The sequence below is a fragment of the Martinezella sp. CNPSo 3890 genome (assembly GCF_057784455.1).
Genome location: NZ_JBXSOR010000004.1, coordinates 114,543 through 172,213 on the forward strand (window position 1 = coordinate 114,543; position 57,671 = coordinate 172,213).

The 57,671-nt window shown below is 60.4% G+C and carries 49 protein-coding genes (2 of these 49 cut by a window edge); 37 read left to right on the plus strand and 12 right to left on the minus strand.

Annotated elements, in window-relative coordinates:
• From AC13RC_RS13300 to AC13RC_RS13340, 9 genes are all read left to right on the plus strand, one after another.
• Positions 1 to 432 carry the 3' portion of an ABC transporter permease gene (locus AC13RC_RS13300; protein WP_113329729.1) on the plus strand. The gene continues 480 nt to the left of window position 1, outside the view, so only the last 432 of its 912 coding nucleotides appear in the window; its start codon lies beyond the left edge, outside the window; its stop codon occupies positions 430 to 432.
• A gap of 201 nt (positions 433 to 633) precedes the next feature.
• Positions 634 to 2,280, plus strand: coding sequence for an ABC transporter ATP-binding protein (locus tag AC13RC_RS13305; protein ID WP_488557398.1), 1,647 nt, complete (start codon positions 634 to 636; stop codon positions 2,278 to 2,280).
• Positions 2,281 to 2,561: 281 nt separating this feature from the next.
• Positions 2,562 to 3,044, plus strand: coding sequence for a MarR family transcriptional regulator (locus tag AC13RC_RS13310; protein ID WP_113389378.1), 483 nt, complete (start codon positions 2,562 to 2,564; stop codon positions 3,042 to 3,044).
• A gap of 31 nt (positions 3,045 to 3,075) precedes the next feature.
• On the plus strand, positions 3,076 to 3,774 hold the full coding sequence (locus tag AC13RC_RS13315; RefSeq protein ID WP_183809323.1) for an SDR family NAD(P)-dependent oxidoreductase: 699 nt from the start codon (positions 3,076 to 3,078) through the stop codon (positions 3,772 to 3,774).
• A gap of 2 nt (positions 3,775 to 3,776) precedes the next feature.
• Complete coding sequence (locus AC13RC_RS13320; RefSeq protein ID WP_488557399.1) at positions 3,777 to 5,108, plus strand: NAD(P)/FAD-dependent oxidoreductase; 1,332 nt, start codon at positions 3,777 to 3,779, stop codon at positions 5,106 to 5,108.
• Between the two features lie 77 nt (positions 5,109 to 5,185).
• Positions 5,186 to 6,859 (plus strand): peptide ABC transporter substrate-binding protein, encoded by a 1,674-nt coding sequence (locus AC13RC_RS13325; RefSeq protein ID WP_488557400.1) that lies wholly within the window; start codon positions 5,186 to 5,188, stop codon positions 6,857 to 6,859.
• A 78-nt stretch (positions 6,860 to 6,937) separates the two neighbouring features.
• A complete protein-coding gene (locus AC13RC_RS13330; RefSeq protein WP_069614686.1) occupies positions 6,938 to 7,888 on the plus strand; it encodes an ABC transporter permease in 951 nt (316 codons plus the stop codon).
• Between the two features lie 10 nt (positions 7,889 to 7,898).
• Positions 7,899 to 8,798: an ABC transporter permease gene (locus AC13RC_RS13335; protein WP_488557401.1), complete on the plus strand. Its 900-nt coding sequence runs from the start codon at positions 7,899 to 7,901 to the stop codon at positions 8,796 to 8,798.
• A gap of 9 nt (positions 8,799 to 8,807) precedes the next feature.
• Complete coding sequence (locus AC13RC_RS13340; RefSeq protein WP_488557402.1) at positions 8,808 to 10,130, plus strand: NAD(P)/FAD-dependent oxidoreductase; 1,323 nt, start codon at positions 8,808 to 8,810, stop codon at positions 10,128 to 10,130.
• A 125-nt stretch (positions 10,131 to 10,255) separates the two neighbouring features.
• Here AC13RC_RS13340 and AC13RC_RS13345 read toward each other — a convergent pair whose 3' ends face one another.
• The 3 genes from AC13RC_RS13345 to AC13RC_RS13355 all read right to left on the minus strand — a co-directional run bounded on the left by AC13RC_RS13345 (position 10,256) and on the right by AC13RC_RS13355 (position 13,877).
• Positions 10,256 to 11,383: an NAD(P)/FAD-dependent oxidoreductase gene (locus AC13RC_RS13345; protein WP_113350533.1), complete on the minus strand. Its 1,128-nt coding sequence runs from the start codon at positions 11,381 to 11,383 to the stop codon at positions 10,256 to 10,258.
• Positions 11,384 to 11,451: 68 nt separating this feature from the next.
• Entirely contained in the window at positions 11,452 to 12,981 is a 1,530-nt protein-coding gene (locus AC13RC_RS13350) for an amino acid ABC transporter permease/ATP-binding protein (RefSeq protein ID WP_145318617.1), read from the minus strand.
• Between the two features lie 68 nt (positions 12,982 to 13,049).
• Positions 13,050 to 13,877 (minus strand): ABC transporter substrate-binding protein, encoded by an 828-nt coding sequence (locus AC13RC_RS13355; RefSeq protein ID WP_152093245.1) that lies wholly within the window; start codon positions 13,875 to 13,877, stop codon positions 13,050 to 13,052.
• A gap of 186 nt (positions 13,878 to 14,063) precedes the next feature.
• Here AC13RC_RS13355 and AC13RC_RS13360 point away from each other — a divergent pair, with 186 nt between their 5' ends.
• Entirely contained in the window at positions 14,064 to 15,146 is a 1,083-nt protein-coding gene (locus AC13RC_RS13360) for a LacI family DNA-binding transcriptional regulator (RefSeq protein WP_152093244.1), read from the plus strand.
• Positions 15,147 to 15,333: 187 nt separating this feature from the next.
• Positions 15,334 to 17,085 carry a thiamine pyrophosphate-binding protein gene (locus AC13RC_RS13365; RefSeq protein WP_488557403.1) on the plus strand — a complete coding sequence of 584 codons (1,752 nt, stop codon included), beginning with the start codon at positions 15,334 to 15,336 and terminating at the stop codon, positions 17,083 to 17,085.
• On the opposite strand, the gene AC13RC_RS13370 is transcribed toward AC13RC_RS13365, so the two are convergent.
• A complete protein-coding gene (locus AC13RC_RS13370; RefSeq protein ID WP_488557404.1) occupies positions 17,076 to 18,005 on the minus strand; it encodes a LysR substrate-binding domain-containing protein in 930 nt (309 codons plus the stop codon). The genes AC13RC_RS13365 and AC13RC_RS13370 overlap by 10 nt on opposite strands.
• On the opposite strand from AC13RC_RS13370, the gene AC13RC_RS13375 reads away from it, so the two are divergent.
• Genes AC13RC_RS13375 through AC13RC_RS13400 form a run of 6 tightly spaced genes read left to right on the plus strand, consistent with a single transcriptional unit; the run spans position 18,004 to position 22,892 of the window.
• Positions 18,004 to 18,582 (plus strand): Lrp/AsnC family transcriptional regulator, encoded by a 579-nt coding sequence (locus AC13RC_RS13375; RefSeq protein ID WP_488557405.1) that lies wholly within the window; start codon positions 18,004 to 18,006, stop codon positions 18,580 to 18,582. The two genes, AC13RC_RS13370 and AC13RC_RS13375, sit on opposite strands and share 2 nt — an antisense overlap.
• Positions 18,583 to 18,610: 28 nt before the next feature.
• Complete coding sequence (locus tag AC13RC_RS13380; protein WP_152093242.1) at positions 18,611 to 19,444, plus strand: transporter substrate-binding domain-containing protein; 834 nt, start codon at positions 18,611 to 18,613, stop codon at positions 19,442 to 19,444.
• Positions 19,445 to 19,455: 11 nt separating this feature from the next.
• Positions 19,456 to 20,169 carry an aspartate/glutamate racemase family protein gene (locus AC13RC_RS13385; protein WP_488557406.1) on the plus strand — a complete coding sequence of 238 codons (714 nt, stop codon included), beginning with the start codon at positions 19,456 to 19,458 and terminating at the stop codon, positions 20,167 to 20,169.
• Positions 20,169 to 20,825: an amino acid ABC transporter permease gene (locus tag AC13RC_RS13390; RefSeq protein ID WP_488557407.1), complete on the plus strand. Its 657-nt coding sequence runs from the start codon at positions 20,169 to 20,171 to the stop codon at positions 20,823 to 20,825. Before AC13RC_RS13385 ends, AC13RC_RS13390 begins: the two co-directional genes overlap by 1 nt.
• Positions 20,822 to 21,616 (plus strand): amino acid ABC transporter ATP-binding protein, encoded by a 795-nt coding sequence (locus tag AC13RC_RS13395; RefSeq protein WP_488557408.1) that lies wholly within the window; start codon positions 20,822 to 20,824, stop codon positions 21,614 to 21,616. Before AC13RC_RS13390 ends, AC13RC_RS13395 begins: the two co-directional genes overlap by 4 nt.
• A gap of 19 nt (positions 21,617 to 21,635) precedes the next feature.
• Complete coding sequence (locus AC13RC_RS13400; protein WP_488557409.1) at positions 21,636 to 22,892, plus strand: NAD(P)/FAD-dependent oxidoreductase; 1,257 nt, start codon at positions 21,636 to 21,638, stop codon at positions 22,890 to 22,892.
• Positions 22,893 to 23,140: 248 nt separating this feature from the next.
• On the opposite strand, the gene AC13RC_RS13405 is transcribed toward AC13RC_RS13400, so the two are convergent.
• Entirely contained in the window at positions 23,141 to 23,869 is a 729-nt protein-coding gene (locus tag AC13RC_RS13405; RefSeq protein ID WP_113329713.1) for a GntR family transcriptional regulator, read from the minus strand.
• 185 nt (positions 23,870 to 24,054) lie between these two features.
• On the opposite strand from AC13RC_RS13405, the gene AC13RC_RS13410 reads away from it, so the two are divergent.
• The 5 genes from AC13RC_RS13410 (at position 24,055) to AC13RC_RS13430 (ending at position 29,079) form a co-directional block, all read left to right on the plus strand.
• Positions 24,055 to 25,041: an ABC transporter substrate-binding protein gene (locus AC13RC_RS13410; RefSeq protein WP_183808993.1), complete on the plus strand. Its 987-nt coding sequence runs from the start codon at positions 24,055 to 24,057 to the stop codon at positions 25,039 to 25,041.
• A 191-nt stretch (positions 25,042 to 25,232) separates the two neighbouring features.
• A complete protein-coding gene (locus AC13RC_RS13415; RefSeq protein WP_113350543.1) occupies positions 25,233 to 26,012 on the plus strand; it encodes an ABC transporter ATP-binding protein in 780 nt (259 codons plus the stop codon).
• A 7-nt stretch (positions 26,013 to 26,019) separates the two neighbouring features.
• Positions 26,020 to 26,943, plus strand: a complete 924-nt coding sequence (locus tag AC13RC_RS13420) for an ABC transporter permease (protein WP_069610480.1) — start codon at positions 26,020 to 26,022, stop codon at positions 26,941 to 26,943.
• Between the two features lie 20 nt (positions 26,944 to 26,963).
• A complete protein-coding gene (gene kynU / locus AC13RC_RS13425; RefSeq protein WP_488557410.1) occupies positions 26,964 to 28,211 on the plus strand; it encodes a kynureninase in 1,248 nt (415 codons plus the stop codon).
• Between the two features lie 37 nt (positions 28,212 to 28,248).
• The gene (locus AC13RC_RS13430; protein ID WP_145318638.1) at positions 28,249 to 29,079 is read left to right on the plus strand and encodes an alpha/beta hydrolase; all 831 of its coding nucleotides are present in this window, start codon (positions 28,249 to 28,251) and stop codon (positions 29,077 to 29,079) included.
• A gap of 63 nt (positions 29,080 to 29,142) precedes the next feature.
• On the opposite strand, the gene AC13RC_RS13435 is transcribed toward AC13RC_RS13430, so the two are convergent.
• From AC13RC_RS13435 to uxuA, 3 genes are all read right to left on the minus strand, one after another.
• Positions 29,143 to 29,568: a VOC family protein gene (locus AC13RC_RS13435; RefSeq protein WP_069610406.1), complete on the minus strand. Its 426-nt coding sequence runs from the start codon at positions 29,566 to 29,568 to the stop codon at positions 29,143 to 29,145.
• A gap of 140 nt (positions 29,569 to 29,708) precedes the next feature.
• Positions 29,709 to 31,799: a putative bifunctional diguanylate cyclase/phosphodiesterase gene (locus AC13RC_RS13440; RefSeq protein ID WP_145318641.1), complete on the minus strand. Its 2,091-nt coding sequence runs from the start codon at positions 31,797 to 31,799 to the stop codon at positions 29,709 to 29,711.
• Positions 31,800 to 31,984: 185 nt separating this feature from the next.
• Positions 31,985 to 33,163 carry a mannonate dehydratase gene (uxuA, locus tag AC13RC_RS13445; RefSeq protein WP_488557411.1) on the minus strand — a complete coding sequence of 393 codons (1,179 nt, stop codon included), beginning with the start codon at positions 33,161 to 33,163 and terminating at the stop codon, positions 31,985 to 31,987.
• Positions 33,164 to 33,283: 120 nt separating this feature from the next.
• Here uxuA and AC13RC_RS13450 point away from each other — a divergent pair, with 120 nt between their 5' ends.
• From AC13RC_RS13450 to AC13RC_RS13470, 5 genes are all read left to right on the plus strand, one after another.
• Positions 33,284 to 33,979, plus strand: a complete 696-nt coding sequence (locus tag AC13RC_RS13450) for a FadR/GntR family transcriptional regulator (RefSeq protein ID WP_233789847.1) — start codon at positions 33,284 to 33,286, stop codon at positions 33,977 to 33,979.
• Positions 33,980 to 34,007: 28 nt separating this feature from the next.
• Positions 34,008 to 36,476, plus strand: coding sequence for a glycoside hydrolase family 2 protein (locus tag AC13RC_RS13455; protein ID WP_488557412.1), 2,469 nt, complete (start codon positions 34,008 to 34,010; stop codon positions 36,474 to 36,476).
• Positions 36,477 to 36,652: 176 nt separating this feature from the next.
• Positions 36,653 to 39,913 carry a GH36-type glycosyl hydrolase domain-containing protein gene (locus AC13RC_RS13460; protein ID WP_488557413.1) on the plus strand — a complete coding sequence of 1,087 codons (3,261 nt, stop codon included), beginning with the start codon at positions 36,653 to 36,655 and terminating at the stop codon, positions 39,911 to 39,913.
• A gap of 153 nt (positions 39,914 to 40,066) precedes the next feature.
• Positions 40,067 to 40,723 (plus strand): DUF2161 family putative PD-(D/E)XK-type phosphodiesterase, encoded by a 657-nt coding sequence (locus AC13RC_RS13465; protein WP_183808985.1) that lies wholly within the window; start codon positions 40,067 to 40,069, stop codon positions 40,721 to 40,723.
• A 262-nt stretch (positions 40,724 to 40,985) separates the two neighbouring features.
• Complete coding sequence (locus AC13RC_RS13470; protein ID WP_488557414.1) at positions 40,986 to 42,485, plus strand: DegQ family serine endoprotease; 1,500 nt, start codon at positions 40,986 to 40,988, stop codon at positions 42,483 to 42,485.
• Positions 42,486 to 42,541: 56 nt separating this feature from the next.
• On the opposite strand, the gene AC13RC_RS13475 is transcribed toward AC13RC_RS13470, so the two are convergent.
• Positions 42,542 to 43,495, minus strand: a complete 954-nt coding sequence (locus AC13RC_RS13475; protein ID WP_145318663.1) for a diacylglycerol kinase catalytic domain-containing protein — start codon at positions 43,493 to 43,495, stop codon at positions 42,542 to 42,544.
• A 3-nt stretch (positions 43,496 to 43,498) separates the two neighbouring features.
• Positions 43,499 to 44,518, minus strand: coding sequence for an SPFH domain-containing protein (locus AC13RC_RS13480; protein WP_488557415.1), 1,020 nt, complete (start codon positions 44,516 to 44,518; stop codon positions 43,499 to 43,501).
• A 122-nt stretch (positions 44,519 to 44,640) separates the two neighbouring features.
• On the opposite strand from AC13RC_RS13480, the gene AC13RC_RS13485 reads away from it, so the two are divergent.
• The 5 genes from AC13RC_RS13485 to AC13RC_RS13505 all read left to right on the plus strand — a co-directional run bounded on the left by AC13RC_RS13485 (position 44,641) and on the right by AC13RC_RS13505 (position 49,873).
• On the plus strand, positions 44,641 to 45,336 hold the full coding sequence (locus AC13RC_RS13485; RefSeq protein WP_488557416.1) for an NUDIX hydrolase: 696 nt from the start codon (positions 44,641 to 44,643) through the stop codon (positions 45,334 to 45,336).
• A 186-nt stretch (positions 45,337 to 45,522) separates the two neighbouring features.
• On the plus strand, positions 45,523 to 46,152 hold the full coding sequence (locus tag AC13RC_RS13490; RefSeq protein WP_113329703.1) for a DnaJ domain-containing protein: 630 nt from the start codon (positions 45,523 to 45,525) through the stop codon (positions 46,150 to 46,152).
• Positions 46,153 to 46,378: 226 nt separating this feature from the next.
• Complete coding sequence (locus AC13RC_RS13495; protein ID WP_488557417.1) at positions 46,379 to 47,872, plus strand: lipopolysaccharide biosynthesis protein; 1,494 nt, start codon at positions 46,379 to 46,381, stop codon at positions 47,870 to 47,872.
• Between the two features lie 77 nt (positions 47,873 to 47,949).
• Entirely contained in the window at positions 47,950 to 48,765 is an 816-nt protein-coding gene (locus AC13RC_RS13500; protein ID WP_113329701.1) for a galactosyl transferase, read from the plus strand.
• Positions 48,766 to 48,802: 37 nt separating this feature from the next.
• Positions 48,803 to 49,873 carry an acyltransferase family protein gene (locus AC13RC_RS13505; protein ID WP_488557418.1) on the plus strand — a complete coding sequence of 357 codons (1,071 nt, stop codon included), beginning with the start codon at positions 48,803 to 48,805 and terminating at the stop codon, positions 49,871 to 49,873.
• Between the two features lie 9 nt (positions 49,874 to 49,882).
• On the opposite strand, the gene AC13RC_RS13510 is transcribed toward AC13RC_RS13505, so the two are convergent.
• Positions 49,883 to 51,211, minus strand: coding sequence for an aminotransferase-like domain-containing protein (locus AC13RC_RS13510; protein ID WP_183808979.1), 1,329 nt, complete (start codon positions 51,209 to 51,211; stop codon positions 49,883 to 49,885).
• 99 nt (positions 51,212 to 51,310) lie between these two features.
• On the opposite strand from AC13RC_RS13510, the gene AC13RC_RS13515 reads away from it, so the two are divergent.
• The 5 genes from AC13RC_RS13515 (at position 51,311) to AC13RC_RS13535 (ending at position 56,211) form a co-directional block, all read left to right on the plus strand.
• The gene (locus tag AC13RC_RS13515; RefSeq protein ID WP_488557419.1) at positions 51,311 to 52,288 is read left to right on the plus strand and encodes an ABC transporter substrate-binding protein; all 978 of its coding nucleotides are present in this window, start codon (positions 51,311 to 51,313) and stop codon (positions 52,286 to 52,288) included.
• A 46-nt stretch (positions 52,289 to 52,334) separates the two neighbouring features.
• Positions 52,335 to 53,225, plus strand: a complete 891-nt coding sequence (locus AC13RC_RS13520) for an ABC transporter substrate-binding protein (protein ID WP_183808977.1) — start codon at positions 52,335 to 52,337, stop codon at positions 53,223 to 53,225.
• Positions 53,222 to 54,166 carry an amino acid ABC transporter permease gene (locus tag AC13RC_RS13525; protein WP_183808976.1) on the plus strand — a complete coding sequence of 315 codons (945 nt, stop codon included), beginning with the start codon at positions 53,222 to 53,224 and terminating at the stop codon, positions 54,164 to 54,166. Before AC13RC_RS13520 ends, AC13RC_RS13525 begins: the two co-directional genes overlap by 4 nt.
• Complete coding sequence (locus tag AC13RC_RS13530; protein ID WP_488557420.1) at positions 54,163 to 54,954, plus strand: amino acid ABC transporter ATP-binding protein; 792 nt, start codon at positions 54,163 to 54,165, stop codon at positions 54,952 to 54,954. The genes AC13RC_RS13525 and AC13RC_RS13530 overlap by 4 nt, the downstream gene beginning before the upstream one ends.
• Before the next feature lie 75 nt (positions 54,955 to 55,029).
• On the plus strand, positions 55,030 to 56,211 hold the full coding sequence (locus tag AC13RC_RS13535; RefSeq protein WP_488557421.1) for a M20 aminoacylase family protein: 1,182 nt from the start codon (positions 55,030 to 55,032) through the stop codon (positions 56,209 to 56,211).
• 506 nt (positions 56,212 to 56,717) lie between these two features.
• Here the strand turns inward: AC13RC_RS13535 and AC13RC_RS13540 are convergent.
• A protein-coding gene (locus AC13RC_RS13540; protein WP_113329694.1) for a LysR substrate-binding domain-containing protein crosses the window boundary here: on the minus strand, positions 56,718 to 57,671 show its 3' portion. It continues 57 nt past the right edge of the window; 954 of the gene's 1,011 nt are visible here — the last part of the coding sequence; its start codon lies beyond the right edge, outside the window — the gene reads right to left on this strand; the stop codon is at positions 56,718 to 56,720.

The following is a 57,671-nucleotide window of genomic DNA, read 5'->3' on the forward strand; positions in this document are numbered from 1 at the left end:
GTCGGCCTTATCCTTCGCGCCGTCGGTGAAAATCCGAAAGCTGCGCATGCTATCGGCTATCCCATTGTCTCGATCCGCTTCGCGGCAGTTGCGTTTGGCGGCATGATGGCAGGCTTTGCCGGCGCTTACGCCTCCACGATCTATACGCCGCTCTGGGCGGACGGCATGATCGCGGGGCGGGGCTGGATTGCCATTGCCCTCGTTGTCTTTGGAACCTGGCTGACATCCAGGATTTTCCTGGGCGCCTGCCTGTTCGGTGCGGTGTCGCTGATGGGTCTTGCGGCGCAGGCGAGCGGGCTCGCAATTTCCTCGCAATTGCTCGCATGCCTGCCCTATCTCGTGACGATCATCGTCCTTGGCATCATCTCCGTCGATCGCCGGCTCCTGAAGCTGAATGGTGTCGCCTCACTCGGCGAACCGTTTGAACGATAGCAAATGTGCATAGGCGGAGATTTCCATATCCACAGGTTGCTGCGACTGATCGCCTGAAGCGCGGGTGGACGGCAAAAATCTGCCGATTAATTTCCTTCGCTTGCCTTGAGGGCAGCAATACCGGCATTCTTCTTGCTTCTGGCATTTCGTCAGCACTCCCTGAGAGGGCGTGTTCGCTGGTTCACAGCAAGGAGGCTTTCCATGATCCCATCCGATACTCAAGATAGAGTCCTGCCGAACGGGCCGGTACTTTCCGTGCGCGGTCTGACGGTCAGCCTCCCGAAGAACATGGAACGCGTGCATGCCGTGCAGGATATCACCTTCGACCTCATGCAAGGCGAGATCCTTTGCATCATCGGTGAATCCGGCTCGGGGAAATCGGTGACCGCGAATGCGATCATGGGCCTGCTGCCATCCATCATAAAGGTAACGGCGGGTACGATCCGCTTCAAGGGCGTGGACCTCGTAAGCGCCGACGCTGCCACCCTTCAAAGCCTGAGGGGACGGGCCGTTTCGATCATTTTCCAGGACCCGCTCTCGGCACTCAATCCACTGATGACGATCGGCAACCAGATCATCGAGGTTCTCGATGCTCACAAGATCGGCACGCCGGAAAGCCGGCGGCAGAAGGTGAAGGAACTGCTCGGCGAAGTCGGCCTGCCAGATCCGGATCTTCTCCAGCATCAATATCCCTTCCGGCTGTCCGGCGGGCAGCGGCAGCGCGTGATGATCGCCATGGCGCTGGCGCTCGATCCGGATGTGCTGATCGCCGACGAACCGACCACTGCATTGGACGTGACGACGCAGGCCCAGATCCTCGAATTGATCCGCAAGATACAGGCGCGCAAGAAGATGAGCGTCATGTTCATCACCCATGATTTCGGGGTGGTCGCCGAGATTGCCGACAGGGTGATCGTCATGGAGAAGGGGCATCTTGTCGAACAGGGACAGGCGGCGCAGGTGCTGAATGCGCCTGTTCATCCCTATACGCAGCGTCTTATTGCGGCCGTTCCCCGCATGACGACCGCCGGTCGCGAAACCATTGCCGAAGCGCCCGTGGTGCTGGAAGTCGATAAGCTCAACAAGACCTATCGAGCGGGAAGCGGCTTCCTGTCGAAATCGCGGACCGTGCAGGCGGTCAACGACGTCAACTTCTCGATCCGCAAGGGACGCACATTGGGTGTAGTCGGTGAATCAGGCTCCGGAAAATCCTCGCTCGGCCGCGTCCTGTTGAAGCTTTTGAGCTCGGACAGCGGTCGGATTCTCTTTGACGGCCGCGATATCGCTCCGTTGTCAGACGACGAGTTCCGGCCATTGCGTCCTTATATACAGATGATCTTTCAAGACCCATTCGCCTCGCTAAACCCGCGCCATACGATCGGCCGCATTCTCACCGTTGGACCGATGGCGCACGGCCTGTCGATGCATGAGGCCAAGGCGAAGGCGCTGCGTCTTCTCAAGCGCGTCGGCCTCGACGAAGGTGCCTTTGACCGCTTTCCCCATGAGTTCTCCGGTGGCCAGCGCCAGCGCATCGGTATCGCCCGCGCCTTGATGTTCGACCCCGTGCTGCTGGTGGCTGACGAGGCAGTCTCCGCTCTCGACGTCTCGATCCAGGCGCAAATCCTCAAGCTTCTTGCCGAAATCCAGCAGGATACCAAGGTCGCGATGATCTTCATCACCCACGATCTGCGCGTCGCCAGCCAGATCTGTGACGAAGTCGCCGTCATGTACAAGGGCGAGATCGTCGAATGTGGCCCGCCTTCGCAGATCTTCCGTGCGCCGGCTCATGCCTATACCCAAAACCTGTTGGCTGCCATCCCCGGCGGCGACTGGGAAGCGGTCGGCTAAACGTCCACCAACGAGGCATAGCGGCGCCGAATGCGGCCCGCTTCTGCTTAATTACCACCATTCGTGCACGCGCCAGTAGCGATTGATGCCTGAGAAACGGGCAGTCTTCCGCACTGATTATTTTTTATCTGATTGGGCGAAAAAATAGTTGCATTTATCCACTATCCGTCCTTTCATGAGCATGAAATTTCCAGCGACGATCCGCCGCAGACGATCATGAATCTGCCACGCATTAAGGGTGGCGGGAACGGTGTTTCGTTGCCTTTCAAAGGTTCCGAGCCATGCCGCCGACCAAGGCCCCGCCAATTTCCGTCAAGGACATCGATATCGACGTCCTGGAGGATACGCTGAGCTTTTATATCCGCAGCATCAATCTTGCCGTCTCGCGCGATCTGGACGAGAAGCTGGAAGGTCTGGACGTCGCCCGCGGAACGGGAAAGATCACGACCCTGTTCCTGGTCGACGACAATCCGGGAATCCGGCCTTCCACCATCGCGCAAATCATCCTGAAAGACCGCTCGGCGACCGGCAGGCTGATCGAACAGATGGAAGCACATGATCTCCTTACGCGCGAGACGTCGGCGGACGACAGCCGCGCCCAGGAACTCTACATCACGGAAAAAGGTCACGAACTGGCAAAACGTGTGCGTGCCATCGTCACCAAGCAATCACGCGAATTCTTTTCCGACATCACCGACGAAGAACACAGGCTCCTGATCGACATACTGCGCCGAACTTACCGGCGCATCGTGGCGCAATCGTGAGCCGGCAAACCGTGGGAGAGCAAACATGGGCATGAGTGACGAGCGGGTCGCAATGATATCCGGTGCCAGCCGGGGGATCGGCGCCGCACTCGCCGAGGAACTTGCCGCCAAGGGATGGCGGCTCTCGCTCGGCATGCGCCGTCCTGAAATGCCCGCCTGGGCAGACCCTGCGCACGTTAGCGCCTTTGCCTATGATGCCATCGATACGGACGCATCCGATCGCTGGGTGGAAGAGACGCTTCGCACCTTCGGGCGCATCGACGCGATCGTCGCCAATGCCGGCATTGGCATCGCAAAGACGGTGATCGAAGCCGATGATGCCGACCTCGACGATCTGCTCGAGGTGAACGTCAAGGCACCGCGAAGACTTGCAAAATCCGCGTGGAGCGCCCTTGCGTCAAGCGGTCGCGGCCGGGTCATCGTCGTCGCTTCGCTTTCGGGAAAGCGGGTGAAATCCGCGAATTCCGGTCTTTATGCCGTCTCGAAATTCGCGGCGGTCGCGCTGGCCCATGCCATACGCCACACCGGCTTTGAACTTGGCATCCGCGCTACCGCCATCTGCCCCGGCTTCGTCGCGACCGACATGGCGCGCGGGCTTACGAGCAAGCCCGATAGCGAGATGACCGATCCGCGCGACCTCGCCCGCATCATCTCCATGCTGATGGAGCTGCCGAACGAGGCAAGCGTTGCCGAATTTACCATCAATTGCCAGTTAGAGGAGTCCTTCTGACCATGCCCGGCCCCTATGTTGTGCCCGTTCACGGGGATGCGGAACTGCCCAAGGAAGTCGACGTCGTCGTCATCGGCGGTGGCATCATCGGCACCTCGACGACGCTGGAACTTGCCGAACGGGGTCTGCGGGTCGCGCTTTGCGAGAAGGGCGGCATCGGCCAGGAACAATCGAGCCGCAACTGGGGTTGGGTGCGCATTTCCAGGCGCGATCCGCGCGAAGTGCCCCTCATGGCGGAGGCCCTGCGCATCTGGAGCACGCTCGACAGACGTACCGGCCGCGACACCGGCTACAAGCGCGCCGGCATCATCTTCACCTGCGCGGATGACAAGCAATATGCCGATCATGAGCGCTGGAATCGCAATCTGGAAGGCTACCAGCTGGAAAGCCGCATGATCAGCGGCGCCGAATTCAAGAACCTCTTTCCCGGTACGCAGATGGAGCTCAAGGGTGCGCTCTTTACCGCCGCCGACGGCCGTGCCGAGCCGCAGCGTGCCGCCCCCGCCATTGCCGAGGCCGCCCGCGACAAGGGAGCCTCCATTCTGACCGAATGCGCCGTGCGCGGTATCGAGACAGCCGGCGGCCGCATCTCCGGCGTCATCACGGAACGTGGTCCCATCGCCTGCAAGGCCGTCGTGCTTGCCGGCGGCGCCTGGTCAAGCCTATTTGCCGGCATGTTCGGGCTCGATCTGCCGCAGTTGAAGGTGATGAATTCCGTCTTGCGCACCAAGCCGCTGGATGGCGGCCCCGAGCAAGCCATCTGGGCGAGCGGCTTTGCCCTGCGCAAGCGTCAGGATGGCGGCTACACCATCGCTTCGGGCCATGAGAACATCGTGGACATCGTACCGAGCTCCTTCCGCTACGCCGGCAAGTTCCTGCCGGCGCTGAAAAAGGAGTGGCGCTCGCTGAACTTCCGCGTTTCCGGCCGGTTCTTCGACGAAGCGCGCATTCCCAATCGGTGGGCGATGGACGAGGCAAGCCCCTTCGAATATTGCCGCGTCCTCGACCCCAAACCCTCCACCAAGCTTTCGAATGCGGCGCTCGCCAACCTCAAGAAAGCCTTTCCGGTTTTCGAGAAGGCCGAGATCGCTCAGCGCTGGGCGGGTTATATCGACGTGACGCCGGATGCCGTGCCGGTGATCGATGCGATCGACAGCATTCCGGGCTTTCATATCGCCACCGGCTTTTCCGGCCACGGCTTCGGCATCGGGCCTGCGGCCGGACGATTGATGGCCGACATCGTCACCGGCAAGCCGCCAGTGGTGGATCGCAAGAACTTCCGCTTTTCCCGCTTCCATGACGGTTCGAAGATCGAACTGATCAGTGGTTTCTGACCTCTCCGAACCAAGCAGACAATACAAAGACGAAAGAGAAAAACAGCCGAATCCTACCAACAAAAAGGGGAACGATCATGACCGATGCAAATGACACCATCCTCCTGAAACCAACCCGCCGCCAGGCATTGACTATGATGGCGCTCGGTGCCTCCGGGTTGATCATGCCCAATATCCTCGGTCGCGGCGAGGCTTTCGCGGCACCTCCCGCCAAGCCGACCGGCCAGCTAGTCATCGGCTTCTCGCAGGAGCCGACCGTCTTCAATCCGCATCTGATCCACATCGAAGTCGATGAGGGCATCCATTTCAGTGTCTTCGATCCGCTCTTTACCGTCACACCGGAGGGCAAGTTTTCCCCTTCGCTTGCAACCGAAGTTCCGACGGTCGAAAACGGCGGCATCTCGGCCGACGGCCTTCATTGGAAGGTCAAACTGCGCGATGGCGTGAAGTGGCATGACGGCACGCCGTTCACCGCCGAAGACGTCAAGTTCACCCTCGAACTCATGGTCGATCCGAACTTCCGCAGCTGGCGCAAGACTGGCCATGAGCTGGTACGCGACCTGACTGTCGTCTCGCCGACGGAAATCACCTGGCGGATGGAAAAGCCGTTTGCGCCCTACCCCTCGATCCTCGCCATGACCTTCATCGTGCCAAAGCATATCCTTGGTGCGGAGAAGGACAAGAACACCGCCCCCTTCAACAATGCCCCCATCGGCACCGGCCCGTTCAAATGGGTCGAGCGTGTCCCCGGCGATCACATCACGCTCGCGGCCAATACCGACTATTTCGGCAACGGCCCTTATCTCGAAACCCTGGTCTACAAATATGTTCCCGACCTGACGGTGCTGTATACGCAGTTCAAGACCGGCGATATCGACGTCGTCGGCCTGCAATGGATCACCCCGGATCACTATGACGAGGCCAAGGGGCTGGATGGGAAGGCTGTTGCCGTCGTTCCGGCCGCCACGGTCGAATCCGTCGGCTTCAACATGGAGAAGCCGCAATTCAAGGACCCGGCGGTGCGCGAGGCGCTCTACTACGCGATCGACAAGCAGACGATCATCGATGCGCTCTACTACGGCCTGCCGACACCGACCGAGAGCTACATTCCGCAGCAGTCCTTCTATTATAATCCGGACCTGCCGAAGCAGGAATTCAGCACCGACAAGGCCAAGAAGATCCTCGACGATGCCGGCTGGAAGCCCGGTCCCGACGGCATTCGCATGAAGGACGGCGTCAAGCTTTCCTTCACTAACTCCACCACCGCCGGCAATCATATCCGCGAACAGGTGCAGCAGTTCATGCAGCAGACCTTCAAGGACATCGGCGTGGAGCTGACGATCTCCAACCTGCCGCCGGCGGTCATGTGGGGCGATTATTGGACAATGTCGAAGTTCGATTCCGTCATCGTCGGCATCAACTTCCAGACCGGCTCCGATCCCGACACCTCCGATTATTTCCGTTCCTCGGCGATCACCGCCAAGGGCGGAGCCGGCCAGAACTCCTGGCAATATGCCAATCCGGAGGTCGACAAGCTCCTGGCGGAAGGCGGCCAGATCTTCGTGCCGGAGGAACGCAAGAAGGTCTACCAAAAGATCCAGGAGATCATGCGCCACGACCTGCCCTTCCTGCCGCTATTCCAGTATGCGACCGTACGCGGCCATAAGGTGGGGGTCGAAAACGTCACTCCCAACATCAATGTGCGCATCGACAGCTGGAATGTGGGCACCTGGTATTGGGCCAAGGCATAGGCTGCTCGTTCCAGCCCTTCGGCCGAGGCATCGAAGGGCTGATCGCTTCACATTCCGCAACCATCGGAGACAAATGCCATGTTGCGCTATCTCCTGAGCCGCCTGTGGCAGAGCCTGGTGCTGCTGCTCCTCGTATCGATGATCGGCTTTGCCGTACTTACCCTCGCTCCCGGCGGTCCGCTGTCGCAATATACGCTGACGCCAGGCATGACCAAGGAAGCGCTCGACAGGATCGCCGCACAGATGGGCCTCGACCGGCCGCTGCCGATCCAATATCTCGACTGGTTGAGACATCTGCTGATGGGCGACTGGGGCCGCTCCTACCGCGACAACCAGCCGGTACTGTCGATCATTTTCGGCCATCTCTTCGCCACGCTGCTGCTGATGGGCACATCGATGGTGATCTCGATCGCGATCGGCACCTGGATCGGCATCAAGGGGGCAACCCGCCGCTATTCGATCTTCGATTACAGCGCCACCGTCGGCGCCATGGTGGCGCTGTCGATACCGACCTTCTGGTTCGGTCTCGTCGCCATCTATATCTTCTCGCTGAAGCTGAAATGGCTGCCGGCGGGCAACATGTACACGGTCGGCAACGGCTCGCTCGGTGATTATGCGATCCATCTGATCATGCCGAGCCTCGTGCTTGCGCTTGTCAACATCGCGGTCTGGAGCCGCTACATGCGCACAGCCACGCTCGAGGTCATCAACCAGGACTTCGTACGCACCGCCAGGGCCAAGGGCCTCTCGCCCCGGCGCGTCCTGATGCGCCATGTCGTCGGCAACGCGCTATTGCCGATGATCACGCTTGCCGGCCTGCAATTGCCGACCATTCTCGGTGGTGCTCTGGTGGCGGAGACCGTCTTCACCTGGCCGGGAATGGGCCGGCTTTTCCTTGATAGCCTTGGCTACAGCGACTATCCGGTCGTCATGGGCCTCCTGATGTTCTCGGCAATCTTCGTGCTGATCGGCAATCTGCTTGCGGATCTGCTCGTCGCCTTCGTCGATCCGCGCGTCCGGCTTGGTTAGGAGAAACGCCATGTCTTCCTCCTCCCCCGCAACCCTTTCGCAATCATTATTCGCCCATTCGCGCTGGTGGCAAAATCGAACTTTGCGCCGTTTCGTCCGCCATAGGCTCGCGCTCCTCGGCGTGGCCATGATCACGCTCATAGTCCTTGCCTGCCTGCTCGGGCCGTCACTGCTTCCCTATGACGAGCTCTATATCGACCTGCGCGCTCGTTTCGCACCGCCCTTTACGGCCGGCTACCATATTTTCGGCACTGACCCGCTTGGGCGCGACGTTGCTGTACGCCTGTTCATGGCAGGCCGGATTTCGCTCCTCGTCGGCTTCTTCGCGATGGTGCTCAGCACACTGATCGGCACGGTGATCGGCGTGGTGGCGGGCTATTACGGTGGGCGCATCGGGATATTGCTTATGCGCTTCGTCGATGCCTTTCTGTCCTTTCCCAGCATCTTCCTACTGCTGGCGCTGGCCGCCTTCATCAAGCCGAGCCCCTTCATGATCACCGTCATCATCGCGGTGACAAGTTGGATGGAGACCGCGCGCATCGTCGAGGCGGAAGTACGATCGCTGCGCGAACGCGATTTCGTGCTCGCCGCGCGCATGCTCGGCCTCTCCAACAGATGGATCATGTTTCGCGAACTGCTGCCGAACGCCATCGGCCCGATCATCGTCGCCGCTACGCTGACGGTCGCCCGCGCCATCCTGCTCGAAGCCTATGTCAGCTTCCTCGGCTACGGTATCCAGCCGCCGCTCCCGAGCTGGGGCAATATGCTGAACGGCGCCCAGCAATATCTCGCCAGCGCACCATGGCTGGCCATTGTCCCGGGCGTCGCTATCACGCTCGCCGTCACCAGCTTCAACTTCATCGGCGACGGCCTGCGCGATGCGCTTGATGCCCGCAGCGATCTGCAATGAGGATGCAGGATGACGAAATTTTCGCCGTTCAAAACAACCCTGTGGTATGCCACAGCGGCCCCCGCACCCGATACAACGGAGCTGGAAGGCACGATCAAGGTCGATGTCTGCATTGTCGGTGGCGGCTATACGGGCCTGACCACCGCTCTTGAGCTTGCGAAGAGCGGCACAAGCGTCGTGCTTCTCGAAAAGGAGGAAATCGGCTTCGGCGGCTCCGGCCGCAACGCCGGGCACTGCACGCCGACTTTCACCCATTACAGCCTGCCGGAACTGCGCTCCATGCTGGGCGAGCCCTGGGCCGAGCGATTGATCGCCCGGCAGACGCGCGCCAACGACCGTGTCTCCAACATGATCCGGCAGTACCAGATCCAATGCGAATGGCAGCAGAACGGCTATGTCATAGGCGCGCTTTACCCCGGCTTGATGAAGACAATCGAGGAGAAGGTTCGCACCTACAATGCTGTCGGCGCGAAAACGCGGGCCATCGGCAGGGACGAGGTTGCAGCGATCACCGGCAGCCCGCGCTTTCACGGCGGCTGGCTGCATGAAGAGGCCGGCCATCTTAATCCGCTCGGCTATTCCCGTGGTCTCGCACGTGCCGTCATCCAGGAAGGCGGCGTCATTCACACCGATTCGCCAGTGACCGGATGCGAGCGAGTGGCGGGCGGCTGGGCGGTCAGCACGCCGAAAGGGAAAGTCATTGCCGACAAGGTGATCTTCGCGACGGGCGCCTATACCGTCGGCGGCTGGCCGAAACTCGATCGGACCTTCAAGATCCAGAGGGTCTTCGTCGCCGCTACCCACCCGCTTTCCGACGACGAGCGGCTGTCGGTGCTGCCGCGCAACACCACCATCCATGATGGACGTGGCGATATCTATGTCTACAAATACAATGCCGAAGGCCGGATCGTCGCCTCCATGTTCCCGATGGGACGGCGCGGCCGCGACATGGACTATACGCGGCAGGTCATGAGCGACCGGCTGAAATGGCTGCATCCGCAGATCAAACAGGAGATCCGTTGGGAATATTTCTGGTTTGGCGAGCTGGACATGCAATACCGCACCATTCCCCGCCTCTACGATCTGGCACCAGGCGTCGTGGCGCTGACGGGCCTGTCCGGCCGCGGTGTGCCAACAGGAAGCATGCTCGGCGGCATCCTCTCGGAATGGGCCAGAGGTGTGTCGGAAAAAGACCTGTCGCTGAAGCTGGAGCCGCTTTCGGCGGCTCCCTTCTATATGAATTATGGTCCGAAGCTGACGCTGCGCTATTATCGTATTTCGGATTGGATCAAGGCCAAACTGGCGGGCGTTCCTTTGCCGCCGCATGCCTGATCGCCGCCAACATCCTCGATCAGGAGAAGGCCGAAATGCCGGCAGGCGCGACAGGTTTGACCGTGAAGATCGCTTGTGTGCGCTCACGGACACTCTTGAACCTGTCTGCTGCTGTTCCGATCAAACTATCTGACGAAGCGTTCCGGCCGGAAAGGGGCCAGAAGCGGATGACGCTTGCCGGTGGCGATCTCGTCGGCAAGCAGTTCGCCGGCGATCAGGCCGAGAGTGGCACCGCTATGGCTGAAGGCAACGAAATAGCCCGGTATGGCCTGCAATTCGCCGAAAACCGGCTCGCCATCCCCCGGAATGGGTTTGGGACCAACGCCGTAGTCGCCGATTTCGAGCTTCGGATTCCCCTCCAACACCTTTGAGGCTTCCTGCAGGAGCCCTTCAAGGGTCGAAGGCTTGATTGCATAGCTGCCATCGTCCTTTACGACAACCTCTTCTTCCGACCAGGCTGAATCGAGCGCAAAAGCGCCGTCAGGAGTGGGCCTGATGGCAACCCTTGGCGTATTCAGCACGGCCTTCAGGGGATGCTTGACCGGCTTCGTCCGAACGAGAAGAGCGATCGGCGTATCGTCGCCAATATGCTGACCGGCTTCCGCGACGATCGCCGGCACCTCGCCGCCGGCCGCCAACAATACGGCATCGGCGGCCCAACGGGCGCCATTCGCAGTCGTGACGCCACGGGCGCAGCCATCCTCCACCTTGACAGCCGCCCGGCCGGCATCGGTGACGATTTCGCCGCCCAATGCCCGGAACTCTTCGGCAAGAACGCCGATCAGGGACGGCAGATCGACCCACCCCTCGCCCGGATTGAAGATTGCGCCCTGCTGCGTGACGGCGCTTGCATTGACGCCTGGCGTCACTTTCGCAATCTGGCCCGGCGTCAGCAATTGGGCATGGTAGCCAAGGTCACGCTCGTAATCGAAGACGGCGGCAATGTCGTTATCGGCTTCGTCGGCATCCCAGGTCAGGCCGCCGTCGAAACGTAGCCATGCCGCGTCCGGATATCGTGCGGAAAGCGTGCGATAGCGGTCGATGCCGGCGAGACGCAGCCGATGATAGGCATCGGAGCGGCGCCTTGCGGAATTGAGCCAGGCAAGCGAGCGGCCCGATGCGCCATTCGCCAGCGGGCCGTCGTTGATCAGCGTTGTCTGAATGCCTAGTCGCGCCAGATGAACGGCCGTGGAAACCCCGAAGATACCGCCGCCGACAACGACGACTTTTGAAGAACGAGTGGGAGCATGCATGTTGGAAAACCTTGTCAGTAGGAATTGTTACGATGGAAGGGCCGTCCGATTTCTCGCCGGCCCGTTTGTCAGAGGACCTCGGCGAGGAAGCGTTTCAGCCGTTCGCTTTGCGGATTGTCGAAGATCTGTTGCGGCGGGCCGGCTTCAACGATGCGGCCTTCATCCATGAAGACGACCTGATCGGCGACCCTGCGGGCAAATCCCATTTCGTGAGTAACGACCGCCATGGTCATGCCCTGGCGCCCGAGATTGGCCATCAGGTCGAGCACGCCCTTCACCAATTCCGGATCGAGCGCGCTCGTGACCTCATCGAAAAGGACGACTTCCGGATCCATGGCGAGCGCCCGGGCAATGGCGACGCGCTGCTGCTGGCCGCCGGAAAGACCGGCTGGGCGGTGGTCCTTGCGGCCACCAAGCCCCACTTCCGCCAGGCGGGTCTCGGCAATCCGGCGCGCCTCAGCTTTCGGCATCCTCTTGATCTTCGTCAGCGATAGCATGACGTTTTCAAGCGCGGTGTGATCCGGAAAGAGATTGAAGTGCTGGAATACCATGCCGACGCGACGGCGCAGGCTTTCCGGCTTCATGGATAGGATGCTTTCGCCATCGAGCTCGATGTCGCCGCGCTTCGGCTCAACGAGCCTGTTCAAGCACCGGAGCAGCGTCGACTTGCCCGATCCCGACGGCCCGATGATGCAGGTCACCGTGCCTCTGGCTATGTCGAGATCGATGCCTTTCAGCACTTCGAGATCGCCATAGGACATGCTGAGATCGCGGATTTGAACGGCCCCACCTTTGAAGCGCGGAGTAGCGGCGTCTGTAGGCATCCCGGTACCCGAAGCGGCCTCCAGCTCGCCGACCTCGACAAGGCCGCTCGTGCCACCGGAGCCGCGCCCCTGCCGTCCAAGGCGCAAACGTGCGTCGATATAGTTGACGAGATGCGTCAGCGGCACGGTGATGACCAGATAAAAGATGCCGGCCAGCAGCAGAGGCGAGAGATTGCCCGTCACCACAGCCTGATCCTGGCCGACGCGAAAGATTTCGCGCTCAGAGGCCAGCAGCCCCAGGAAGTAGACAAGGCTCGAATCCTTGACGTTGCCGATGAACTGGTTGACGAGGGCGGGCAGGACACGCCGGACCCCTTGCGGAATGACGATCAGTCTCATGCCCTGTCCGTAGCTCATGCTCAGCGCGCGGCAGGCTTCCATCTGCCCGCGCTCGACGCTCTGAATGCCGGATCGAAAGATCTCGCCGATATAGGCACCGGCGATCAGGCTCAGCGCGATGATGCCAAGCGGAAAAGGCGACGGCCCGAAGATCTCGCGACCGATGCGGGCAAAGCCCTGGCCAATGATGAGGATCGTCACGATCGCCGGCAGGCCGCGAAAAATATCGGTATAGATGCGCGCCGGCAGGCGCAGCCAACGTGACTGCGAAATGCCCATAACGGCGAGCACCATGCCGATGATGACGCCGAGCACGGTGGAGGCTGCCGCCAAAATCAGTGTGTTCTTCAGTCCGACCGTGATCATGCTCGGCAGGACTTCCGCCATCGCATCCCAATCGAGGAAGCTGCGACGGAGATTTTCAAGCCAATCCATTCAATTCCTCATGAAATTCGTGAGGCAGGTTGATGCTGCTGCCCGGGAAGCCGGGCAGCAGCGCGGCCTTACTTCTTGGGAAGGTATTGATCGGGCATCGGCGAGCCGGGGAACCACTTCTCATAGAGCGTCTTCCAGGTGCCATCCTGCATCGCTTCGTGCAGCGCCTTGTTGAGCGCCAGCCGGAAGGCGTCGTTGCCCTTGTGGACGACGAAGCCCGCCGGTGCGTCGAAGGATGGGATATTCACGGCAATCTTCAGTGCCGGATAGCGCTCGCTATATTGTTTGGCTGCTTCATAATCGAGGAAATGTGCGTCGATGGTGCCGTTGTTCAGCGCCGCCACGGCAGAATTGTTGTCCGGAAATTTGACGAGATCGGTGCCGGTGAAATTCTTCGTGGCATAGACCTCCTGCAGCGTGCCCTGCACGACGCCGAGGCGCTTGCCCTTGAGGCCGGCTGCATCCTTCATCGAGGCATCCGATGTCAGAACCGAGAGATAGCCGGCGAGATAGCCATCGGAGAAGTCGACCGTCTTCTTGCGTGCTTCGGTCGTTCCGATCGCCGCGACGGCGACGTCGAAACGCTGGTTGGCAACGGAGGGCAGCAAGGCCGAGAACTCCTGGCCGGTAAACGTCACCTTGTCCTTGGGAAAGCCCATGCGGGAAACGACGTTCAGAAAGAGCTCTATATCGAAGCCGGTGAATTGCCCATCGGCCGTCGTGAAGGTGTAGGGCTTGGAATCTCCCATCGTGCCGACGCTGATGACGTTCGGATCGATCAGGTTATAGGGATTGTCGGCGGCGATCGCCGGGCCGACGCTTGCCGCGACGATATAGGCGAGCACGCCAGCGCGCAGAGGCGCGGCGATGGCCGAGAAAATGCTGGATAGGTTCATGTTCGTTCTCCGCTCTGAAGGATGCTCTTATCGGCATTCATGCATGCGCGTCCGCATCTCCACTCCTTGCGGCAGCAAGAGACTTTCTGGACAAGAGACCGGTATCATATAAAAAGAGACCGGTCTCAATGTTATTTGTTAACTTCAGATTGACCGCCCGTCAACAACTCTTGTAATCGTCATCCCATGGAAGAGCCCCTCACCTCGAAACGCTCCGTAACAGTCGCCGATGTTGCCAGGGTCGCTAAAGTCTCGAAGGCGACCGCTGCCCGTGTGCTCGGCGGCTATGGCGTCGTCAGCGACAAGGTTCGCGAGCAGGTGCTTGCCGCTGCGGCAGCGCTCGAATACCGGCCGAACGAACTTGCCCGGAGCATGACGACAGGCAAATCCGGCATCATCGGGGTCGTGGTCGGCGATATCGAAAATGCCTTCTTCAGCCTTGCCGTCCGGGGCATCAGCGATGCCGCGCGCATGGCCGGCTTCAATGTGATCATTGCCAATTCCGGTGAAGAACTCGATGCGGAAAAGTCGGCGGTCGACCTGCTCATCGGCAAGCGCGTCGATGGATTGATCGTAACGCCGGCACGCTGCGACCGAATGGAGCATCTTCAGGACATACGCCGCGTCGGCGTGCCTCTCGTCCTCTTTGACCGAAACATTCCGGAGCTCGGCGTCGACGCCGTGACGGGCGCCGATTTCGATGCCGCCATGGTCGCCACCCGCCATCTTCTCGACATGGGGCATAGACGGATCGCCTATATATCGGCGATGGATGCCGGGAGCGAACCCCTTGGCGATATCAGCAGCATTTCCAATTCTGCCGTGCGCGAACGGGTGGATGGCATGTTGAAGGAGCAGGCCGATGCGGGCATCGAGAACGCGCTATATTACGTGCGGCTCGGCGCGACCGACCAGTCAAGGACGGATGATGTCGTCAAGAGCCTGCTGCACGATGCGGCGCCTCCGACCGCCATCATAGCGTCGGACAGTCTCGTCGGGCTCAGGGTCTTCAAGACCTTGCAAAAACTGGGATTGTCCATGCCGCGCGATATATCGATGATCTCTTTCCTTGATGCGGACTGGACGACCGTCACGACACCGCCGATCACCGTCGTCGACCAGCCCGTCTACGAAATGGGAAAGAAGGCGGCCGAGCGTCTTATCTCGCGGCTGAACGGCAAGGATCTGCCCGTCGGGCGAACCGCCATCAAAACAGGCCTGATCGAGCGCGGATCGGTCGCCTCACCATCTCACGACAGCAATCGATAACGCCTCGCTTGGTAAGTCACAGCGCGGATATGATCGCGATGCGCTTGGCGCACGCCAGCCCCATGCAATCTCAAGGACAGAGCCGGCAGATTGCCGGCGACTGCCGCTTCAAGCCGCCGGTTTGCCGGTCCCCGGCAAACCTTTGCTTCATTATCCTGATCAGCACAGCGAGATACAGGAGAGACGAATGCGCGGTGCTGACATTCTGGTAGACATGCTCATCGGATACGGGGTTGATACGATCTTTGGTGTCCCCGGAGATACCAATGTGCCGCTCTATGAAGCACTCCAGCACCGCGAAGGCGAAATACGGCATGTGATGGCCCGCGACGAGCGCTCTGCCGGCTTCATGGCGGATGCTTACGGGCGGTTCACCAACAAGCCCGGCGTGTTTGAATGCCCATCGGGCGCCGGCGCGATGTATTCCTTGCCGCCGGTCGCTGAATCGAACGGATCGTCAGTGCCGGTAATCCTGCTGACCATCGACATTCCACTACCCGGCGAGGGGCGCGGCGTCCTGACGGAATTGGATTGCGCGAAACTGTTCGAACCGGTCACAAAGCTGTCCGTGCAGGTAAAGACGCCGGAAAAGCTGCCCGAAATCATCCGCCGCGCCTTTCGCGTCGCCTGCTCAGGCAAACCTGGCGCCGTGCATCTGCAGATTCCCGAGGATATGCTGCTGGCCGAGATAGACCTGACGCAAATATCTCTGCATGTCGAGGAGGAATGCCGTACCTTCCCTGCTTATCCCACGCTGCCGCCGCGCTCGAAGCTCGAAGAGCTGCTGGAGCTTCTTTCCAGGGCCGAGCGACCGCTGATCGTGGCTGGAGGTGGGGTAAACCGCGCCCGTGCGGGCAACGAGATCACCCGGCTTGCCGAAAAATTCAACGTGCCGATGTGCACAACGATGACTGGCCAGGGTGCAATCGATGACGACCATCGCCTCGCAATCGGCGTCATCGGCGACAACGGATATCATCCGCATGCGAACTGGGCGCTTGAACATTCCGATTTCACGCTGTTCGTAGGCTCGCGCATCGGTTCGGTCGTCACCATCGGCTGGACCTTTCCGCGGATCACGCTCAATAAACGCCTGGCGCAGATCGATATCTCGCCCGAGATCATGGCGAACAACTACGAGAATCTGCTGTCCATCCAGGGAGATGCCTTGCTTGTCCTCACGGAGTTGCTGGAGCTGAAAGCAAGTATCGAGCCCGTATTGCACGAAGCTTGGGTCAACGAGCTCAACCGGCGTCGGCAAGTCTTTTGGGAGCATGCGGAGGAGGCGCTTTCCGACGAGCGGGTTCCGTTACGGCCCGAGCGCGCCGTGCGTGCTTTCAATCAAGCTTTGCAATCTTCCGGCAAGCCCGCGCTCATCTACTCCGATGCAGGAACGCCGACCCCATACATGACGCGCTTCCTCAAAATCAATGACCGTGAGACCCGCTTTGCCATACCACGTGCCTTTGGCGGCCTCGGGTCAGCGCTTCCCGCAACAGTCGGCGCCTGGCGGGCCGATCCATCCAAGAGGCCGATCGGTCTCTTCGGCGACGGATCGTTCGGCATGACGGTCGGCGAACTGGAAACGCTGGTGCGCCTGGAGGTGCCGGCGATCCTTATCCTCTTCAACAACGGGACATTCGGCTGGATCAAGGGCCTCCATCGGCTCAAAGGTCATAATCAGTGCTTCGGCGTGGATTTTCTGGCACCGCGCGGTCAGGCAATCGCCGAGGCCTATGGCCTCAAGGCATGGACGGCCAAAACGGCTTCGGAACTCGATATCGCGTTGGCGGCCGCCTTTGCTCACGACGATGGCCCATGCTTCATCGACGTTCATGTCGAATCCATCGCAGACCGGCTACCGCCGGTCTATTCATGGCTATTGAAGCGGGGAGAGGATCTGCTCGAGCTAAAGCCGGTGGAGAAGGCCTATTTTTGATCCAAGGGATACGCCAGCGGCAGGAATTGCCGCCGGCGCGTGAATTCGGTGGCGAACCAATCGCGGAAGATCCGCACATTGGCCGAGTTCATCCGCACCTGCGGGAAACAGAGATAAAAGCCTTCCCCCGACGTCTGGAGCCTGCTTAAGGCGGGCTTCAGAATTCCTACGGCAAGTTCGGTGCGCACATGGAGCTCGGGAACGACCGCCAGCCCCATGCCGCTGATGGCACATTCGAGGATCATATCGAAGTTCGGCAAACGCGGACCGTAGATGCGGCTCTTGTAGTGCACGCCTGCTCCCCGCAGCCAATGCAGCCACAGGCTCGGCCGGCTGGAATTCTGGATCAGCGGGTATTCCAGCAGCGCCTCGTCGTTTGGCAGGCCTTGCAATGGCACCAGATTCGGCGCTCCCACAACGATCAACTCCTCATCGAAGAGCAACTGACTGCGCGCCCCGCTCCAATTGCCCGTACCGCGCACGAACGCAAGATCCAGCTCGGATGCCGCGAAATCGAGATCGTGACGACAGGGATAGACCTCGAACCATGTTTGAGGATGGGCGGCTGCAAAGGCCGTCAGCATCGCAGCACCCCAGCGCCGCATCAATGTCGGCGGAAAGCCGATCTTCAGCATGCTCTGCGCCTTTCGACCGCGGACGGCATCGATGGAGACATCTTCCAACTTGTCGAGCAGGCGCGAAATCTCATCGTAATAGCGCGCGCCCTCCTCCGTCAGCACCAGCTTCGGGCCGGCGCGCTCGAACAGGGTAAGTCCAAGAAAACCCTCAAGATTTTTTATCTGCCGGCTGATGCCGCTCTGCGTGATCCCCATGTCCTCGGCAGCCTTGGTAAAGCTCAAGTGACGCACGGATGCATCGAAGGCATGCAGGGCGCTCAAGGACGGCAGAAAACGGCGCATGACGAAGCTCCTGTTGACCAGCATGAATAAAAGTCATGAAGAACCCATTTTTCAATGCTTTTCTTTGGGAAAATTTGGCCCCAGTCTTCCCGCAAAAGAAAGTGGGAACGACATGGACTACGGCGACAGCATTGACCGCAATCTGCTTGGCATCCTGGAGGAAAACGCACGCGTAACGGCCAGTGAACTGGCGCGACGCGTCGGCCTCGCGCGCTCAAGTGTCCGGGAGCGTATCGAGCGGCTGGAACGTCGCGGCGTCATTCTTGGCTATCGTGCGATCGTGGGCCGTCGCGAGATTGATCAAAGCGTTTCAGCCTATATCTTCATCACCACCGCCCTGCGCGCGACGCAAAGGCTGTTTGCGGTATTGCGCGGCTATCCCGAGATCCTGACCGCCGACGCGATCAGCGGCCCGGCCAACATTCTCTGCCGCGTGAACGTCAATTTTTTAGAAGATCTGGAAGCGCTCATCGACGAGCTTGCGCGGATCGAAGAAATCGAAAGCGTGACCTATTCGGTCGTGCTTTCCAACAAAATCAATCGCGAAAACGCATTGATCGCCCGCAAGGCGCAATAGGGAACGAGCAATCAACTGGGATATGACCATGAACAGACGTGATTTCGGAAGGGCAGTGCTGCTCGCAGGTGCTGCTGCGCTACTTCCATCCTCCGCACTTCTTGCAGCGACCGAAGGTCCGACGCTCGAAGCGATCCGGGCGCGGGGGGCGCTGCGGATTGGCGTGTTTGCAGGCACCGAGCCTTATTATCACAAGAATCTCGCAACCGGAGAATGGGAAGGTTTCTGCGTCGCGATGGGACAAGACCTCGCGCAATATATCGGCGTCAAGCTGGAACTGGTCGAGACGACCTGGGGCAACTCCGTGATCGATCTTCAAAGCAACAAGATCGATATCATGTTCGGGCTCAGCAACAATCCGGAGCGCGCCAAAGTCGTCGATTTCACCAAGGCACTGATGGACAATACCTTCACACTCGTTGCCCGCAAGGATCTGGAGGTGACGAAGTGGGAGGAAATGAACAGACCGGAGATGCGGGTGGCCGTCGACCTCGGCTCGACGCAGGACAACTTCGCCCGCAAGAACCTGCCGAACTGCACGCTGGTTGCGCTCAAATCTGCCGATGAGACCATTCTGGCGCTTCAGTCGGGTCGCGCCGATGCCATCATCCAGGTCGCGCTCCTCGCTGTCGTGACGACGAAACACCTCGCTCCAAACGTCAAACTCATCATTCCCGACCCTCACGGAAGCCAGCCGACCACGATCGGCGTGCGCCGCGATCCGAATGGCGAGTTCCGCGACTATGTCGATGCCTGGCTTGCGGAACGCCGCGGACAAGGCAAGGTCTCGGGCTGGATTGTCGATAGCCTCGCGCTCGTGGGTGTCGACAAGGCTGCACTGCCTGCAAGCCTGACCTTCTGACAGGCACGACCATGTCTGTCTCTTCGGGTGCCTTGGGCATCATCATGCTGGACACGACGTTCGAACGCCCGCCCGGCGATGTCGGCCATGCTGGATCATGGCGCTTTCCGGTCCGGTTCCGTCGGGTGCGCGGTGCATCCGTTTCCCTCGTCGTCCGTGCTGGCGGCGAGGGTCTCGTCGACGATTTCGTCGCCGCCGGACGGGAGCTGATCTCGGAGGGCTGCCGCGCGATTGTCACATCCTGCGGCTTCATGGCGCGACACCAACGGAAACTGGCCGAGGCGTTGGGCGTGCCGGTGGCTGCCTCCAGTCTCATGCAGCTGCCCATGGTCGAGATGGCGCTCGGCGCAGGCCTGCGCCCCGGCGTGATAACGTATGATGCAGGAAGCCTCGTTCCCGAGGTGTTCGAAGCCTGCGGAGCAGATCCATCCGTGCCCATGCGCGGCGTGCCCGCCAACGGGGCATTTCACGCGCTCATCGAAGGCTCTGCCGCATACGATCACGCGGCGCTGGAGGCCGAAGTGATCGATGCTGCTCGCAAGCTCGTCGCCGAGCATCCGTCGGTCGGCGCCATCGTGCTGGAATGCACCAACATGCCACCCTTTGCGCAGGCGATCGCGACGGCTCTCGGCCTTCCCGTCTTCGACATCCTGACATTGGGCGAGTGGCTTTTTACATCAACCTCTCCCCGGACTTTCAGCCGGGCCGAACAAAGCGCGCTGTGATGCAGTATCAATGGGACTTTTCCGGCCTTTGGCAGTATCGCGGCCTCTTTCTTCAGGGCTTGGGCTACACGGTCGGCTTTACCGTTCTGACCATCGTTTCCGGAATCCTTGTCGGCACGCTCTTCGCTCTTGCCCGGCTTTCGGGTCTGAAAATCGTCACCGTTCCGATCATGACGATCGTGGAACTCTTTCGCTGTACGCCCGTGCTCGTACAATTGGTCTGGTGCTACTATGCCTTGCCCATGCTGGTCGGAATTCAGATCTCCCCTGCGATGGCAGCCTTCATCACGCTGACCATGTACGGCGCCGCGTTCTATGCGGAGATCATTCGGGGCGGCATCGTCTCGATCGATGCCGGGCAATGGGATGCCGGCCGCGCGATCGGCATGCGTCGAGGCCAGTTGATGGCCAAGATCATTCTGCCGCAGGCGTTGCGCCGCATGGTGCCGCCGCTGGTCAACCAGTCTGTCCTGCAGCTCAAGAACACCTCGCTTCTCTCCGTGCTCGCCGTGCCCGACCTGCTCTATCAAGGTCAGCTCGTGACCTCAGCCACCTACCGGCCGCTTGAAACCTACACTTTGATTGCATTCGTCTATCTGGCGGTCCTGTTCCCCATGACGCGCCTGGCGCACTGGCTGGAGGGTCGTAAGGCATGAATGGCAAGATAGAGAGAATGGGCGCAGAAGAGCCGATGATCGAGGTCGTGGGCTTGAAGAAATCCTTCGGTCCTCTCGACGTCTTGAAAGACATCAACCTTTCGGTGCCGCGCGGTCATGTGGTGGCGATGATCGGGCCAAGCGGCTCGGGAAAGTCGACCCTGTTGCGCAGCCTCAATCTGCTGTCATTGCCGGATGCGGGCTGCATTACCATCGGCGGGAGGCGGATGGATTTTTCCGCGGGCCGGGTTGCCATGCGCGACCGGGACCTTGCGGCCTTCCGTGCCAATACCGGGATGGTGTTTCAGAACTTCAATCTGTTCCCGCATATGAGCGTCATCGACAACGTGATGGTTGGGCCGGTGAGCGTGCTGAAGCAGGACAGGAATTCCGCGCGAACCGTCGCGATGGAGCTTCTCGCCAAGGTCGGCCTGGTCGCGAAAGCCGACGCGCGCCCGGAGCAGCTTTCGGGCGGGCAGAAGCAGCGCGTGGCGATCGCGCGCGCGCTCGCCATGAAACCGGAAGTCATGCTGTTTGATGAGGCCACCTCGGCACTCGACCCTGCACTGGTCGGCGAAGTTCTGGCGGTCATTCGTCAGCTAGCCGAGCAGGGCATGACGATGATCCTCGTCACTCATGAGATGGCCTTTGCTCGCGATGTCGCCGATACGGTCATCTTCATGCAGGACGGCTTCGTCGTCGAGTCGGGTGATGCGCGCCAGGTCATCAACGAGCCTCGCGAGGCGAGAACGCGAGAATTCCTCAGCCATTTCCATGGCGGACTTTCCTGAGAGCAGGACGAAAACGGCAATGACAGGCAAGGTAATCGTTGTTGGCGCTGGCATTATCGGTGCCACCGCGGCATTGAGATTGGCAGAAGCAGGCTGGGATGTCGCGCTTTGCGACGGCAACGCCCCGGGTAGCGAAGCCGGGGCAAGCTACGGCAATGGCGGCTGGATCAGCCCGGCGTCGATTATACCGATGAGCATGCCCGGCCTGTGGCGGAAGGTTCCCGGTTTCCTTCTCGATCGAAACGGGCCGCTGACGATCGATTGGAGGTCGCTGCCGCAGCTGACGCCTTGGCTCCTGCGGTTCTTGTGGGCTGGCGCCAGTAAGACCCGAGTACGCCGGACGGCGAAATTGCTGAACTTCCTGCTGCATGATGGCCCTGAGCGACATCTGGAACTCGCGCGAAAGACCGGACAGGAACAGCTCGTTCTTCAGAAAGGGCTGCTCTACGCCTATCCCGACCGGGCCTCCTTCGAGGCGGAAGCGCTGAGCTGGGAACTGCGCCGAGAAAACGGCGTAGCATATGTGGAGTGGGACGAGACCGAAATCCGGAAAAGGCTTCCGGCTCTCGGTCCCCCCTATCGCTTCGCCATCCATGTGGTGAACGGCGCCCATTGCCGCGACACCGGAAGCTATGTAGCCGGCATTGTGGAAGCCGCTCGACGCAAGGGTGTACAATTCCACCAGTCCGCCGTGACAGCTATCCTCGACGGCGTAACGCCGCAGGCGGTGCTGGAGGGTGGCGAGACGCTATCTGCCGACCGCATCGTCGTGGCCGCGGGCATACATTCCGGCCGCCTGCTTCGCCCGCTTGGCGTGCGCATTCCGATGCAGAGCGAACGAGGCTATCATGTGACTGTGACATCAGGGCAGGCACCCTTCGAAATTCCCGTCATGCCGAGTACCGGCCGGATGGCCAATACGCCGACCAATATGGGCCTGCGCCTTTCGGGCCAGGTCGAGCTTGCAACCGTGAACAAACCTCCGAATTGGGAGCGCGCGCAGGTGCTGCAACGCCATGCCCTGGCGAGCTACCCCTATCTGGCTGCCGACAAGACACCCCACCTTCGCCTCTGGATGGGACATCGGCCATCCACGCCCGACGGGCTTCCTGTGATCGGCCCACTGTCACGCCATCCTAGCCTGATCGCCGCATTCGGCCACGGGCATGTCGGCATCGCGGCAGCTCCCAAAACGGCGGATCTGGTACTCGACGCATTGGAACGTCGCATCAACGACAATGCATGCCCTTTCCTACCCAGCCGCTTTGGGCAATGACCGATCGCCCACCCCAGCGGACCCCAAATGAACGCTCCTAGTGGGAACTGAACCGGTGGAGTTGCAATCACTGGATCGGGCTGGAAAGACCCTGCGATAGGCACCAGTTCGCATTCGATGGCGGCAGGGCCAACGCCCGGCAAGGATGTTTTCCTTGGCGCGCTGACCAGAGGCTTATCGATAAAAACCTGCAGGAGGAGATATCTCGCGCGCCAAGCGTTCCAGCTCGCCGATGATCCGGTTTCGACCTAACTCACATGATTCTCCGAGCGAATATAAACCTGCAGCGTGTACCCGATATGCTCGGTCATCAGCGCTCTGGCACGTTCCAGATCCCGGTCGAGGGCCGCTTCCATCAATGCCGTATGATGCTCGATCGCCATGGCATCCTGCAAAGCGGCGACGGCTTTTTCATAACCGATCGAAAGGCCAGCAGCCGCGCGCTGCGTCGGCGCAAGGCCGAGAAAACGATGGTGGCGGCGAAGCTGATCCGAGATGGTGGACTGGAAACGCTGAAGCCAGTTCGACGTTGCCGCGCTGACAAGCGCAGCGTGAAAGGCGCTGTGCTTCTCATCCCATTCGTCCGCCATCTCCTCCGAGGCGGAGTCGGGCACGATCCTGCAGCGTGAGAGGCGATAATGTGCAGTGACGACGGCCGATTCCCAATCCGGGCCACCCTTCTCGATCGATTCCATGAGAAGCGGCAGCTCCACGACCATGCGCGCCCGCGTCAGGTCCTCCAGTTCGGCCCGCGATACTGGAGCGACAGCGAAGCCGCGATTGCTGATCGCAGTCACAAGCTTTTCGGCCTCCAGCCGCGATAGCGCCTCGCGAAGCGGCGTCCAGCCGAGGCCGTAGATATCCCGAAGGGCGCTCAACCGAAGAGACGCACCAGGCCTTAGCTTGGTATTGAGGATGTCGCGTCGCAACAGCCAGTAAGCCGCTTCCGTCTTGCTCAGCGCATCCTTGTCCTGCATGGCCTTCGTCCCGATCCTCCTCAAACAAAGATTATATATAAAATGGCCCTCTCCGGAAATTATATATTATATATGCCCATCGTGAATATCATATATCACAAATTGACAGGCCTGCAGCACTCGCTATGATCCCTGCCCGAGAGAGCCGAAGGAAAACGGCTCCTTGTCACATCCGGGAGGAAAATATGCTGAGATCTACGTCCAAGTGGCTGACCGGCCTCGCTGTCGTCGGCGCCTTCGCAGCAAGCGTTGCAACGGCATCGGCCGAGCCCATCAAGATCGCCATCGCCAACTTCGGCGAGCATCCGCAGCTCAACGCATCGATTGCCGGTTTCAAGAAGGCTCTTGCCGACAACGGCTTCGTCGAAGGCAAGGATGTCGTCTATTCCGAAAGCAACACGAGCTTCGACGCCTCGCTCGTTCCGCAGATGATCGCCAAGCTGCAATCCGAACATCCGAAGCTGATGTATACGGTGACCACCCCCGTATCGCAGATTGCCAAGAAGGCGCTGGCCGGCTCCGGCATTCCGATCGTCTTTACGGCCGTCACCGATCCCGTCGCCGCCAAGCTCGTCCCGTCCTGGGACGCCGGTGACACAGGCATCACCGGCTCGAGCGACCTGCAGGACATCTCGGCCATCCTCACCTTCACCAAGAAGCTGCTTCCGAATGCCAAGCGCATCGGCGTGCCCTATAATCCGGGCGAGGCCAACGACGTTGCGCTGATCGACAAGGTCAAGGCCGCCGCTCCGGCAGCCGGCTTCGAAGTGGTTCCGGTCGGCGTCGACAACGTCAACGACATCCAGCAGCGCATTGCCTCGCTCGCCGGCAAGGCAGACGTGATCTACACGCCCGCTTCCAACCTCTTGCAGCCGGCAATCCCCGCCGTTGCCGCCGCCGCCCGCCAGGCTCAGATCCCGATCGTCAATTCCGACGACGCGGCCGTCCGCAATGGCGTCGTTCCGGCAAGCTTTGCCGTCAACTATGAGCAGGTTGGTGAAAATGCCGGCAAGATCGCCGCTGAGATCCTCAAGGGTGCCGATCCGAAGACGATCAAGCCTTCCGTTCCGGCTTACAAGGACCATGCGCCGCTGATCAACAAGACCGTGTTGAAGGCATTCGGCGCCGAAGTTCCGGCTTCGCTTGCCGATTGCAATTGCTTCACGAAGTGATAGGCGGCATCTTCTGCTGCATAATTCCCTAAATCGACATCGATCTAAGGATAAAATTACGCAGCAGATTTAAAGTGCTACAGCGACCTTTGCGCGTCATATGTGACGCGCGGCGCTGTAGGATCAATCCGATCCATGGCGGCGTCAGGAACGCCGCCATTTCATAACCCTACACTGCAGGGGAGGCACGGATGCTTGAGATCAAATCCGCGCGCAAGGTTTTCTACAGAGGCCAGCCCGACGAAAAGGTCGCGCTTAATGGCCTGACGCTCTCCCTCAAGACAGGCGAATTCGGCGTCGTCATCGGTTCCAACGGCGCCGGCAAGAGCAGCATGCTGAATGCGATTTCCGGCGCTCTCAGCCTCGATTCCGGTCAGATCCTCATTAACGGTGATGATGTGACGAACATGCCGGTCCACAAACGCGCCGCGCGTCTGGCTCGCGTATTCCAGGATCCGATGAAGGGAACCGCCGCCAGCATGACGGTCGGCGAAAACATGCTTCTGGCGGAACTGCGCGGCAAAGCCAGAGGATTTCGGCCCGGCCTGAATGCGGCGCGGCTCGCCGCCTACAAGGATCGGCTCGCCGTCCTCGGCCTCGGCCTCGAAAATCGGCTGGACACAAAAGTAGAGCTTCTTTCGGGCGGCCAGCGCCAGTCGCTGTCGCTCATCATGGCGGTCGGTGGCTCGCCAGATGTGCTGCTGCTCGATGAACACACAGCCGCGCTCGACCCGCGCACGGCCGATATCGTCATGCAGGCAACAGTGCGCACGGTCGAGGCGCTGAAGCTGACGACATTGATGGTGACGCACAACATGCAGCACGCCGTCGATTTCGGCGACAGCATCATCATGCTCGATGCCGGCCGCGTCCATCTCGAAATTACCGGTGATGGCAAGCGGCGCATCACCGTGCCCGAACTGATCGGCCATTTCGCCGTTAAGACCGACCGCATGCTGCTGGTGAGCTGACATCATGATGGATTTCATTCAATCAACCGTTTCGAGCTTCGTCTCGCTCATCCCGGTCACGCTGGCGCAGAGCTTCATCCTGAGCTTCGTCGTCCTCGGCATCATGATCCCCTTCCGTATGCTGAGCTTTCCGGATCTGACCAGTGAAGGTGCGTTTCCGCTCGGCGGCTGCGTCTGCGGCATCCTGCTTGCCGCCGGCGTCGCGCCGCCGCTTGCCATTGCGGTCGCCTTCGCCGTCGGCCTTGCCGCCGGCTGCTGCACGGCCTTCATTCACCTGCGCTTCCGCATCCATACGCTGCTTGCCGGCATCCTGATGTCGACCATGCTCTATAGTGTCAACCTCGGCATCATGGGCAAATCGAACCTCTCCGTCTTCGGCTCTCCGACTGTGTTCGATGTCGTGCCATTCACCGAGCCCGGCTTTCCCGCGAGCAAGATCGTCATCGCCGGCCTGCTTGCCATCATCGTATTGATCGCCCTTAACCTTTACTTCAAGACGGAGAAAGGCACGGCCATGCGCGCGGTCGGCTCCAATCCCGACATGGCCGAGGCACAGGGCATCAATGTCTGGGCTGCCACCATCGGCGGCGTCGGTATCGCCAGCGCCTTTTCAGCCGCCAGCGGCGCCTTGATGGTGCAGTCGCAGGGCTTTGCCGACGTCAACATGGGCATCGGCATCCTCATCAACGGCCTTGCAGCGCTGATGATCGGCGAAGCTTTCACCGGCAAGCAGACCGTCCTGCGTCAGTTGCTGGCGCCGTTCGTCGGCTCCATCATCTATTATCAGCTCGTATCGCTCTGCCTTGCCGCCGGCATGCCGCCGCCGAACCTCAAACTCGCTACCGGCCTGTTCGTGCTGATCATGCTGGCGCTGCCGAGCATCCGCCGCAGCCGCGGCGGAGCCGTCACCCGAGAAACCATTCGCGAATAAGTTTACGAGGCAACGACATCATGGATAGCCTTCCCGATCTCGCGGCCGTCGAGGCCATGGACGAGGCCGACCCGCTGCGCGTCTTCCGCAGCCGCTTTGCCCTGCCTGCCGGCGTCATCTATCTCGACGGCAATTCGCTCGGCGCGGCCTCGCACGAGGTTTTTGCCGAAGTGCGCCAGGCCGCCATGGAGGAATGGGGCAATGGGCTGATCCGCAGCTGGAACAGCGCCGGGTGGTTTCATTTGCCGCTGGAACTCGGCGATCGCATCGGCCGGCTGATCGGGGCTGCCGAAGGGCAGACTGTCGTGACCGACTCCACATCGATCAACATCTACAAGACACTTCATGCGGCGCTCGCGATGCGACCGGATCGCAACGTCATCGTGGCGGAAGGCGACAGTTTCCCGACCGATCTCTACATGGCCGAAGGCGTCGTTTCGACGCGCCCAGGTGTCACGCTGCGCCTCGAAGGCCGCGATGCCGACACCATCGAGGAATTGATCGATGAGACCGTCGCCGTCGTTCTCGTCAATCATGTCAACTACAAGAGCGGCGAACTGCGCGACATGGCGGCACTGACGAAGCGCATCCAGGCAGCGGGCGCACTCGTCATCTGGGATCTGTGTCACAGCGCCGGCGCCCTGCCCGTCGATCTCGACGGTGCCGGTGCCGATTTCGCCGTCGGCTGCACGTACAAATATCTGAATGGCGGCCCGGGCGCGCCGGCCTTTATCTATGCGGCGAAGCGTCATCACGCATCGATCGTTCAGCCGCTCAGCGGCTGGTGGAGCCACGCCCGTCCCTTCGCCTTCGAACAAAGCTTCGACGGCGATGCGGGCATCAAGCGTTTTCTCTGCGGCACACAGCCGATCCTCTCCTTGCGGGCGCTGAAAGGGGCGCTCTCCATCTGGGATGAGGTGGACATGAACGCGCTGCGCCGGAAAAGCATAGCGCTGACCGATCTCTTCATCCGTTTGGTCGAAGCCAAATGCGGCCAATATGGTGTGGAGCTCGAGACGACGCGCGACAACGAAAAGCGCGGCAGCCAGGTCTCCTTCATCCACAGCAATGCTTATGAGGTCATGCAGGCCCTCATCGAGCGCGGCGTCATCGGCGACTTCCGTGCCCCGTCGACACTGCGCTTCGGCTTTACGCCGCTCTATGTCGGTTATCATGACGTATGGCGCGCCGTGACGGTGCTTGAGGAAATCCTGAGCAGCGGATCATGGAAGGACGCACGCTTTGCCGTGCGCGCGGCCGTGACCTGATCTACAGGCGCCGGCAGCTGGAGAGAGGAAGCTGAACATGAGCTATTTCAGGGTCACCGATTGGGACGCCGCCTATACCAACGGTGCCTATATTGCCGACGGCGATCAGTGGCCAGCCGCCTGGGTCGAGCCGGCAAAATCCTTCCGGGACAGACTGACGACCGCGGGACGCGCGAAACTTGATCTGGCCTATGGTCCTGCGGAGCGTAATCGCTTCGATCTCTTTCTGCCCGAAAGCCAGCCGCAGGGATTGGTGGTTTTCGTCCATGGCGGTTACTGGCTGCAACTGGACAAAAGCTACTGGTCGCACTTTGCAGCAGGCTCGATTGTTAGGGGATACGCTGTCGCGATCCCGTCCTACACGCTTTGCCCGGAAAATCGCATCGCCGGGATCGGCAAGGAGATTGCGGCCGCGATCACGAAGGCGGCTGAACTCGTCAGCGGACCCATCGTTCTGACGGGCCATTCGGCCGGCGGTCAGCTCGTTGCCCGCATGATGACGACAACATCGCCGCTCAACGAAGCCATCCGAGAACGCATTCGCCATGTACTCGCCATTTCCGGTCTTCATGACCTGCGCCCGATCATGAAGCGCAGCATGAACGCGCAGCTTCGCATCGATGATGCAGAGGCAAGGGCCGAAAGCCCGGCTCTCCTCGAGCCGGTCGTCAACATTCGCCTCACCTGTTGGGTTGGCGGCGCCGAGCGCGCCGAATTCATCCGCCAGAACGCGCTGCTCGCCAATATCTGGACCGGGCTCGGGGCGGCAACTGAGGTCGTGGTCGAGCCCGACAAGCACCATTATTCGGTGTTGGACGGCCTTACGGACGCTGAGCATCCTCTCTCGCGGACCCTGCTTGCAGAATAGCGTCTTCGCAGCCGGACCAAAAGAAATGCCCTCGGCACCACAAACACCGAGGGCATTATATCGTCAGCCGTTGACCGGCGCATTCATCGCCCAGGCGACGCCGAATGGATCGCGCAGCTGGCCCCAGCGATCGCCCCAGAACATAACCTGCGGCTCGACGACCACTTCCGCTCCCGCATCGACGGCACGCTTCCACCAGAAATCGAGGTCATCGACGACAAGCTGCATCGTGAAGGACTGCGGCTTTTCCAGCGCATGGCCGTATTCCGGAAAAGCGTCGCCGAGCATGACCGAGCTGCCGTTGATGTAGAGATGAATATGCATGGTCCGGCCTTTTTCATCGACCGGATACATGAAGGCCTGCTCGGCGCCGAAGGCGCGCTTGTAGAATTCGGCTGCCTTCACAGCGCCATCTACCGTCAGATAGGCTACGACGCCGCCGCGAACCGGCACGCGCGGCTGCTGGGACTGTTCTGTTGCATCACTCATGTTGGTCTCCTTGGAACGGTTCTTTGTGTCGCGCCCTTGTCGGGGCTGATCCAAGGACGTTGGTCAACCACCCTTCCCGACAACAAGGTACCAAATTTTTTTGGTTATTAATTGCGACGGCCGCCCGAAGGTTTCGGCGGTCATACATGCGCTGGTTTTCGGGCACGTAACGTCGGGGCGGGATAGGCCTCACGGAGAATTCGCGCCAGGGCATCCTCGCGTGACATTGGCCGGCCGAGCAGGAAACCCTGCACCTCGTGATAGCCCTCGGCCCGCAATTTTGCCAATTGAGCCTCCGTCTCGATGCCTTCGGCCAGTGTCACCGCATTGAAGCCGGAGGCGATGCCAACTACGGCCCGCACGATGGCAAGATTGCCGGGATCGGCATCCATGCCGGCGACGAAACTGCGGTCGAGCTTAATCTTGTCGAAAGAGAAGGAGCGCAGATAGCTGAGCGAGGAATAGCCCGTGCCGAAATCATCGATCGCGATGCGAATACCGAGCTCCTTGAGCGCACGCAGCAGCGACAGGCTTTGCTCGACCTCGGAAAGCAGGATGGATTCCGTGACCTCGATCTCCAGGCGTCCGGGACAAAGACCTGTCTCGCTCAGCGCTGAAACGACGGTGGCCAGCAGGCTCGAATGACGGAATTGATAGACGGAGAGATTGATTGCCACTTTCAGGTTGTCGGGCCACTCCATGGCGGTCCGGCAAGCCTCCCGCAGCACCCAGTCGCCGATCGGAACGATCATCCCCGTTTCTTCGGCGATGGGGATGAATTCTGCGGGCGAGATGAGTCCGCGCTTCGGATGGCGCCAGCGGATCAGAGCTTCGAAGCCGGAGAGAGTATCTTCGTCCAGACGAATGATCGGCTGGTAATGAAGTTCGAATTCGTCGTTCTGCAACGCCTCACGAAGCTCCAGCGTGAGCTGATGGCGCCGTTCAGCTTCGAGCCGCATCTCCGTCTGGTAGAACCGATAGGTCGAACGGCCGCTCGTCTTGGCGGCATAGAGCGCCAGATCCGCGTCCCGCATCAGCACGTCAGCATCGTTGCCGTGCTCGGGCGCAATGGCAATGCCGATGCTGCAGGTCACATGTTCCCGGACGCCATCGAGATCGAAGGGTGCCGACAGCGATTGCAACAACAGGTCGGCGAAGCGGCGCGCTCGCCCGGCATCCGTCATCCGTAAAACCAGCGCGAACTCGTCGCCGCCCAGGCGCGCGACCAGATCGCTCCTCTCGGCAAGCTGCTGGAGGCGTTCGGCAACCTGGCGCAGGAGCATGTCGCCGGCGGCATGGCCCTTGCTGTCATTGATATGCTTGAAATGATCGACATCGATATAGAGCAGCGCGATTGGCTTTTCCGGCCTCGCAGCAGCCACCTGCCGCACGATGTTCTCGGAAAAGAAAGCTCTGTTCGGAAGCCCGGTCAAGGAATCATGCATGGCAAGATGCGCAAGCCTTGCCTCGACGCTGCGCTCCTCGGTCACATCCTGGGAAATGCCGAGAACATAGCGCGGCGCTTGCCCTGACGGGGCGGGAAGCGCCCGTTTCGCTGTCTTCAGGATACGCAATACGCCATCCACCGTGTGAATGGTTTCCTCGAAGTAGACGGTTTCGGCGGTTTCGAAGGCAAGCTTGTCCTGCTCCCGGAAAAGCGCCGTCTGCTCATCGGAAAATATCGCACGATCCGACTTGCCGATCACATCTGGTGCTGCCTGCCCGACGATGGCGCCGCACGCCTCATTGAACAGGATATAACGACCATCCCGCTCCATGTCCTTGACGAAAACGCCGACGGGGAGATTGTCGACGATGCTGTCCAACAGCGACTGGGTGGCATCGACCTGCCGCCGTGCCGCATTGACCTCGGTGCGGTCCTGCACGATCGCCAGAATCGCCATCTTGCCGTCGAAGCGGATTTCCCGCCCATAGGTCAGAACCTCGAATGTCTCGCCATCCGCCTTCAGATGCGTCCAGCGTTGCGCCGTCTCGATGTCGGTGCGGTGGTGCACCGCATCGAGCATGCGTTCGCGCTCTTCCGGAGGCCGGATATCAAGGACGGTCATGACCGCAAAAGCAGCGAGGCTATAGCCATAGAGATCGCGGGCAGCATCGTTGACGATCAGGAATTTCAGCGTCTCGGGATCATAGACCCACATCGGAGACGGATGCGTCTTGAAAAGTGACCGAAAATCGTCGTTCGGGGCGTCGGGCCAAACGGAATTCATGGGAAGGTCAACCTTGCCAATTCGAGTTTGAAGATTAGCGAATTGGACATTGATAGACGAGAAAACTAAATAAAATCAAAATTGTAACAAGGTTAAACTTTAGGCAAAAGCCTATCGAATATGCAACGGCAGGCTTTATTCCTCCGCCCCTTTTCACCGACATGGGACGGCAAATCCCGTGAGGTTCAAAGCCCTGCTTTGCCGATCGCATGGATGACGCCGTGAAGCTCGCCAAGACCTTTCAAGCGGCCGATGAGGGAATAGCCGGGATTGGTCGGCTTATCGATATCGTCGCCGATCAGATGTCCGTGGTCCGGCCGCATCGGGATCATATGGTCTTCCCGGCCTTCCTTGCGACGCCGTGCCTCCTCCGTGAGCAATGTGCGCAGGATGGCATACATATCGCTGCGCCCCTCCAAATGGGAGACCTCCACGAATGAACCATCGGCTTCGAGCGCAACGTCGCGCAGATGCGCGAAATTGATGCGCGAGGCAAATTCGCTTGCGATAGCAAACACATCATTGTCGGCGCGAGAGCCGAGAGATCCGACACAGAGCGTCAAACCGTTGGCCGGATCGTCGACATTGCCGAGGATGCGGCGCAGATCCGACGCCGTCGAGACGACGCGCGGCAGGCCAAAAAGCGAGATGGGCGGATCGTCGGGGTGAATCGCAAGCCTCGCACCGAGCTCTGCGGCAACTGGCACGATCTCGTGCAGAAAGGCTTCGAGATTGGCCTGGAGATCCTCAGCCGTTATACCGTCGAAGAGTGCGATGGCCGAGCGTATGGCATCGCGGCCATAGCTGTCTTCGCCGCCAGGAAGACCGGCGATGATGTTATTCTCCAGCCGTTGCACGGCCTCCGGCGAGAGCCCTTTCAGCCGCTCCTCGGCACGCCGCAGCAGGTCCGGCGCATAATTTTCTTCCGCACCTTTCCTGCGCAGAACAAAGACGTCATAGGCGATGAACTCCACCATATCGAAACGCAGGGCGAGCGCCGTGGTCGGCATTTCGAAGCGCAGATCCGTACGCGTCCAGTCGACGACCGGCATGAAATTGTAGCAAATCGTCTTGATGCCGGAGCGGGCGAGATTGACGAGACTGTCCTTCCAGACACCAATCGCAGCCTTTGCCCCTGCCCCGCCGAGCTTGATCGCGCTTGGCACCGGGATCGATTCACAGACGCTCCAGCGTAGCCCGGCCGCTTCCACCAGCGCCTTTCGCCCCTCGATTTCGGCCGGCATCCAGACGCGCGAATGTGAGACCTCATGCAATGCCGTGACGATGCCTGTCGCGCCGGCCTGGCGCGCATGCAAGAGCGGAACGAGATCCTTCGGACCGAACCAACGCCAGCAGCTTTCCATATGATATCTCCTCCATTTGTCGGTCAAAATACCGGTGAAAAGTGAAATGTCCATCATCTTTGGTCGCTTGACGCCACTATTGACCAACAATATGCTTTCAACAACGGAGGAGAGACGGTGGTGGATACCGCTGATATCGAGGATAGAGGTTCCGCGGTCGATCAGGTGGTCGACGCGCTGCGGCGACTGATGCGCGAGCGCAATCTCGGTCTCGGAGATGCCCTGCCCTCGGAAGCCGAGCTCGCTTCCATGTTCAATACCAGCCGCAATACGGTGCGCGAAGCGATCCGCATCCTGAAGGCCTATGGCATTGTCGAAAGCCGCCAGAAGGTCGGCGCGGTGATTACGGACCGCCGCCAGCAGGCACTGATGGACCTCTTCTCCTTCGCTATCGACATCTCGGCGGAGAGCTTTCTCGATATCCAGGGATTTCGTCGCCTCATCGAGGTCAATCTCAGCGATCTTCTGTTCGAAACGCTTGATGAAGTCGCCATCGACAGGCTGCGCTCCATCAACGACGCGATGAAGGCCGCATCGACATTGGCCGAGGCTGCGGAACTTGATTTCAGGTTTCATGCCACCCTTGTCGGCTTCGCCGGCAATCAGACCCTGTCACAAGTCTATGGCATTATGCAGCCATTGTTGCAGCGGCTGATGGAGGCGGGCAAGCGCTCCCGCGAGGCCGTCGACAGTGCCTACCATGATCATCGCGCCATCATCGAAGCGTTGGAACAACGGGATCGAATCGCCTACGCCTATCACATGAACCGCCACCTGCAGGCGGGCCTGCAGTTCATCGCGCCAAAGGCTGTTTGAGACATCCATTTCATCACGGATACATGACATGAAAAGACAGACGCTCGACACCGGCTGGATCATCTCGCGCCTTCGCGCGCCCTCCAGCGCACCGGCCCTGCCCAATTCGATCCCCGCGACCGTGCCGGGCAACGTTCATCTCGACCTGATGGCTGCGCAGCTGATCACCGATCCCTATCTCGACGTCAACGAAATCTCGCAGGACTGGATTGGGCGTTCCGCCTGGCGCTATCGTCTGGCCTTCGACTGGGACGGCGAGGACGCCGAGCGCATCGATCTTTCCTGCCTCGGCCTCGACACTGCCGCGCGCCTGGAACTGAACGGCAGTTTGCTTGGCGAAACCCGCAACATGCATCGCAGCTACCGCTTTGGCACCAGCGATCATCTGAAAAGCGGCCGCAACGAGCTGATCGTCGATTTCCAATCCGCCTATGAACATGGCGAGGAAGTCCGCAAACAGCTGGGCAGCGCCGCCGATATTCCCCAGAACTATCCCGGCCCAAGCAATCTCATCCGCAAGATGGCCTGCAACTTCGGCTGGGACTGGGGCCCGACCGTCGTCACTTCGGGCATCTGGAAGCCGATCCTGATCGAGAGCTGGTCGAAGGCCCGTCTCGGCAGCATCCGGCCGGAAATCACCCTGCAAGGAAGCCAGGGCGTCGCGCGCCTGCATGTCGAAATCGAATGGGCCGACAAGGGCACGGATAGCGTGGCGCTCGTGCTCTCCATCGGCGGCAAGCGCGCGGAAGTGCGCGTCGCGCAGGGGGAGACACATGCGCTGATCGAATGCCGCATCGACAATCCGCAGGTCTGGTGGCCATATGGGATGGGCGGGCAGCCGCTTTACGATCTCGACCTGCAGCTGCTCGGCTCGGATGGGACGGCGCTCGACGGCTGGAAGCGGCGCGTCGGCTTCCGCTCCGTGCGGTTGGATACGACGCCCGATGAGGTCGGCTCCGCCTTCACCCTCGTCGTCAACGATGTGCCGGTCTTTGCCCGCGGCGCCAACTGGATTCCCGACGATTGCTTCCTGCCGCGCGTGACACGCGAACGCTATCGCGAGCGGATCGCCCAGGCCCGGGATGCCAATATGAATATGCTGCGCGTGTGGGGCGGCGGCATCTATGAGACCGATACGTTCTACGAGGAATGCGATGCCGCCGGCATCATGGTCTGGCAGGATTTCCTGTTTGCCTGCGCCACCTATCCCGAAGAAGAGCCGGTCTACAGCGAGATCGAGGCGGAAGCGCGCGAGGCGATCACAAGGCTCATGCCTTACGCTTCGCTGGTCATTTGGAACGGCAATAACGAGAATATCTGGGGCTATTTCGACTGGGGCTGGCAGGACGTGCTGGGCAATCGCCCCTGGGGCGCCGGCTACTACCTCGACCTCCTGCCGAAGCTGGTGGCCGTGATCGATCCGACCCGTCCCTATTGGCCAGGCAGCCCCTATTCCGGCTCGATGGAGATCGCGCCGAATGCCGACGAGCACGGCTGCCGGCACATCTGGGATGTCTGGAACGAGGTGGGCTACGAGACCTACCGCAACTATATACCGCGCTTCTGCTCCGAATTCGGCTGGCAGGCACCGCCGACCTTCGCAACACTTGCCCAATCCGTTCGCGAGAAGGATCGCGCGCCGGCCTCCCCCGCGGTCCTGCATCACCAGAAGGCAACCGGCGGCAATGACAAGCTTCTACAGGGGCTGGAAGGCTGGTTTCCCCACCCGCAAAATTTCGACGACTGGCTCTTCGTCACGCAGCTGAACCAGGCGCGCGCAATCAGCTACGGCATCGACCATATGCGCTCGCATCGGCCGACCTGCATGGGCACCATCGTCTGGCAGCTCAACGATTGCTGGCCGGTCACCTCCTGGGCGGCCGTCGATGGCGCTGGCAGGAAGAAGCCGCTGTGGTATGCCTTGAAGCATAGCTATGCGCCGCATCTCCTCACCATTCAGCCACGCGGCGATGGGCTGGCCGCCGTTGCCGTCAACGACGCGACCCTGTTCTGGCGCGTGCCCTTCACGGTCGAGCGTTTCGATTTCACCGGCAAGCTGCTCGCCCGTCACCACGTCTGGCGCATCCTCTGCGATCGCTTCGAAAATACCGATATCGACATCCCGTCCGAGGTCGCGACCCCGGGCGATCCGCGCCGCGAATATCTGCGTGCTCGCCTCGGCGATGTAGAAGCCTGGTGGTTCTTCGAGAAGGACATGCAGCTGCAATATCCGCAGCCCCGCTTCGATATCGAAAGCGTCCAGACGCCGGACGAGATTGCTATCACCATCACGGCGCAGTCCTTCCTGCGTGATGTCTGCCTGTTCGTCGATCGCATCAGTCCGAATGCCGAAGTCGACGACATGCTGGTCAATCTCGCGCCTGGCGAAAGCAGAACGTTCAAGGTCAAAGGCATTTCCAAGGAAGCCTTCGACGATGCCGATCTTTCGGCTGTTATACGCACGGCCAACCAGGTTGCGGAGCACCCGCACCACTGACACCGGGTGCTCTCCCACAGAAAAGATCCGGCGCATTGCGCCGGATCGGCGCCTGTATTTTCCGTAAGCCGTCACAAAAGATTGCGCTGGTGAATGGCAAATTGCCTCCTATGATCGGGCGCCGCCTTGTGATCTAGTGCCCCTCATCCGATCCATGAATCAGCGAGATCACGCTTATGTCCTCGGACACCAATCGCAGCTTTCAAACGCCCCGCCGCGAAGAACTTGGCCTCATCACGCTCGGCAATACCGCCGGTCTTTCGGCTTCGGCGCTGCCGAACGGCACACTGTTTTCGATCGACTTTGCCGACCAGCAGGGCGGCGTCATGATCAATCAGGTGCTCGGATCGCCTGTCTATGGCGGTATTGGCCGGCTCTATCTGCGCATCGGCGGGCCTAAGCCGGCGACGGCCGAAATCGTCGGCCCGAAAGCTACGGTAGAGTTCGGCCATGGCAAGAGCGGCTTTTCCTGGAGCGGCGAAACGGAAGGCGTACGACACACCGTCAGCCTCCGGCTGCATCCGAGCCAGACCGCATGGTTCTGGCAAATTTCGCTGGAAAACAGCACCAACGCGATGCTTTCGGCTGATCTCATTCTCGTTCAGGATGTCGGCCTCGGCGATCGCGGCTTCCTGATGAACAGCGAGGCCTATGCCTCACAATATATCGACCATCACATCGCCACCCATGCCACCTTCGGTCCTGTCATTATGGCCAGGCAGAATCTCAAGCAGGGCGGCGGGCGAAATCCGTGGCTCGCGCAAGGCTGCCTTGAGGGTGCCGCGGCTTACGCGACCGATGCCATCCAGCTCCTCGTGCCCTCCAAGAGCAATGATGGCGTCATGGTGCCGGATTTCGGCGCCAGCCTGCCGAGCACGCGCCGCCAGCATGAGGTCGCCTGCCCGACAATCCAGTCGAAGCCGCTTTCGCTCGCAGCAGGTGGCGCCGCCACTACGACCTTCTTCGGCCTCTTCATCGCCGATCATCCGGCTGCTTCCAGCGATGCCGACCTTGCCCATCTCGATGGCCTGCCGAAACTTCAGGGCGAATTGGCGATCGACACGATTGCTGCCGCTCAATCGGCACGCAGTCTCGTTCAGGATGCCCCTCTTGCTGAGAGCGGCAGCCTGGATCAGGCCGCCATCGACGCGCTTTATCCGAAGCGGATGTTGGAGGAGCGGGCCGATGGAAAACTGCTCTCCTTCTTCGTGCCGGATGGAGTGCATAACAGGCACATCGTGCTCCAGGAAAAGGAGCGCCTGGTGGCTCGCCGCCACGGCGCCATCGTTCGCAGCGGCCAGAATATGCTGCTCGATGACCAGACGTTAGCTGCCACTTGCTGGATGCAGGGCATCTTCGCCGCGCAGCTGACCATCGGCAACACCTCCTTCCACAAGCTGTTCTCGGTCTCGCGCGATCCCTACAATATGACGCGATCGAGCGGCCTGCGCATTCTCGTCGACCTTGGCGACGGCTGGCGCCTGCTCGGCGTGCCCGCCGCCTTCGAAATGGGGCTCAGCGATACCAGGTGGATCTACAAGCTCCCCGGTCGCACCATCATCGTTTCGGCAATCGCCTCTGGCGACGATCCGGCCATGCAATGGAGCGTTTCGGTGGAGGGCGAACCCTGCCGTTTCCTCGTCTTCGGCCATGTCGTGCTTGGCGAGCGAGACTATGAGGCCGTGGCGAACATCGCAATCGATACGGTAGGCAAGCGCATCTCCTTCCGGCCGCAGCCGTCCTGGCTCTGGGATCGCTACCCGAAGGCCGGCTATCACCTCGTCACGTCGACCCCGGATGCCTTCGAAACCGTTGGCGGCGATGAGCTGCTTTATACCGATGGCACCACCCGCAACGGCCCGTTCATCGCCCTGAAATCGCGCCCGACGAAGGCACTACGCTTTGCCGTCACGGGCTCGATGACCGATCCGGATGCGGCGGAAGCGCTTGCCGCGCGCTACAGCGCCGGTGTCGAGAGCGAAGAGATGCTCGCACCCGCGCAACGCTTCTGGAGCCATGTGACGCGAAGCGCGCGCATCGAGGGCGATGGCCGCGATGTGGCGGCACAGGCGGTCATGCTGCCCTGGATCGCGCATGATGCCATCGTGCATTTGAGCGTGCCGCACGGGCTCGAACAATATACGGGTGCTGCCTGGGGCACGCGGGACGTCTGCCAGGGGCCGATCGAGTTCCTGCTTTCCTACGAGCATGACGAAGAAGTCCGGCAGATCCTTTCAACGCTCTTTTCCGAGCAGTATCGCGATCGCGGCGACTGGCCGCAATGGTTCATGTTGGAGCCCTATGCCAACATCCGCGCCGGCGAGGCTCACGGCGATATCGTCGTCTGGCCGCTGAAGGCGCTCTGCGACTATATCGAGGCGACCGGCGACATCGCTTTCCTTGCAGAAACCGTGCCGTGGCGTGCCGACGACACCATGCAGCTGACTTCGGAACGCGCGACGATCTCCGATCACATCGAAAAACTGCTGGACACCGTACGCAGCCGCTTCGTGCCGGGCACGAGCCTCATCCGCTACGGCGAGGGCGACTGGAACGACAGCCTGCAGCCGGCCGACCCGCATCTGCGCGACTGGATGGTCAGCAGCTGGACCGTTTCACTCCTGTACGAACAGCTGGTGCGCTACGCCAATATCCTGACGCTCGCCAGCCGCAACGAGGAAGCGCAGTCGCTGCAAGCGACCGCGGTTGCCATGCGCGCCGATTTCAACCGGCTCCTGATGCGTGACGGCATCGTTGCCGGTTATGGCGTCTTCGATCCGAGCCATGACGGCGTCAAATTGCTTCTGCATCCAGAGGATACGCGCACGGGCCTGCATTATTCGCTGATCGCGATGACGCAGCCGATGATCGGCGGCCTGTTCACGCCCGATCAGCGCCATGTCCATATGAAGATCATCCGCGAGAACCTGCTGTTCCCGGATGGCGTCCGATTGATGGAAAAGCCGGCGACCTATTCCGGCGGCCCAGAAAAGCTCTTCCGGCGTGCCGAATCCTCGTCGTTCTTCGGCCGCGAGATCGGACTCATGTATGTGCATGCGCATCTGCGATACTGCGAAGCCCTGGCGCTTGAAGACGATGCAGAGGCCGTATGGGCAGCACTGGCACTTGCCAACCCGATCGCAGTCAGCGGCCGGGTGGAACATGCGTCGCTGCGCCAGCGCAATACCTATTTCAGCAGCAGCGATGCGGCCTTCGACGACCGCTATCAGGCTTCCGCGGAATGGGCGCGCGTCAAGGCAGGCGATATCGGCGTCGATGGCGGCTGGCGCATCTATTCGAGCGGCCCCGGCCTCTATACCAAGAGCCTCATCGGCAATATCTTCGGTTTCAAGCGGCAATTCGGGCAGCGCATCCGCAAGCCGTTGTTGCCGGCTTCGATCGGCGCCTGCGACGTCGAGCTGGATTTCAAGGCGTAAGCTACCCGTGAGAGGGGCCTCGCCATCGGCCCCTTTTTTTTCACACGCCTGCAATATTCGCCTTTGCAGCAAGAGCCGCTTCGCACCTTTATCGACCGTCTGGTTAACCGAATCGGCTAACCTTGTCCGGACACGCAAAGCCCGGAGGCGGATTTGGAAACGGCGCTCTATCTCCCCATCAAGTCATTTCTCGAAGCCGCCGGCTATGCGGTGAAAGGCGAAATCGGCGGCTGCGACCTCGTTGGAGTGACTGATGGCGAGCCGCCGGTCGTGGTCATCTGCGAACTGAAGATGACCTTTAATCTCGAACTCATCCTGCAGGCGGTGGATCGCGCAGCTGCCAGCGATGAAGTTTGGATCGCCGCCCGCGTCTCGAAGAAGGGAAAGGGCCGGGAAGGCGATCGCCGGTTCCGCGACTTGTGCCGCCGGCTGGGCTTTGGCATGCTCGCCGTATCGGACAACGACGTCGTGGATATCGTCGTCAGCCCCATCGCGCCAATGCCGCGCAAGAACACACGGCGCAGATCGCGCCTTGTCGACGAACATCGCCGGCGCAAGGGTGACCCGGCACTCGGCGGCAGCACCCGCAAGCCGATCATGACCGCCTACCGCCAACAGGCCCTTGCCTGCGCCGCCGCTATCGAAAACGGCGTGCAGCGCCCTAAGGATATGCGCGAAGCGGCACCGAAGGCCCCACAAATTCTAAGGGATAATGTCTATGGCTGGTTCGAGCGCATCGACCGCGGCATCTACGCGCTGACGGAGCTTGGAACAGAGGCCCTCAAGCGTTGGCCGGCAGCGCAGCTTTGAATATGGAAAATTTCCGGCCGTCCAACATTAAATTCATGTAATATCTTAAAATTTTGCAATAAAAACATGATCAATATTTAATTTGTAAAAGTTAATTTGCGGATCATATTAACACCAAGCGCCAATTCAAATCTATACTTTGCTTCCCGTAGTAAAAAATGGGAAACGAAGTCGCTCGCAAAATTGACGCGGACCAATCGCAGCCCATCCCCGATATGGACGGGCCGCCAAACCGCCAACGATCTCGCAAGGGACTTTTGCCATGCCTTCTCTTCTCCGCAAACATCGCACAGCCGCCATCGTCGGTGCCGCTATCATCGTCGGCGCCGGCGCATTGCCTTTTGCCTTCAGCACATCCGCAACCCTCGCCTCGGCGGCAGAGCCGGCCGGCATCATCGCGCCCGGCGGCTCCTTCGCTCCGATCGTCGACGCCGATAAACCGGCCGTCGTCACCGTCACCACCACCATGAAGGCGACCGACACCAGTGCCGAAAGTAATTCGCCGATGGACGAGCAGTTCCGGCAATTCTTCGAAAATCAGGGCATCCCGTTCCCGAAGCAGATGCCGCACCAGCAACAGAACCAGCGCGCCATGGCGCTCGGCTCCGGCTTTATCATCAGCCCGGACGGCGTCATCGTCACCAACAACCACGTCATTCAGAATGCGGTCGACATCAAGGTGACGCTCGATGACGGTACCGAGCTGCCTGCCAAGCTTTTGGGTGCCGATGCCAAATCCGATCTTGCCGTCCTGAAGATCAAGGCGCCGAAGCCGCTCGCCACCATCGCCTGGGGTGATTCCGACAAGCTGAAGCTTGGCGACCAGATTCTGGCGATCGGCAACCCCTTCGGTATCGGCACGACCGTTACCGCCGGTATCGTCTCGGCCCGCGGCCGCGACCTGCACAGCGGCCCCTATGACGACTTCATCCAGATCGATGCCCCCATCAACCACGGCAACTCCGGCGGGCCGCTGGTTGACCGCGAAGGCAATGTCGTCGGTATCAACACCGCTATTTACTCGCCGAATGGCGGCAGCGTCGGCGTCGGCTTTGCCATTCCCTCCGACGAGGCCAAGGCGATCGTCGCCAAGCTCGAGAAGAACGGCTCGATCGATCACGGCTATCTCGGCGTCGCCATCCAGCCGGTGACCTCGGATATCGCCAATGCCCTGGGCCTCTCGCAGACCCAAGGTGCGCTCGTTGCCAGCGTCAACGACGATACGCCAGCCGCACGCGCCGGCATCAAGAGCGGCGACATCGTTACCGCCGTCGGCAACGAGGCCGTCAAGACGCCGAAGGATCTGTCGCGGCTGGTCGCCGATCTCTCCCCCGGCGACAAGCGTTCGGTCACACTGTGGCGCGACGGCAAGAGCATGGACGTCAATGTCACCATCGGCGGCAATGACGACAGCAAGCAGGCTGCCAACGACGCTGGCGACGGCAAGGTGCAGCCGTCCAACCAGCCAAGCATCGGTGTCGGCCTCGCCAACCTCACACCGGATGTGCGTGAGCAGCTGAATCTGCCGCATGGTGTCGAAGGCGCCGTCGTTGCCAGTGTCAATCCGGACAAGCCCGCCGCTGCGGCCGGCATCCAGACCGGCGACATCATCGTCTCGGTCAACGACCAGCCGGTGCATAACGCCCATGAGGTGCAGACGGCCGTCGCCAAGGCCGGCAAGGATGGTCGCAAATCCGTGCTACTTCTGATCGAGCGCGACGGCAACAAGACCTTCGTCGCCGTGCCTTTTTCGGCCGCTTAATAATCTAAAACAGCCTTCCACGGCCCGTATCCTGCAAAGGAGCGGGCCGATAGTCGTTACGTCACCAGTAGTCCCTGGCGCTCGGCAATACCGATCTTTGCCTGCGTTCCCGCGTTGAAAGGCAGGAAGTCCGCCTCGATGCCATCGCTGAAGATCACCCCATGCTCCGCCATCTCGGAGACGACGGTCATCGGTATCTCTGCATCGACCTGCCCCGACACCAGCGAAACACCGGTCGTCCGGCTGGGAAAAGGCTCCCGCACGAAATAGTGCAGGAACTGCGCATCCCAGGGAAAGGAAGCATCGGCAATGCCCGCCGGCAGCTCCACGCCGCGGCTCGCAGCAGCACCTACCCAGCCGGCATAGAGGCTTTTCAGCCAGCCGGTCGAGCCCATGCCGGTGGAAATGATGATGCCGCTCGACGACTGCCGCTCATGCCGTTCACCGATCTGAAGGTCGTAGCGCGCCGAGACGTGGCTGCGCGGGCCGATGAAGAGGTCGTTCACTGCGTAGAGCACCTCTCCCGTATTGAGTGCGGCCTTTGCCATGCTCACCCGTTTGAGCGGCCGGCGTTGCGCCAAGGCTTCGGGGACGACCTTGCGCATGTCGGCCGTCTGGAAAGGTAACAGCACGCCGTCCCATCGTTTCGGATCGGGATTGACGCCGAGCACATTCTGACCGTCAAGATATTTCAGCGTATTGGCGACCAGGCCGTCCTGCCCAAGCACGACGACGAGATCATCGGCGCCGAATATGAAGTTTGCCAGATAGCGGCGGTTGAGTGTCTGCACCCTGGCAACGGAGCGCAGACTTGCTTCGACGTCGCGCGCAGCCGCCTGATAACGCCGGTGTTCCGCGAGATAATCGCCGAAATCCGCGCCTAAGTGCTCGACATAAAACTGCGCCTGCTGGACGGTATTGAAGCGCGCGACCATTTCGTCAAGGCGGGTGTCGCGCACGATCAGCACGATCTTTCTATCTTCCGCCTTTGCGTTGTTTGCGACAGGCATGACTTATCCCCTTGGCTGAGGTTGCAGCATCTCGCGCAGGAGATCGGGGGTGACGTTCAGCTGACCGATCTTGGTGGCGTTGTCAGCAAGATCGCGGAAGGCGAGCGCCATCAACTGACCAGGATCCATGCCGACCGAAGCGAGCGCCTGCAGCATCTTGGGATCGGCATCGCCGAACGATTTCATCATGGCAGCGAGGCCATAGGCTTTCGCGTCGGCTTCCTCGCGCGCATTGGCCGAGGCGAGAGCGACAAGCGCCTTGTTCTGCTCTTCAAGCGCGATCTTGCCTGTCATTTCTTCTTGGCGGATCTGTAGCTGCCGCTCCTGCACCGAGCGCTCGGCATCCATCTGTGCCTCACGGACTTGGCGCTTCTTGTTTTCGACAGCAATTTCGGTCGCGAGCTCGTTCTCCTTGATCGTCCTTTCCTGCTCGACGCTCGCGTTGCGGCGGGCATAGATCGCCTCGTCGGCACTGCGCAGCAGCGCTTCGCGCGCCCCGGCCTCCAGCGCCTTGGCAGTTTCAGGTTTCGGCTTCACCGCCAGGATCGACAGGCTGAGCAGCTCAAGACCCAGTGCGCGCAATACGGGATGGTCATGCAGCGTCGCCGCGACACGCCCGACCAGCAGCTCGCCGGCCGCCAGCACCTCTTTCAGCGACAAAGCCTGCACTTCAGCACGCATGACGACCTGAACCTGGTCGATCAGCCGCTGCGACAGCTTCTGCGGGTCTTCCGAACCGTAAACACCTTTGGCATTGAGCGAGAAATCGAGCAGTTCCGCCGTCCGTTTCGGCTCGGCAATACGATAGGTGATCTGCCCCTGAACCGTGACTTCCTGGAAGTCCGACGTCACCTCGGGAAAGATGAAAGGCTCGTCGACGCTGGCGGTCGGCACCACGACCAGCGAGGTCGACGGCACGAAATACCAGAACGAGAGTCCCGCGCCCTCTCGCTGCGGTCGGCCGCCTCGATACTGGATCACATACTGGGTCGGTTGGGCCTTGATGAAACGAAATCCGAACATGACTGCCTCCTGAAAGTGGCGTTTGAAACTGCGATGACGTGAACAAACATCACTTAGTGTATTTTGTCAACTAAGTTAGTTGAAGCTTTACACTAAGGTGTCGCCGGGTTATGTTTCAAGTCATGAGCAGCTCTGAAGCCCCCGATAAAAGGCCGATCGTTTCGGTCGATCTCGCAATCTTTGCCCTGACGGCGGACGGGCTCGAGGTCCTGCTCGCCCAACGCGGCGCGGAGCCGTTTACCGGCCGCTGGGCCCTGCCCGGCGGCTGGATTCATGTCGATGAAGATGAAAATCTGGAGGCTGCGGCAAGACGCGTACTCAGTGACAAGACAGGCGTCGCAGCGCCCTATTTCGAACAGGTGGGTGTCTTCGGTGATGGCAAGCGCGATCCTCGCGGCTGGAGCCTGAGCGTGACCTATATGGCACTGATCGCGCAGGATGCCGTCAGCTTGCAACATGGCGGCAATATCACCGACGTCGCCTGGCATCCGATCGCAGGTGATAGGAGTGTGGAACCGCTGGCCTTCGACCACGCCGCCATATTGAAGGCGGCGCTCACCAGATTGCGCAACAAAGTCGAATATACGACCCTGCCGGTGCATCTCCTGCCGGGAGCATTCACCTTGAGCGAATTGCAGGCCGTCTATGAACGGCTTCTTGGCCGCCTTCTCGATAAATCTGCCTTTCGCAAACGCATCGCGGAAGTCGATTTCATCGAGCCGATTTCCGGGGAAATGCGACGCGGAAGCAATCGCCCTGCCCAGCTTTACCGGCTCAAACAGGCACATTCGACCGCCTTCTTCGACCGAACGATTTAAAGCACCGCATTTCCACAGACGTTCGACTTCGCCTTTGACATAGCACTCTTTTTGTCCAAACTCTGCCTTTGTGATGGTACAAATAGCGCCGGAGCCGATTGAAACGGCCGGGCGGGACATTTAAACCGCGCGGGCGATATCAGCGGCCAGGACTTAAGACAGGAACAAGCGGCGGCAGGAGTTGGAGTGACTGATCCATACGATATTCTCGGCGTTGCGCGCGATGCGGGCGAAGAGCAGATCAAGGCGGCTTATCGCAAGCGCGCGAAGGCAGCCCATCCGGATTCCGGCGGCGATACCGACGCTTTCGCGCAGCTGCAGAAGGCCTATGAGCTTCTTCTCGACCCCGTTCGCCGCAAGGTGTTCGACGATACCGGCTATGACGTCGAACTGACCGATGCCGTCGACTTGCAGGCGCTGGTCGCCATCGAAAAGCTGATTACCGAGATAGTGCTGGACGAGCGGGAACCCGGCACATTCGATCCGGTCGCCAAGATGCGAGCGAGCCTTCTGGAAGAAATTCGCAAGGCGAATTTCAGCAAGAGCGAGCTCGAGCGACACTCCAATCGCATCGGCCTTCATCTCGACCGGCTCGGCAAGCGCCCCGGCAAGGACGTGGTCGGACACATGCTGCGCGCCCGCATCAAGGCGATCGCCACCGCCATCAGCGAAACGGAAGCCAAGATCGGCGCCAACGAACGCGCCTGCGACATGCTCGAAGGCTATCTTTACGAGATGAACGAGCCTCTGGATGAAGCCGATGCTGCTCCCGAAATCGAATGGGACGAGCCAAGAGTCCGCTCGGCCGCGCAGTGACGGCGGCGCTTTTCGCCGCTCTGAACAGATAAAATTCGCGTTTGCCTTGATCGCGAGATCACTTTCAGCAACGCAATGTTGCAATGCAACAATTCTCCCTAGACAAATCGAGGGGCTGGCCTAGATCAAGCATCCAACACGCCGTCCTGCTCCATCGAATGATGGCGAAGCGGCAATGGCGGGCGCCGGATCTCCGGCATCCGCTGCAGATCTAAAACGGCGAGGTATGCGATTGCTAGCGTCCGAAGCGGATGAAATCGTCTTTGAACACTTAAGCGAAAACCGGTCGCGGGCCGCATTGAGGGGCGCTTTCTGGTCGGCGCTGGATACGCTTATCCCGACGGCACTCAACAGCCTTGTCTTCGTCGTCACCTCCCGTTTCCTTCTGCCGCAGGATTTCGGCCTGGTCGCGCTCGCCTTCGCCATCGTCAGTTTCGCCTCCGGCTTCGGCCCGACGGCCTTCGGCGAGGCACTGATCCAGCAGAAATCCATTCGGCGCAGCCATCTCGATACGGTCTTCTGGCTATCCTTCGTCTCCGCAGCCATCCTCTATGCCGCGCTGTTTCTGCTTTCGCCGTTTCTCGCCCATTGGCTGGGACATGACGATATCGTCAAACTGCTGCTGATCATCGGCCTGAAAATCTTCTTCGACATGATGATCATCGTGCCCAATGCCCTGATCGGCCGCACGATGTCCTTCCATCTTGCTGCGGCCCGCACCGCGATCGCCACCTCTGTTTCGGCGATCATCTGTCTTTCGCTGGTTTTCGCCGGTTTCGGCCTGTGGGCGCTTGCGATTGCCCAAATCGCAGCACCGGCGGCCGCCTGCATCGCCGCTTTCTGGGGGGCGAAATGGCTGCCTGGCTTCAGGGTAAAGCTCTCGAGCCTGCGCGAACTGCTGCATTACGGCATCTTCGCCTCGGGCAACCGCTTCCTCCAGACCATGAATCTCGACCAGCTGATCATCGGCACGCTGGTAAGCCCGGCTGCTCTCGGTATCTATAATTTCGCCCGGCGGCTCTACGAGATGCTCAACAATGTCGTGGCGGGCGGGCTGAATTCGGTCAGCCACGTGCTGCTCTCCTCACTGCAGCATGATCGGGAGAAGGTGCGCGAAGCCTTCCTCATGGCGACTTTCGGCTGCTCGCTGGTGTCCTTTCCGGCCTTCATGGGACTGGCAGCGGTCGCCGACGATGCCATTCCGCTGATCTTCGGGCCGCACTGGGCTGCCGCCGTTTGGCCGGTTCGCTTCTTCTGCGTCATCGGTCTGATGGCCGGCATCGGCATCATCCAGGCTTCCTTGATTACCAGCCAGGGCAGATCCGACTGGTGGTTCTACTATCAGCTGGTGCGCAACATCGTCTCGATCCTCACCGTGCTCGTTCTTCACCAATATGGGGTGACAACCGTCGTCTTCGGACTCATGCTCGGAGTGGTGATGCTCTGGCCGGTGACGCTGTGGATGGTGTCGCGATTGATCGGCCTCAGCATTCTGGAATATTTCGGCCAGTTCCTAAGACCTATCGCTGCTTATCTCGGCATGCTTGTCGCCGTCTTGGCAATCTCGTCGGCGCTGATCGACCGGCCCCTTGCGGAACGCCTCGTCTGCGAAGTCCTGGTCGGTGGCCTCGCCTATTCGGCCCTCATCCTTCTCTTATGCAAGGAAAGGGTCCTCTTCCTCGTGCGGACGACGCTGCAAGGCCGTCGCGCGAAGGCATAGTAGCCGCCATCGCGAATAAGGACGGAAACAACGCTCATTCGATCCCGCGATAGAATACCAAGTCGGAAAGGCGCCTCATGACACTGGTCACGTTCATCATTCCCGTTCGCCATCAGGCCAATTCCAATGATTGGCCGGCGCTCAAACGACGCCTGTCGCAAACGATCGCATCGATCGCCGGGCAGTCCAACAAAAACTGGCGCGGCGTAGTCGTCGCCAATGAAGGCGCGGATCTGCCGGATCTGCCGCCGAATTTTACGGCGGAACGCGTGACCTTCCCGCCGAACCAGCTCCACGACATCGATGGTGCCGATCGCGAAAAGGTCTACGATGCGTTCCGGCTGGACAAGGGCCGCCGCGTCTTGAGCGGCATGCTGTCCGCGCGCGATACCCGCTTCTTCATGATCGTCGACGACGATGATTTCGTCAGCGCCAATATCGTCGATTTCGCCGCCAGAAATCCCGATGCCAACGGCTGGAAGATCGACCGCGGCTATCTCTGGAACGAAGGCGGCCGGCTGCTTATGCATCACAACGACTTCGCCAATTTTTGCGGGACATCGCTGATCATCCGCTCCGATCTCTACCGTTTGCCGGCGACCTTCGAGGATGCCGAGATCGACTATATCAAATCCATGCTCGGCAGCCATGTGCGCATCGGCAAGCTGCTTGCAGACGCCGGCGCGCCGCTCGGCTCGCTGCCTTTCCGCGGCGCGATCTATCGGGTCGGCCATGCCGGCGCCCACAGCAAGTCCTCCAATCTCATCAGGACGCATTTCCTGAACCGGTCGGTGCTGACAAGTCCCCGTCAGTTCCTGGGCAATCTTTCGCGGGTGCGCCCGCTTGATCAAAATTTGAGAAACGAATTCTTCGGCGTGCGCGCCGCCGGATAACTTAGGCGTAACCTTTTCCCCAATGAGGTTCCGATCAATGCCGGCTGATGCAACGACACACAGATATGCCGCCCTGGACGCGACGCGCGGCCTGGCGGCCTTCGCCGTTGTCGTCTATCACCTCGACAGGCCCTATGCGCCTTCGGCCTATATCGCCGTCGATTTCTTCTTCGTGCTCAGCGGCTTCGTCATCGCCAGGGCTTATGGTGAAAAGCTTGATGGCGGCATGACGGTGCTGGCCTTCATGAAGGCACGATACGCGCGTCTCTATCCGCTCTTCCTGATCGGCAGCGTCTACGGCCTGGTGCAATTGCTGCTACATTGGCAGGCGGCAGGCGTCGGGCGGGCCGATCTTGCCGCAAGCATCCTCACCACCGTCTTCATGCTGCCTTCCCCAAGCTTTCTGACGCGGTCGGCCGGAGACATCTTGGCGCTCTACCCGCTGAATGGTCCCGCCTGGTCGCTGTTCTGGGAGCTGTTGGCCAATCTGGTATTCGCACTGGTGCTGTTCAGACTGAAAACGCGGAGCCTCATCCTCATTGCCGCCGCATCTCTGGCGATGCTGATCGTCTCGGTTTTTTTCCACAAATCGCTCGATCTCGGCTGGGAATGGCACTCTGTGGATGGCGGCCTTGCCCGCGTCTTCTTCTCCTTCACCCTCGGAATGATCATCTATCGGCTTCGAGGTAAAACCGTGCTGGGGCGCACGGTGAACAGCTATGCGGCACTATTGCCCATCGCGGCGATCTTAACCTTGCTGTTTCTCCCCACCTATTCGCTGAAATATGCGCTTGTCTTCTGCGTTCTGATCTCGCCGCTCATCGTCCTTGCCGGCACCATGCTCGAACTGCCGGAGAGGCTGCAGCGGCTCGGAATCTTTCTCGGCTATCTCTCCTACCCGATCTACATGTGTCATCGCGGCTTTACCGAGATCTACGGGCATCTGATGCGTAATATCCACTTGCCGCAGCCCGTCTACATCGCGATCTATCTCGTCGCAATTTCCATCATTTCGCTCATCTCGGCCAGGCTTGCGACTATCCTCGTCAAGTACGCTTCCTCTTGGAGGGAGACGCCTAAAAGCCTGGGCGCAACTTCAAGCCATTAGCTCCACCCTTCACGTGTGAACGGCGGCAAGTGCGATGGCATCCGCAACATATTCGCGCCGCTCCAAGAGCTTGGCCGTCGCGACACGCAAATGGCTGCTGGGCAGGATCGAGAACTTGGCACCGGGATGCACTGCAATGCCCCGGGCGGCAAGCGTCACCATTGCGAACGGCTCCGACGAGACAGGCACCCAGGCACATAGTCCTTCTCCATGCCACGCATCGACGCCGCGCTCGCGAAGCGCATCGATGAGGCCTGCGCGGCGTTCCCGATAGGTCCTGCGGGCATGATCGAGGCATGATGCCGTTGCCGGATCGCGCAGCAACCAGGCAGCCGCCGCCTGCAGAATGCGGCTGGTCCAGCCGGAGCTGAAGCTGCGATAGGATTGGATCTGGTCGATAATCGCGCGCGAGCTCGACAAGACCGCGAGGCGCAGATCCGGCCCATGCGTTTTCGAAAATGACAGGATATGGATGACCCGATCGGGAAAGAGATGCCCCATGGAATGGCGAGGCGAGATCGAGATGTCGGCGACACCATCGTCTTCGACGATCAACGTATCCTTGTCGCGAAGGATCTCCGCGATCCCTGCCATGCGTGCAGGGCTCACGCTCTGGCCCGTGACGGAATGGATGCGCGGCTGAAAGATGAACGCGACGGGACGATATTTCAGCGCCTCCTCCAGCGAGGCCGGCAACGGACCATCCTGGTCGCATTTCACCGGAATGATGCGCGCACCCCGATCCTCAAGAATATCGAGAAGCCGCATTCCCGTCGGGTCCTCGATCGCAACGGCGGCACCCGGCATGACCAAGGCATTGATCAGGGTATAGACGGCATTATAGCCGCCATTGGTCGCCAGGAACGCTTCCGGCTCATAGGGCCATGTCTTCCTGACCTCGCGCTCAAGCTCCGGCAGGATGCGGCTGCGCTCGTAGCTGTTGAGATTTTCGGCCGAGGCGCCATAGGCCATCGCGGCCTCCAGCTTCGGCAGTAGCTGCACATCGGGAACGGCTGCCGTCAGATTGAGGGCATCGGAACCGTAGTCGCCGACGCTTGCCAGCCGTGCCGGCTTGGCGATGAAGCGGTCGCCGCTCACCCATGTGCCATTCCGGCCGCGCCCGCTGATGATCTTCTGGCGTCTGAGCTCGCTCCAGGCTTCCGATAGGGTAGCCGGGCTCACACCAAGGGCAAAGGCCAGGTCGCGGAGCGGCGGCAGCTTGGTGCCAACAGGCAGGGCACCGGCTCGGATGAGCGCGCTCGTCTCGAGCGCGATGCCGCGAATGGTCCGATCGCTCAATTTCGAGGCAAACCATTTCGCATCCCGCTCTTCGCTCATTTTCGCACCATTTTTAATGTTCAATAACGTAATAACATTTGATCGACCTATATTGAACATTTACTCGTTGAGAAAACAAGTTTTCCCGCGAGTGAATTCATGCCCCTTACTCTCCGCCTTGCCCTTCGTGACTGGGACTACATGACCCCTCTGGTCCTGGGCGATGTCTCTTCCCCAAAACTCGACATTAGGGCGGACCGGGTCGGCACGCTGATCTCGCATGTCGGTAAGAGCGACGCCTATGACGCGGCGGAAACGTCCTTCAGCCGCTACACGCAGATGCGCATCGACGGTGACGAAAGTGTCGTCGGCATTCCGAATTTCATCATGCGCGGCTTCCGCCATCGCTGCGTCATCACCACCAAGGAAAGCCCGATCACAAGCTTTGCCGAGCTCGCCGGCAAGCGCATCGGCGTAACTGGCTGGCGCGACTCCGGCAATACCTGGACTCGGGCAGCACTACGGCGCGAAGGTGTCGGCGTCGAAGATGCCATGTGGTACGCCGGCCGCCTCACCGAAGCCCATCCGATCACCGATCGCCTCGACGGCTTCGGCCGCCCCGGCCGCATCGAAGCAGCACCCGGCGAAAGGCCGATGGTGGACCTGCTGAAGGACGGCGAGCTCGATGCGATCTTCACGCCTTTCATGCCGGATGGCTATTTCGCTGGCAATTCCGGCTTCCGCCAGCTTCTGCCGGATTTCCGCGCTGCCGAACACCGCTATTTTGCCGATGTGGGCTATGTACCGGGTATGCACCTGATCGGCGTGAAGGCCGAAATCGTCGCAGAGCATCCCTGGGTCATCGCCGAACTGAGCAGGTTGATCGATGAATCGCAGCGCATGTGGCTCGGCAAGCGGCGCAAATATGCCGACACCACGCCCTTCATGCTCGACGAACTCCTGAAATCGGCAATCGAACTGCCCGAAGGGTGGGATGCGAGCGGCTTTGCCGCCAACCGCAAGATGATCGCGGATTTCGCCGGGGAGCTACATGTGCAGGGTATCTTGCCGCGGCTGATGACGCCGGAGGAACTCTTCCCGTTCGACGTCGACGGCAGCCGGACGAGCGCTGCCTGACCACCAACTGAAAATCAGAGACGCAAAGCAAAAAAGGGGAATGAACATGTCGCTGAAGAAAATGACCTACGTCGCCCTGGCAAGCCTGATGATGTCGGGCGCTGCCTTCGCCGAGGATGCGAGCTTGCCGAAACTTTCGGTCAACAAGGACCTGCAGGCCAAGCTGCCAGAGGCGATCCGCACCTCCGGTAAGATGATTTCCGTCAACAACGGCTCCTTCCCTCCCTATGAAATCGTCACCGGCACCAAGTTGACAGGCGCCAGCGCCGATCTGACCGATGCGATCGGCGAGGTGCTCGGCGTGAAGATCGAGCATGAAAGCGTCAGCGGCCTGCCTGCGATCCTCGCCGGCATCAACTCCGGCCGTTATCAATTCGCCTTCGGTCCGATCGGCGATTTCAAGAGCCGCGAGGAAGCCAATGACTTCGTCGACTGGGTACAGGAATTCGTCGTCTTCGCCGTCCAGAAAGGCAATCCGAAGGGCATCACCTCGCTCGACAGCGCCTGCGGCCAGCGCATCGCCGTCATGGCCGGAGGATCGGCAGAAAAGGTCATCCAGGTTCAGGCCGAGAAATGCAAGACAGATGGCAAGGGCGCGATCGAAGTCCAGTCCTTCACCGATCAGCCGAGCTCGATCCTCGCCGTCCGCTCAAAGCGTTCGGATGCCTTCTTCTCCTCGCAGGCCCCACTCACCTATTTCGTCTCGCAGGCCAACGGTCAGCTGGAGCTCACCGGCGTCGGCCAGAAGAACGGCTTCGAGGATCTCTATCAGGGCGCCGTCGTGCCTAAGGGGTCTCCGCTCGGCCCAATTCTGAAGGACGCCATCAAACTTCTGATGGACAACGGCACCTATGCCGCCATCATGAAAAAATGGGGCCTTGAGAACAACATGATCAAGGAACCCGGTATCAATCTTGGCGGAATGTTGCCGAAATGAGCACGAATGCCAGGGATATCGCATCGCCTTCCGGCGATGCGTCGGAACGGGATGTGGCGAATGCCCATACACCGTTCCCGAAAGGCCGTGTGGCGGCCTGGATCGTCACCCTCGCAATCGCGGCTTATTGGGCATGGTCGGTCGCCCACAATGAAAACTTCGGCTGGCATGTTGTCGCCCAGTACTTCTTCGATCCCGTCGTCATCAGCGGCCTCTATGTCTCGCTCGGTCTGACCGTCGTCGCCATGGCGCTTGGCATCATCTTCGGCCTGCTTTTGGCGATTGCCCGCATGTCGAAGGATAGACTGGCAAGCACACTTGCGTCCCTGTTCATCTGGTTCTTCCGCGGTACGCCGCTGCTCGTGCAGCTGATCTTCTGGTACAATCTCTCGACGCTCTTCCCGACGCTGTCGATCGGCATTCCATTCGGCCCGACCTTCGTCAGCTGGGACACGAATTCCGTCATCAGCCCGATGACGGCGGCAATCGCCGGCCTCGCCCTCAACGAAGCCGCCTATATGGCCGAGATCATTCGCGGCGGCCTGCTTTCCGTCGACAGAGGCCAGTTCGAGACCGCCGAGGCCTTCGGAATGACGAGAATCCGGGCTCTGCGCCGCATCATCATCCCGCAGGCCATGCGCTCCATCGTGCCGCCAACCGGCAACCAGCTCATCAGCATGATCAAGGCGACCTCGCTTGTCAGCGTCATCGCCATGGCCGACCTGCTCTACTCCGTGCAGTCGATCTACAACCGCACCTTCGAAGTCATTCCGATGCTGCTCGTCGCCGTCATCTGGTATCTGCTGATTACCTCGGTGCTCAATATCGGCCAGAGCTATATCGAGCGCTATTACAGCCGCGCCGATCGCCGCACCGGCGGGACGAAGGCGGCAACGGAGAGCACGCCCGCGCTCGTGCCGGCACAGGAGGCGGGCCAATGAACGCTCCGATGAACTCAGCCGTCAACGTCAGCCCACTGGTACAGGCGCGCAACGTCCATAAGTCCTTCGAAAATCTCGAAGTCTTGAAAGGCATCGACCTCGATGTGATGCCAGGCGAAGTGGTCGTCATCCTTGGCCCCTCCGGGTCGGGAAAATCCACCTTCCTGCGCTGCATCAACCATCTGGAAGCGATCAATCGTGGTTCGATCGAAGTCGACGGCGAACAGATCGGATATCGGTTGAACAGGGGCCGGCTGGTCAAGCTCTCCAACCATGCGATCGCACTGCAGCGGCGCAAGATCGGCATGGTGTTCCAGCAGTTCAATCTCTATCCGCATATGACGGCGCTGCAGAATGTCATCGAGGCGCCGATCGGCATCCATGGCGAAAGTCGCAAGCAAGCAACGGAGAATGCGCTGGCGTTGCTTGATCGCGTCGGGCTTTCGGCGAAGGCCAACAATTATCCGCGCCAGCTTTCCGGTGGCCAGCAGCAGCGCGTTGCAATCGCCCGAGCGCTGGCGATCAAGCCGAAGCTGATGCTCTTCGACGAGCCGACGTCTGCGCTCGATCCGGAACTGGTCGGCGAAGTGCTCGCCACCATGCGTGACCTTGCCAAACAGGGCCTGACAATGATCGTCGTCACCCACGAGATCGGCTTTGCCCGCGAGGCTGCCGACCGTGTCGTCTTCATGGATGGCGGCAAGATCGTCGAACAGGGCAAACCGGAGGACGTGATCGGCAATCCGCAGCATCCGCGCACCAGAAGCTTCCTGTCGCGCTTCATCTAGCGCGACACACATATCATCAGTGAAGCCCGCACGCTCTATGGCGGATGGCGGCTCAAGCGAACCATTGGAATAGCCATGACCCTCGACAACGATTTCGCCCGCCTTTCCGACTTCGAGCCGATGAAGGCCGAACTGACAGACATTCGCCAGCATCTGCACGCCCATCCCGAGCTGTCGTTCGAGGAGGCGGAAACGGCGCGCTTCGTCGCCGAGAAGCTGGAGGGCTGGGGCTATGAGGTGACGCGCAATGTCGGCGGCCATGGCGTCGTTGCGCGCATGACGGTAGGAGCCGGCAAGAAGAGCATCGCGATCCGCGCCGATATGGACGCGCTGCCGATCACCGAGCAGACTGGAAAGCCCTATGCCAGCAAGGTGCCCGGCAAGATGCATGCCTGCGGCCATGACGGCCATACCACCATATTGCTCGGAGCTGCCGAATATCTCGCCCGCACCCGCCGCTTCAACGGCACTGTGAACCTGATCTTCCAACCGGCCGAAGAGGCGGGCGCGGTGAGCGGCGCTCCGGCTATGATCAAGGATGGCCTCTTCGAACGCTTTCCCTTCGACGTCATTTATGGGCTGCACAATCACCCCGGCGCGCCGGAAGGTACGTGGTTGTTACGCTCCGGCCCGCTGATGGCCGCCGCCGACACAGTTGAGGTCACCATCACAGGCAAGGGCGGCCATGCTTCACGCCCGCATCTGACCATCGATCCCGTCGTCGTCGCATGCAACCTCGTCGTTAGTCTGCAGACGATCGTTGCCCGCAGTGTCGACCCGACGCAGACGGCGGTCGTGACCGTCGGCGCCATCCACGCTGGCGAGGCTTCGAACGTCATTCCGGAGAGCGCGAAGATGTTGCTCACGGTCCGCTCCTTCGATCCGAAGGTGCGCGAGCTGCTTGAAGCCCGTATTCGCAAGCTGACGGCTTCTATCGCGGATGGCTATGGTGCGAGTGCAGAGATCGACTATGTCCACGGTCATCCGGTCGTCGTCAACTCGGAGAAGGAAACGGAATTCGCGCGGATGGTTGCCGAGGAGCTCGTCGGCGCTGATAAAGTCACCACCTGTGGCCTGATTCCCGGCAGCGAAGATTTCTCCCATTATCTGGAGCATAAGCCCGGCAGCTTCCTGCGCCTCGGCAATGGCTTGAATTCGGCCATTCTCCACAGCGCCAAATATGATTTCGCCGACGGAAGCCTCACCGTCGGTGCGGCGATGTGGGCACGCCTGACCGAGCGTTATCTCGACGCCTGAACCTATTCTTATCTCGATCGCACGAGGAACCGCCGACGCGACAATAAACGATAGCCCTGGCAATAAGCCGGGGCTGGTTCGTTTTCTGGAATGTCATGGAAAAAGCGCAATGCGACGCCTTCAATAGCGCCGCCAGGCCTGCGAGAGCAGTGCGATTCCTGCATTCATAAATACTACTTATCGAGCGATCCGCGACTATCGCCCGTTGCAGGCGCTGTATTTGCAGGCGTTTCAGTCCGCAGCCCGGTTTCCAGCTGCACATTCCGAGTCTGCATTACCCGCCATTCATTTTCGAGGCGATCAATCACATACGTAGGAATTTCATTTCTTACGCTTTCAAGCTCTTGCATCACGACCTCCATTGTCATGCGTTACTGGCATGACATGGAGGAGTTTCTTTGTAAATCAAGCTATTAAAATATTTAAACGATTAAAATATTTTCAATCGTTTGAAATATCACCTTCTGTGGAAAAGATCCAAATAGTGTTAATGCGCAATGCGGAGCTTACCGATGCGAAGCCGGATCATCGATGGTGCCAAAGCCGGGACGGCGAGCAGCCGGCGGTTGCAATCGCCCTTCGAGCTCCAGGTCTTGCGCGCGCCAGATTGAATCGTGTTGTTCGCGCATGGCATCGGCCGCCTCACGGACCACTTCGGAAATCTGCAGAAGCTGCTTGGCGAGAGGGCTCGTCCTGCGCCAGATCATGCCGATGGTGCGTGAGGGCTGCGGGCTTTGGAAGCGCACCGTCGACACCGAGGCCGAGCGGGTTTCGACGGCTACCGCCATCTCAGGTATCAGAGTGACGCCGATACCGGCGCTGACCATCTGCACCAGCGTCGATAGCGAACTACCGTCCATCAGCTCCCGCGGCAAGGCTGAATGGATGTTGCAGAAGGAGAGCGCCTGGTCGCGAAAGCAGTGCCCTTCCTCCAGGAGCAGCAGCCGCATTTCGCGAAGCGCCTCCCGGTTGGGCACCGGCTTGCCCTCGTCCTCGCTCGGCCGCACGAGTATGAAGTTTTCGGCAAATAGCGGCACTTCCGTGAGCGATGTTTCGGAGATCGGCAGGGCGACGATCGCGGTATCGAGCCTCCCCTCCTCCAGCTCCTCGACCAGTTTCGAGGTCAGGGTCTCACGCACATGGATATCAAGCCCGTCATAGATACGGGTGAGGTTGCCGATGATGCTCGGCAGCAGATAGGGCGCGACCGTGGGGATGATGCCGATCCGCAACCGTCCCACGGGCTGATTATGCGATGCGCGGGCAAGATCTCCCAGCTCGTCGACGGAGCGCAGGATGTCGCGGACGCGAATCGCGAAAGCTTCCCCGAAATTGGTCAGCCGGACCTGGCGCGCGCCTCTTTCGAAGAGGTCCGTGCCGAGCTGCTCCTCCAGCTCCTTGATCTGCATCGACAAGGCGGGCTGGGAGATCGCGCATAGATCGGCCGCACGTCCGAAGTG

What these genes read in the sequence shown, in the direction of transcription:
- AC13RC_RS13515 (WP_488557419.1), top strand. Translation starts at nt 51,311, where the DNA reads ATGCCCCTTACTCTCCGCCTTGCCCTTCGTGACTGGGACTACATGACC.
- AC13RC_RS13345 (WP_113350533.1), bottom strand. Translation starts at nt 11,383, where the DNA reads ATGCATGCTCCCACTCGTTCTTCAAAAGTCGTCGTTGTCGGCGGCGGT.
- AC13RC_RS13505 (WP_488557418.1), top strand. Translation starts at nt 48,803, where the DNA reads ATGCCGGCTGATGCAACGACACACAGATATGCCGCCCTGGACGCGACG.
- AC13RC_RS13335 (WP_488557401.1), top strand. Translation starts at nt 7,899, where the DNA reads ATGTCTTCCTCCTCCCCCGCAACCCTTTCGCAATCATTATTCGCCCAT.
- AC13RC_RS13385 (WP_488557406.1), top strand. Translation starts at nt 19,456, where the DNA reads ATGTCTGTCTCTTCGGGTGCCTTGGGCATCATCATGCTGGACACGACG.
- AC13RC_RS13405 (WP_113329713.1), bottom strand. Translation starts at nt 23,869, where the DNA reads ATGCAGGACAAGGATGCGCTGAGCAAGACGGAAGCGGCTTACTGGCTG.
- AC13RC_RS13355 (WP_152093245.1), bottom strand. Translation starts at nt 13,877, where the DNA reads ATGAACCTATCCAGCATTTTCTCGGCCATCGCCGCGCCTCTGCGCGCT.
- AC13RC_RS13535 (WP_488557421.1), top strand. Translation starts at nt 55,030, where the DNA reads ATGACCCTCGACAACGATTTCGCCCGCCTTTCCGACTTCGAGCCGATG.
- AC13RC_RS13390 (WP_488557407.1), top strand. Translation starts at nt 20,169, where the DNA reads ATGCAGTATCAATGGGACTTTTCCGGCCTTTGGCAGTATCGCGGCCTC.
- AC13RC_RS13315 (WP_183809323.1), top strand. Translation starts at nt 3,076, where the DNA reads ATGAGTGACGAGCGGGTCGCAATGATATCCGGTGCCAGCCGGGGGATC.
- AC13RC_RS13320 (WP_488557399.1), top strand. Translation starts at nt 3,777, where the DNA reads ATGCCCGGCCCCTATGTTGTGCCCGTTCACGGGGATGCGGAACTGCCC.
- AC13RC_RS13365 (WP_488557403.1), top strand. Translation starts at nt 15,334, where the DNA reads ATGCGCGGTGCTGACATTCTGGTAGACATGCTCATCGGATACGGGGTT.
- AC13RC_RS13395 (WP_488557408.1), top strand. Translation starts at nt 20,822, where the DNA reads ATGAATGGCAAGATAGAGAGAATGGGCGCAGAAGAGCCGATGATCGAG.
- AC13RC_RS13360 (WP_152093244.1), top strand. Translation starts at nt 14,064, where the DNA reads ATGGAAGAGCCCCTCACCTCGAAACGCTCCGTAACAGTCGCCGATGTT.
- AC13RC_RS13340 (WP_488557402.1), top strand. Translation starts at nt 8,808, where the DNA reads ATGACGAAATTTTCGCCGTTCAAAACAACCCTGTGGTATGCCACAGCG.
- AC13RC_RS13460 (WP_488557413.1), top strand. Translation starts at nt 36,653, where the DNA reads ATGTCCTCGGACACCAATCGCAGCTTTCAAACGCCCCGCCGCGAAGAA.
- AC13RC_RS13475 (WP_145318663.1), bottom strand. Translation starts at nt 43,495, where the DNA reads ATGCCTGTCGCAAACAACGCAAAGGCGGAAGATAGAAAGATCGTGCTG.
- AC13RC_RS13435 (WP_069610406.1), bottom strand. Translation starts at nt 29,568, where the DNA reads ATGAGTGATGCAACAGAACAGTCCCAGCAGCCGCGCGTGCCGGTTCGC.
- AC13RC_RS13495 (WP_488557417.1), top strand. Translation starts at nt 46,379, where the DNA reads ATGCGATTGCTAGCGTCCGAAGCGGATGAAATCGTCTTTGAACACTTA.
- AC13RC_RS13305 (WP_488557398.1), top strand. Translation starts at nt 634, where the DNA reads ATGATCCCATCCGATACTCAAGATAGAGTCCTGCCGAACGGGCCGGTA.
- AC13RC_RS13380 (WP_152093242.1), top strand. Translation starts at nt 18,611, where the DNA reads ATGAACAGACGTGATTTCGGAAGGGCAGTGCTGCTCGCAGGTGCTGCT.
- AC13RC_RS13440 (WP_145318641.1), bottom strand. Translation starts at nt 31,799, where the DNA reads ATGAATTCCGTTTGGCCCGACGCCCCGAACGACGATTTTCGGTCACTT.
- AC13RC_RS13410 (WP_183808993.1), top strand. Translation starts at nt 24,055, where the DNA reads ATGCTGAGATCTACGTCCAAGTGGCTGACCGGCCTCGCTGTCGTCGGC.
- AC13RC_RS13350 (WP_145318617.1), bottom strand. Translation starts at nt 12,981, where the DNA reads ATGGATTGGCTTGAAAATCTCCGTCGCAGCTTCCTCGATTGGGATGCG.
- AC13RC_RS13480 (WP_488557415.1), bottom strand. Translation starts at nt 44,518, where the DNA reads ATGTTCGGATTTCGTTTCATCAAGGCCCAACCGACCCAGTATGTGATC.
- AC13RC_RS13485 (WP_488557416.1), top strand. Translation starts at nt 44,641, where the DNA reads ATGAGCAGCTCTGAAGCCCCCGATAAAAGGCCGATCGTTTCGGTCGAT.
- AC13RC_RS13430 (WP_145318638.1), top strand. Translation starts at nt 28,249, where the DNA reads ATGAGCTATTTCAGGGTCACCGATTGGGACGCCGCCTATACCAACGGT.
- AC13RC_RS13330 (WP_069614686.1), top strand. Translation starts at nt 6,938, where the DNA reads ATGTTGCGCTATCTCCTGAGCCGCCTGTGGCAGAGCCTGGTGCTGCTG.
- uxuA (WP_488557411.1), bottom strand. Translation starts at nt 33,163, where the DNA reads ATGGAAAGCTGCTGGCGTTGGTTCGGTCCGAAGGATCTCGTTCCGCTC.
- AC13RC_RS13370 (WP_488557404.1), bottom strand. Translation starts at nt 18,005, where the DNA reads ATGCGCCGTTTTCTGCCGTCCTTGAGCGCCCTGCATGCCTTCGATGCA.
- AC13RC_RS13420 (WP_069610480.1), top strand. Translation starts at nt 26,020, where the DNA reads ATGGATTTCATTCAATCAACCGTTTCGAGCTTCGTCTCGCTCATCCCG.
- AC13RC_RS13530 (WP_488557420.1), top strand. Translation starts at nt 54,163, where the DNA reads ATGAACGCTCCGATGAACTCAGCCGTCAACGTCAGCCCACTGGTACAG.
- kynU (WP_488557410.1), top strand. Translation starts at nt 26,964, where the DNA reads ATGGATAGCCTTCCCGATCTCGCGGCCGTCGAGGCCATGGACGAGGCC.
- AC13RC_RS13400 (WP_488557409.1), top strand. Translation starts at nt 21,636, where the DNA reads ATGACAGGCAAGGTAATCGTTGTTGGCGCTGGCATTATCGGTGCCACC.
- AC13RC_RS13375 (WP_488557405.1), top strand. Translation starts at nt 18,004, where the DNA reads ATGACGAAGCTCCTGTTGACCAGCATGAATAAAAGTCATGAAGAACCC.
- AC13RC_RS13500 (WP_113329701.1), top strand. Translation starts at nt 47,950, where the DNA reads ATGACACTGGTCACGTTCATCATTCCCGTTCGCCATCAGGCCAATTCC.
- AC13RC_RS13520 (WP_183808977.1), top strand. Translation starts at nt 52,335, where the DNA reads ATGTCGCTGAAGAAAATGACCTACGTCGCCCTGGCAAGCCTGATGATG.
- AC13RC_RS13455 (WP_488557412.1), top strand. Translation starts at nt 34,008, where the DNA reads ATGAAAAGACAGACGCTCGACACCGGCTGGATCATCTCGCGCCTTCGC.
- AC13RC_RS13510 (WP_183808979.1), bottom strand. Translation starts at nt 51,211, where the DNA reads ATGAGCGAAGAGCGGGATGCGAAATGGTTTGCCTCGAAATTGAGCGAT.
- AC13RC_RS13310 (WP_113389378.1), top strand. Translation starts at nt 2,562, where the DNA reads ATGCCGCCGACCAAGGCCCCGCCAATTTCCGTCAAGGACATCGATATC.
- AC13RC_RS13525 (WP_183808976.1), top strand. Translation starts at nt 53,222, where the DNA reads ATGAGCACGAATGCCAGGGATATCGCATCGCCTTCCGGCGATGCGTCG.
- AC13RC_RS13470 (WP_488557414.1), top strand. Translation starts at nt 40,986, where the DNA reads ATGCCTTCTCTTCTCCGCAAACATCGCACAGCCGCCATCGTCGGTGCC.
- AC13RC_RS13415 (WP_113350543.1), top strand. Translation starts at nt 25,233, where the DNA reads ATGCTTGAGATCAAATCCGCGCGCAAGGTTTTCTACAGAGGCCAGCCC.
- AC13RC_RS13325 (WP_488557400.1), top strand. Translation starts at nt 5,186, where the DNA reads ATGACCGATGCAAATGACACCATCCTCCTGAAACCAACCCGCCGCCAG.